Genomic DNA, 53641 nt, shown 5'->3' with positions numbered 1-53641 from the left:
TGTTTCCCAGCAGCGCTGCGTTTTCAGCAGCAGAGAAGCGAGATTATGAACCGTGTTTCGCAGCTCGTCAACAACTTTCTGAACGACTTCGTTTTAAAGAGCATGTCTGCGAGAAACTCCGCGTTTCCCAGCAGCGCTGCGTTTTCAGCAGCAGAGAAGCGAGATTATGAACCGTGTTTCGCAGCTCGTCAACAACTTTCTGAACGACTTCGTTGCGACTGCGGGGCCCATCTTCCTGCGCCGCCGCGGCTCGTTACCACCGAACCCCAACAGCACCGCTTCCCTTCCTCCCGCGCCGCGTTTCCGTTAGCGCGAAAGAGGCGTGATTCTAAGCAGCTCGCGGCATTCGCGCAAGGGGCTTGCAGCAACTTTTTTACGCAATTCGGCCGTCCGGCCATGCGTCGGCACCAGACCGCTTATGGTGCAAAGAACGGACTAGAATGTGAGGTTCTTCGCCTCTTTCTATATACGTCTTTAATATGCGCCAGCGAATCGCCAAACGCCTTCCCCCCGATGCCGACAAACTGGTCGGTCTGTCACTTGCGCTCTTCGCGTCGGGCAGCCGCATCGAGGATCGCTTCTGGGAAGCGAAGCTCGATGCGCTGCTCGCCAAGATTGTCCGCAACGGCAATCAGACGACGCTCGATGCCGCGCTCGACCATCTTCAACAGAATCATCCCGACGCCTACGGCGCGCTCGCCGACATGGCCGAGACGCACAGCGAGTCGATGGTGATCGAACACGACGGCCAACCGTACGATGCGCTGCTGGTCGCCGTCCCGGTTCTCGCCTGGACGCGCTACATGATTCCGTCCGGTCCGCTCAAGGGCGACGTTGCCGACGCGTTGCGAACGCACCTGCAGGCGCACGTGCTGGCGAACGGCACGCTCGTCGGGCTCGCCCCATTCCTCTACAGCATCGACCAGTTGCCGCGACACCATGTGGAAACCTACCGGCTCGCCCAGCAGCTCGCACATGCGGCGATCGGCCAGCACACCCCGAAGCTGAGCTTCGGCGACCTGCCGGAAACTTCGCCGATCCTGGCCGATCCGCGCTTCCTGCTGGCGGTCGTCGCCGCGCCTGCCGGCTCGCCGCTGTTCCGCTGGCAGGAAGAAGAAAACGGCAGCCGTATCGAGCGTGGTCAGTGCCTCGAACAATGGGCCGCACAGGGCGGCCCGAACCTGGCGATCGCGCTGCCTGGCTGCGAATTCGAATGCCTGCTTCCGGACGCGTACTACTCGGCCTGCCGCGATGCGGACGAACGCGTGCGTCCGCACACCGTCCGAACGGCCATTCGTTATCTATTCGACACACTTGGTGCAGCGCCGCAAGAGCTGCGCGCGGTGGTCGCCGGCTTCGGCGAACGTCGCATCGACGAGTATCGCGTCGGCTTCACGCGGCGTGCCAGCAACGACGTGATCTATGGTGTCGTGTGGCCGCTCTACGGCCGTGAAAACGGCGACGTATCGATCGATAGCGCGACGCTCGAGGGCGAAGCGCCGATCGAAGGACCGCTCGAGGAAATCGTGAGCCTGCTGAAAGAATGCGGCGTAACCGACGTCCGGCGGCACGCGGGCCGTTTCGAACCCGAATACTGCGACGACTGCGGCGTACCGCTTTACGCCGATCCGCTCGGTGAAATCGTCCATGCGGAAATGCCGGAAGACGCGTCGCCCGCCCAACCGCACTTTCACTGATCCACCCCGCAGGCCCCGACAGCCTGCCCCGCCCAAAGCCGCTTCCGGTGACCACCGGAGCGGCTTTTTTCTTGTCCGCTGCCCCGCCGCCCAAAATTTCGAACTTTTCCTAAGCCTTTCAGCCAAGCAGACATCGTGTAAGGTCTTTGTCATTATCGGGGCCAGCTTATACCCAACGGCAATCAATGACCCACCTTATGGAGGTTGAATATGCGGTTCTTGGTACTTAACTCAGACGCCGAACGGCGTGACGGACTGAAGACCCTGTTGCGGCAGATCGACCGGCACGCCAGCATCAACGACGCGCCTGACGGTTTCCAGGCACGCCGGCTGCTGCGCACCCAGCGTTTCGACCTCGTCGCGATCGACTGGCTGGACGTGGGCCGGCTCAGCGAGCTTCAGGCGCTCGGCAACGCATGCTCGCCGACACCGGTCGCCGTTCTGGTCGACGACATCTCGCCCGAAGCCATCCAGCGCTTCTTCAATTACGGCGTCGCGGGCGTCATCCCGCATTCCACGCGGCCGCACCTGATCGTGCGTGCGCTCGAGATCGTACTGCTGGGCGGACACTACATTCCGCCGATCGCCCTCAGCCTGCTGCCGTCAACGGCAATGGCGCGCCACGACGCCCATTTCCAGACGCTCGCCGGCTCGCTTCCACGGCGCCCGCCGAGCGGACTCCTGTCGCCGCGCCAAGCCCAGATCATGCGGTTCGTCCACATGGGCAGCACGAACAAGATGATTGCCCGTACGCTCGGCATCAGCGAAGGCACCGTGAAGATCCACCTCGCGAGCATCTTCCAGCAGCTCGGCGCCGCAAACCGCGCCGCCGCGGTCGCGATCTACAACGGCTGGCTGTCGCCCCATCTCGAGGTACTGCTGGCGAACCGCAATCGCGCCCGCAAGCTGGCCATCGGCGAACACGGCCCCGCTCCGCTGCGAACACAACGGCATGACCGTCCGTACCCGTTGCCTATCGCCAACGCCGGCACACAGGACCTGCCGCTCGCCGCCGAGCCGCCGGCACGGTTCCGGCGCGGACGCTAGGCCAACAGTCTCGATATTGCGACGGTCGGGCATGTGCAGGCTCCCACCTTTGATGCTCAACGAGTAATATGGACGCATGGGTTTTCTTTTCACACCGCTTCCGCTCTGGGTTGGCATCGGTGGCTGGATCGCCGCCGTGGCCCTGCTCGCGCTCGCGATGTGGAATCGCCCGTTCGTACGCCTGCAGGACGCCACGCTTCAGCACGTGTGGCTCGCGCTCGTCACTGCGATCACGGTCCTGTGGGCCTCGAACGCATGGCTCGAAGATGGCATCGTCATGCATCTGCTTGGCGCAACGCTGCTCGTCACGCTGTTCGACTGGACACTCGCACTGGTCGCGATGGGCGCCGTCACGGCGATGGCCGCAGTGATATTCGACGCGCCGTGGCAAGGCGTCGGCCTGACCTATCTGGTCTACGGTGCGCTGCCTGTCGGCGTGTCGGCATTGCTGCAACGCGCCGCGCTCGCCTGGCTGCCGCACAACCTCGCGTCATTCATCACCGGACAGGGCTTCCTGTCGCCCGCCATCGCGATCGTCGCGGTCGCCGCCGCGGCGGCCGGTGTTCAGCTCGCGCTCGCGGACGGCGTGCCCGTCGTGATTCCGGCCGGCTATTTGCTGAACACCGCGCTGCTCGCGCTCGGCGAAGCATGGTTCACCGGCATGGCAACGGCACTCATCGCCGTCTATCGCCCCGCGTGGGTCACGACCTTCGACGTCCGCCGCTACCGCCTCGGCGGCCCGCGCGCCTGAATTTCCTCCGGATCGGCTCCACGCATCTGCGTGCCGGGGCACTTTCCGCGGCGCGCGCCGAGTACGTCGCCTACTGCCGCACAACTTTTTTACGCTAAGATTGAACTCCTGTTCTTCATCGGGCCTCTATACGTGCCCGATGTCTCCTTCGCTCCTCACCAATAACCAGATGGACAGCTCACCTGCCTCGCTCCGGATTTTCCGGGCGCTCGGCAAGCTGGCAGCCTGTATCGCGGGCCTGTCGCTTGCGCTTCCCGCGCCGGTATTTGCCGACCTGCTCGACCAGCGCTCCGAACTGATCAACAAATTCGTCAACGAGATGCATGCCGATCCGCTCGCCGCGGATTGTGCGGCGCACGGCAGCTTCATCGCCAGCACATCGACGGCGTTCGACCGCGTGGACTTCGCGCCGAACGCATTCGACAGCGGCAACGCGACGATCACGCCGTGGAACGACTCGTTCGACCAGGGCAAGCAGCGCGTGAAAGTCGACAACATCGTCACCGTCGACGGGCTCGGCATCCACAGCAACGGCAGCGATCCGACGCCGCTGAAGTTTCGCTGCGGCTATGTCGGCCAGCAAATGCTTGCGTTCAGTTGGAACGACCCGGTTCCGCCGCTGAAGCCGCGCGTCGAGCGCTCGTCGTCCTCGACGAAGAAGTTCAAGGGCAAGTCGCACCGCGGCAAAGCCAAGGCGAAGGCATCGGGCCGCACCGGCAGCAAGAAGGCCGTCTCGACGAAGAAATCAGGCGGCCAAAAGAAAGCCGTGAAGAAGAAAACCGCGAAGAAATCCTGATACGACGGAGCGGCAACGACAGCAGCAAAAAGCCGGCGCATCTCGCGATGCACCGGCTTTTTTCATGCGACGACGGCAGCGCCTACGCGAACGTGTCGACGTGCACCAGGATCGCGGCGAGCATCGCCGCGCCGAGCGCCGCGCTGCGCTCGCCGTTCCAGCCGACGCGCTCGTCGGGGAGGTTCGCGTTGTCCTTGAACGGCATTTCGAGCGTCAACGACAGGCAGCCGAACTGGTGGCCGATGTACTTCGACGCGAGCTTCAGCGCATCTTCCTTGTACTTGCTCGCCGCGTAGCCATGCTCGGTCTGGAAGTCCGGGCTCGCGACCTTGAACGCTTCGATGAACGCGGCCTGCTCCTTGCCCTGCTGCTCGGTAAAGCTCGGCAGCATCTCCGAGCCGGCGACGAACACGTACGGCAGATCCTCGTCGCCGTGAATGTCGAAGAACATGTCGCAGCCGATCGCGTGGATCGCGTCGCGCACGGCCAGCACTTCGGGGCTGCGCTCGGCATCGGGCGCCATCCACTCGCGGTTCAGGTTCGCGCCGGCCGCATTGGTGCGCAGGTTACCGTGCACGCTGCCGTCCGGATTCATGTTCGGCACGATGTAGAACGTCACGCGATCGTAGACCTTGCGCGCAACCGGATCGCCGGCCCAGTCGCCCCATCCGGCCAGCCGTTTGACCAGCCCTTCGACGAACCACTCGGCCATCGACTCGCCCGGATGCTGGCGCGCGATGATCCACACCTTCTTCTTCGGCGCGCCGTCGAGTTCCGGCGTGCCGAGCGTCAGCAGCGACATCGGACGGCCTTCGACCGTGCGGCCGAGTTCGACGACGCTCGCCCGAGGCAACTGCTGGACCGCGCCGAGAAACGCGGCGTGACGCTCTTCCGAGTACGGTTCGAAATACGCGTAGTAGATGCTGTCGAACTCCGGCGTATGGTCGATGGTCATCGTCTTGCCGTCGAACGTCGTCGGCACGCGGAACCAGTCGACGCGGTCATAGCTCGCCACCGCGTGGTAGTTGCGCCAGCCCGACGGATACGCGCATTCGGCTGCGTTCTCGAACGTCATCACGCATCGCTCGCCGCGTGCACCCGTCAAGCGGTAGTAAAACCATTGCGCGAATTCCGAACGATTGTCGCCGCGCACGCGCAGCCGGATTGCGTCGGGGCTGTCGCACGACACGACGTCGATTGCGCCTGCGTCGAAATTACTGGTGATCGAAAGGGCCATCTGTCCATCTCCTTTGTCGACCGGCGCTGGCGCTTCAGCGCTTACGCCGGTCCCATGCAAAGCGGTCGACCGAAGCAGGCGGTATGTCGCCGGTCCGGCCTCACGCATGCGCCGACCGTCTCGCGAACGGCCGGCAGGTCACTCGCCGACGCGCCGGCGATATACGTAAGTCGAATCGTTCGACGCAGCCGCATCGAACGCATAGCCTTCGGTGGCGAATTCCTTCAGCGCCTTCGGGTCGGCGATACGGTTCTCGACGACAAAACGCGCCATCAGGCCGCGCGCGCGTTTCGCATGAAAACTGATGATCTTGTAGCGGCCGCCCTTCCAGTCCTCGAATACCGGCGTGATGACCGGTGCGGCCAGCAGCTTCGGCTTGACCGACTTGAAGTATTCGGTCGACGCGCAGTTGACGAGCACGCGCGCCGCGCCGCTGCGCGTCTCGAGTTGCTCGTTCAGCGCCCGCGTGATGCGATCGCCCCAGAACGCATACAGATCCTTGCCGCGCGCGTTCGCGAACCGCGTGCCCATCTCGAGCCGGTACGGCTGCAGCAGGTCGAGCGGACGCAGCAGCCCGTACAGGCCCGACAGCACGCGCACGTGATGCTGTGCATAGTCGAGATCGGCGGACGACAGCGATTTCGCGTCGAAACCCTCGTAGACGTCGCCGTTGAACGCCAGCACAGCCTGCTTCGCGTTGGCCGGCGTGAAGGTCGGCGACCAGTCGGCGTAGCGCTGGAAATTCAGGCGCGCGAGCGGATCGGAGATATCCATCAGCGTCGCGATGTCCTGCGGCGACAGCTTGCGCAGGCCGTCGATCAACTCCGACGCATCGTCGACGAATGCAGGCTTCGTGTAAGACTGGACGTGCGCGGGCGTGTCGTAGTCGAGGGATTTGGCGGGAGAGAGAACGATTATCATAGAGGCTCGCTGGCACGCCGTGCCTTGCGGTCAGACGAAAACCACCGATTGTAACGAATGACCCGCTCTCTCGCCCCGCATGCCGCACACCGCGTCGTGCTCGACTCGAACGTCTGGATCGACATTCTCGTATTCGACGACCCCGCCACGCGCCCGATCCGCGCCGCGCTGGAGCACGGCACGCTGGCCGCCGTGATCGACGGCCGCTGCCTGACGGAACTCGAATACGTGCTCGACTATCCGCAGTTCCAGTCGCGCGCGATCGACAAGGCGGCCGCGCTCGCGACCGTCGCCCGGCTCGCGAGCCTCGTCGAACCGCCGCCCGTCGACGCCGGCGCGCCGCCGCTGCCGAAGTGCAAGGACCGCGACGACCAGAAGTTTCTCGAACTCGCGCGCGCCGCGCACGCCGATTGGCTCGTGTCGAAAGACCGCGCGCTGCTGAAGCTCGCGAAGCGCACCGCCCGCGACTTCGGTTTCCGGATCGCGCAACCCGCGCCATTTGCGCAAGCCTGCGCACTCGACGCCGCGCCGCCCGTCACGGCGACGCCGGCCTGACGCACCTCACCCGATTCCGACCGTATCGATGAACGCTCCTTCAGATATGCCAACGACACCCGTTTTCCCCTCGCGCCTGCCGAACGTCGGCACGACGATCTTCACGGTGATGAGCGCGCTTGCCGCCGAAAAAGGGGCGGTGAACCTCGGCCAGGGTTTCCCGGATTTCGATTGCGATCCGCGCATCGTCGATGCGGTGGCCGCCGCGATGCGCAACGGGCACAACCAGTACCCGCCGATGGCCGGCGTCGCGCCGCTGCGCGACGCGATCGCCGACAAGATCGCGCAGGTGTACGGCCGGCGCTACGATCCGGCCGCCGAAATCACCGTGACGGCCGGCGCGACGCAGGCGCTGCTGACGGCAATCCTGTGCGCGGTGCATCCGGGCGACGAAGTGATCGTCGTCGAGCCGACCTACGACAGCTACCTGCCGTCGATCGAGCTCGCCGGTGGCAAGCCCGTGTTCGTCACGCTGGAGGCGCCTGACTACGCGATCCCGTTCGACCGTCTCGCGGCCGCGATCACGCCGAAAACGCGGATGATCCTGATCAACACGCCGCACAACCCGACGGGCACCGTGTGGCGCGAGGCGGACATGCGCAAGCTCGAGGACATCGTGCGCGGCACCAACGTGCTGATCCTGTCCGACGAGGTCTACGAACACATGGTCTACGACGGCGCGCGCCACGAGAGCGTCGCGCGCTATCCGGAACTCGCCGCACGCAGCTTCATCGTGTCGAGCTTCGGCAAGACCTATCACGTGACCGGCTGGAAGGTCGGTTACGTCGCGGCGCCTGCCGCGCTGACCGCTGAATTCCGCAAGGTCCACCAGTTCAACGTATTCACGGTGAACACGCCGATGCAGATCGGGCTCGCCGACTACCTGCGCGACCCGACGCCGTACCTGTCGCTCGCCGGCTTCTATCAGCAAAAGCGTGACTTCTTCCGGGCCGGCCTCGAGCGCACGCGCTTCAAGCTGCTGCCGTGCACGGGCACGTACTTCCAGTGCGTCGATTACTCGGCGATCAGCGACCTGCCCGAAGCGGAATTCTCGACGTGGCTCACGTCGGAGATCGGCGTGGCCGCCATTCCGGTGTCGGCGTTCTATCACGAGCCGCACGAATCGGGCGTCGTGCGCTTCTGCTTCGCGAAGCGGGAAAGCACGCTCGCATCCGCGCTCGAGCGGCTCGCCCGCCTGTAAGCCCGCACGGGGGCGGCCGCACGCCGCCCTTCGGGAAACGCGGTTACGAACGCGCGACGTTCGCCGCTTCGACATACGCCTTGCGCTCGGCTGCCACGCGCTGCGCGGCAGGGCGTTCACTCACCGTCTTGGCGTGCGCCTTCCAGTCGATGCCTGCATCGAGCAGGAAGTCGCGGCCGAATATGGCCTTCGTCGCCATCCCGATCACCGGCAGATGAACCCATGCGGCAATGTCCGCGAGGCCGAACGACTCGCCGAGCACATACGGCGAAAACCGCGTCATCTGCTTGAACGCATCGATCGCGCGCGGCAGGCGCTTCTCGACGTGCGCCTTCATCCCGTCGCTGACCTTGCCGCCGAAAAACGCTTCCGTGTACACCTCGCGCGCCACCCATTCGAGATACAGCTCGAGCGTCTCGACCAGTTCGCGCACCTTCGCCGCCGCGAACGGGCTCGCGGGCAAAATGCCTTTCTCGGGATAGCGCGCCGCCAGGTATTCGATGATCACCTGGGACTCGAACAGCGCACCCTCTTCGGTCTTCAGGAACGGAATCTTGCCGAGCGGCGAATCGGCGAGCTGCACCGGATCGCTGACCGGCAAAGCGCACACCGACTCCTCGAACGGTATATCGTGCTCGAGCAGGACGAACTTCACCTTGTTGTAGTAGTTGGACAACGGAATACCGCACAGCTGTAGCATCGGAGTCTCCTTCGTTGCTGGAGCACGGCCGCATCGACGCCGGCCGCCTCGAGATTCATCGCGCCGAAAAGCACGTTCGTGCTAGTCTAAAGCAAGTTTTTCGTCCGTCACGACAACATTACATCCGCTGCGGCGACGGACCTCGCTGTTCACGCGACACACTCGGCGTCGCCGCGCCACCCGATGGAGACACACTCGCATGAGTGCTGAACTGCTGGCCTCGCGGCCACCCGAGAGCGATTCGACGCTCGTCCTCACGCTGTCCAATCCCGGTGCGCGCAACGCACTGCATCCCGACATGTATGCGGCCGGCATCGAAGCCCTCGCCACCGCCGAGCGCGATCCGGCGATTCGCGCCGTCGTGCTGACGGGTGCCGATCGCTTCTTCTGCGCAGGCGGCAACCTGAACCGGTTGCTCGAGAATCGCTCGAAGGATCCGTCCTTCCAGGCCGACAGCATCGATCAGCTCGCGGCATGGGTCACGGCGATCCGCGCGTCGACGAAGCCGGTGATCGCGGCCGTCGAGGGCGCCGCGGCCGGCGCCGGCTTCTCGCTCGCGCTCGCGTGCGACCTGATCGTTGCCGCACACGACGCGAAATTCGTGATGTCGTATGCACGCGTCGGCCTGACACCCGACGGCGGCGGCTCGTGGTTTCTCGCCCGCGCGTTGCCGCGTGCGACCGCCGCCGAGATCCTGTTCGAAGGCAAACCCGTTGCCGCGGAACGCCTGCACGCGCTGGGCGTCGTCAATCGGCTCGCCGCGCCTGGCACGGCGCTGAGCGACGCACTGGCGTGGGCCGACACGCTCGCCGGCATCTCGCCGAACGCGCTCACGCGCATCAAGTCGCTGCTCGACGACGCCACCGCCCAACCGCTGGACGCGCACCTCGGCACCGAGCGCGATCATTTCGTCGCGTCGCTGCATCATGCGGACGGGCTCGAAGGCATCAGCGCATTTCTCGAGAAGCGCCAACCGCGCTACAAGCGCTGATCCACCGCGTCCCGACGCCACGCCACCGCGTCCATCCGGTGCGGCACGTCGACGCCGCGAGCACCGCCGGCGACGCTCGCCGGCCCGGCTGCGCATGCCCGCCGGCACGGGCGTTTCCGCCACCGGCAGCCCGCGCCGATCCATGCTCTAATGACCGCCTGTCGCGGCGCCGCCGGCGCCGTTTTCGCGCATGCCACACAGGAGTTGACGATGATCGACGTCTATAGCTGGGCGACCCCGAACGGCCACAAGGTGCACATCATGCTCGAGGAAACGGGCCTCGCGTATCGCGCCCATCCGGTCGATATCGGTGCAGGCGACCAGTTCGAGCCCGCGTTCCTGAAGATCAGCCCGAACAACAAGATCCCCGCGATCGTCGATCCGGATGGCCCCGGCGGCCAACCGATCTCGCTGTTCGAATCGGGCGCGATCCTGATCTACCTCGCGGAGAAGACCGGCAAGTTCCTGCCGACCGATCCGGCCGCGCGCTATGCGACGCTCGAGTGGCTGATGTTCCAGATGGGCGGTGTCGGCCCGATGCTCGGGCAGGCGCACCACTTCCGGCTGTATGCGCCGGAGAAGATCGAGTACGCGGTCAACCGCTACACGAACGAAGCGAAGCGCCTGTACAACGTGATGGAAAAGCGGCTCGGCGAATCCGAGTATCTCGCGGGCGACACGTATACGATCGCGGACATTGCGACGTTCCCGTGGACGCGTTCGTGGCGGAACCAGGGCATCGAGCTCGACGCGTTGCCGAACGTGAAGCGCTGGCACGAGGCGATCGCCGCGCGACCGGCCGTGCAGCGTGGCGTCGAGGTACTCGCGTCGATGCGCAAGGCGCTGCAGGACGACAAGGCACGCGAGGTGCTGTTCGGCGCAACGCAATACGCGAAGCACTGACACGCAGGGTGGACGCAGCGGCATCCGCGCATGCCGCTGCGTGCTTCAGAAGTAATGCAGCGTGATGAATTCCGCCGCGCATACCGGCAGCGGCGCGTCGGGACGCTCGATCTGCATCGATACCGACCACGTCACCTGAATACCGCCGCGCGCGGCGTCGGCGATTTCCTTCACCGCGAACAGCGCGCGCACGCGCGCCCCGACCGGCACCGGCTTCAAGAACCGTACGCGGTTGAGCCCGTAGTTCACGCCCATCTTCTGCTCGAAGCGCATTGCGTCGGTCATCAATGCAGGAATCAGCGACAGCGTCAGGAACCCGTGCGCGATGGGCCCACCGAACGGCGACTCGCGCCGCGCGCGTTCGGGGTCGACGTGAATCCATTGGTGATCGCCGGTCGCGTCGGCGAAACCGTCGACGCGCGGCTGGTCGATCTCGATCCAGCCGCTCGCGAGCGGCTCCGCGCCAACCCGCGCCTGCAGCGCCTGCGCGGACGCGATCAGCGGCAAGGTCACGTCGGTCATGCGTTCGCGCCTGCCGGATGGCGCAGCCCGAAAATCACCTTGGTGTGCACGCTGATCACCGTCTCGCCGGCTTCGTTCACGCCGACCCATTCCGTCGACACGATGCCGCGATCGGGCTTGCTCTCCGACACGCGCTTGTCGTGCACCTTCTGGTACATCGTGATCGTGTCGCCGGCGCGCACCGGCTTCAGCCAGCGGATCGAATCGATGCCCGGCGAGCCCATGCTGGTCGAGTCCGGCCCCAGCTTCTGGACCAGCAGGCTCATGAACACCGAACACGTATGCCAGCCGCTCGCGACGAGCCCGCCGAAGTGCGATGCCTTCCCTGCTTCCTCGTCGACATGGAACGGCTGCGGATCGTAGCGCTGCGCGAACGTCTTGATGTCGTCGGGCTCGAACGTGTAGCGGCCCACTTCGGTGGTACTGCCCACCACCAGATCTTCGTAACTGATGCCCACTGATAAGTCTCCTTGTCTGGCGCGCTCGCGCGTCGCCGTCATGCTACGTCGGTCTGCGCGAAATCGGGCAGCGCCGCGAGGCGGGCGAGGTGATGATCGGTATCGCCGAGCGTCGTCTCGATGATCGACAGCCGCTTGAACAGGTGCGCGGCGGCCACCTCGTTGGTCACGCCCATGCCGCCGTGCAACTGGATCGCCTGCTGGCCGACGAAGCGCGCGGCCGATCCGACCCGCGCCTTCGCGGCCGACACGGCCTTGCGCCGCGCATCGGCATCGCCGTTCGCATAGCGCACCGCCGCGAGATAGGTCAGCGAACGCGCCTGCTCGGCATGAATCAGCATGTCGACCATCCGGTGCTGTAGCGCCTGAAAGCGCGCGATCGGCACACCGAACTGCTCACGCGTCTTCGTGTATTCGACCGTCGCGCGATTCAGCTCGTCGAGCGCGCCAACCGCTTCCGCGCATAGCAGAAAGGTCGCGTAATCGGCAATCTGCTCGAGCGCCGCCGCGTCTCGCGCCCCACCCGTCAGGAGTCGGGCCGGCGTGTCGTCGAACGTGAGCGTCGCGGCACGCTGGCCGTCGATGGTCCGGTAGTCGACCACCTTCGCGTTGGCCGCATCGCGTTCGACGACGAAGAGGCCGATACCGCCGCCGTCGACACGCGCGGGCACGATCCAGACGTGCGCCTGGGCGCCGTGCTGAACGACCGACTTGATCCCGGTCAGCCGGTACGTGCCGTCCTGCTCGCGCGCGCGCGTGTCGAGTTCGTACAGGTCGTAGCGCGCCTGCGGCTCATGGAACGCGACCGCCACGCGCTTTTGTCCTTGTGCAATCGCCTCCAGCAGCGCGGCGTCGTCGCCCGCGCCGGAGCCGGCGATCCGCAACGCCTCGACGCCGACCGCCGTGGCCCAGTACGGCTCGATCACGAGCGCGCGGCCGAGTTCCTGCATCACGACCAGCATGTCGACCGGCCCGCCGCCGAAGCCGCCCTGGGCGTCCGGCACCGGCAACGCGGTCAATCCGAGTTCGGTGAATGCGCTCCACTGCGCGTCGGACACACCGGTATCGCTGCGCACGATCGCCTGACGCGCCTCGAAGCCGTATTGCTCGCCGAGATACCGGCGCAGCGCATCGGCGAACTGCTGCTGCTCATCGGTAAAGCTGAAATCCATGGTTGTCTCCGTTCCCTGATCACAGCCCCAGAATCATCTGCGCGATGATGTTCTTCTGGATCTCGTTCGACCCGCCGTAGATCGACGTCTTCCGGTAATTGAAGTAGTACGCGGCGAGCGGCGCCGCATCGTCGTCGCCGGCGATGCTGTGCTCGCGCTCGCCGGCGAGGAACGGCACGTCGAACGGTGCGGCCAGCGGGCCGATCGCTTCGACCATCAGCTCGGTGAGCGCCTGTTGCACCTCGGTGCCCTTGATCTTCAGCATCGACGCTTCGGGGCCCGGCCCCTTGCCGCTCGTCTCGCGGCTGACGACGCGCAGCACCGTCACTTCCAGCGCCATCAGCTCGACCTCGAGCGCCGCGACCTTCGCGGCGAACACGGGATCGGCGAGCAACGGCTTGCCGTTCTTGCGCTGGTTCGACGCGATGCGCTTCAGGAACGCGAGCTCCCGCTTCGACGCGCCGACGCGCGCGATGCCGGTGCGCTCGTGGCCGAGCAGGTATTTCGCGTAGGTCCATCCGCGGTTCTCGTCGCCGACGAGGTTCTCGACCGGCACCTTCACGTCCTCGAAGAACACCTCGTTGACCTCGTGGTCCTCGTCGAGCATCACGATCGGGCGCACCGTGATGCCGGGCGTTTTCATGTCGATCAGCAGGAACGAGATGCCTTCCTGCTTCTTCGCGGCCGGATCGGTGCGCACGAGGCAGAACATCATGTCGGCGTACTGGCCGAGCGTGGTCCAGGTCTTCTGGCCGTTGACGACGTAATGATCGCCGTGGCGCTCGGCGCGCGTGCGCAGCGATGCGAGATCGGACCCGGAACCCGGCTCCGAATAACCCTGGCACCACCAGTCCGAGCCGTCGAGAATGCGCGGCAGATAGCGGCGCTTCTGCGCTTCGCTGCCGTATTTCATCAGGACCGGCGCGACCATCGACACCCCGAAAGGCAGCACGGTCGGCGCACCGATGCGCGCGCACTCCTCGTCCCAGATGTGCCGCTGCGTCGCGTTCCAGCCCGGGCCGCCATATTCGACTGGCCAGGCGGGCGCGGACCAGCCGCGCTGGCCGAGAATCCGGTGCCAGCTCGCGAAATCCTCGCGGTCGAGTCGTTTGTGATCGAGTACCTTGGCGCGCAGTGCGTGAGGCAGGTTGGCCTCGAGCCAGGCGCGGACGTCGGCGCGGAACGCGTCGTCGGCGGGGGAATAATCCAGATCCATGCGCAGTGTCTCCTGTCGACCCGAGTTAACGCTTTAGCGCCTGCTCTGATCTCATGCAAAGCTGTCCGCGGCCGTCCCCGGCCAAGGACACACTGCGTACGTCATTGCAGCGGTTCTTTCAGCGCGGCAGGAATCGGCAGCGGCATCACGTCGATGCCTTCTTCGAGCAAGGACTGCGCATCCTCCGGCGTCGTGACGCCACGAATGCTGCGTGCCGGCGCCTCGTTGTAATGAATGCGCCGCGCTTCCTCGGCGAAGCGCTCGCCCACGTTCTCGGTCTTCTCCAGCACCTCGCGCAGCGCGCGCATCACCTGCGCCTGCAGCGCACGCGGATCGGCCGGCTGCGGCTGCGTCGCGCCCGACAGGTTCAGGCGCGGCGCCGACGGCATCCGGTTGATCTCCGTCGTTCCGCACACCGGACATTCGACCAGCTTGCGGGACAACTGCGCTTCGAATTCATCGGCGGAAGCGAACCAGCCTTCGAACCGATGACCGTGCGGACACTGTAAATCGAGGACCTTCATGCTGAATCAGGGCGTGTGACGAGTGTAGCGCAAAAAGCGGTTTTGTGAACGATCGTGCTAAATCCGGATTGCGCAGCGCGAACGCACTGCGTCGCCAGATTGTAACGCGGCGCCCCGGCCGCCGCCGACGCCGCGCTCAGGGCGTGACGACCGGGCCGAGCGGCCACGTGCCGGACAGCACCTTGTCGAGCCACATGGTGCCGATGATCGTCTTCACGTCGGAGATCTGGCCCGTGCGCACCCACTCCTGCAGGTCGTCCAGCGTCGCGGTGAAGGTTTCGAGGAATTCGCCTTCGTCGAGCTTGCGCTCGCCGGCCGTCAGCCCGCGCGCGAGGTACAGGTCGATGAATTCGGTCGAATAGGAAATGATCGGATGAATGCGGGCCAGGAACACGTACTCGCGCGCCGTGTAGCCGGTTTCCTCGCGCAGCTCGCGCGCCGCGCACGCGAGCGCGCCTTCGTTCGGATCGAGCTTGCCGGCCGGGAATTCGGCCATCACCTTGCCGATCGGATAGCGGAACTGGCTCTCCATCAGCACGCGGCCGTCGTCGAACAGCGGGATCACCATCACCGCGCCCGGATGCTGCACGTATTCGCGCGTGGCTTTCTTGCCGTCCGGCAGACGGACGGTATCGCGCTTGAGCTTGAGGAACGCGCCTTCGAAGATCGCCTCGCTCTCGAGGCAGGTTTCGGTCAGTGCGGCGTCGTGATTGGGTAGTTCGGCCATCGGCGGCTCCTGGATGAGCACGACGGACGGCCGAAGCCGTCAGCGTCGTTTGACGAGATATTGGAACGTGAAGCCGGGAAACGCGAACACGACGAAGAGACTGAACGTGATCGCGTAAAACTGCCAGCCCTGTTCGAAGCGGTTGCCGGCGCGCGACTCGAGCCAGAAGCCGAGCGCGCCGACGATGAAGTACAGCACGATCAGCTCGCCGATCCGCACCCACGCACTCTTCTTCGTCGCGCCGAACGGCACGACGGCGAAGAGGCGTTGGTTCAGGAACGGCAGGTTGGCGCATACGAGCGCCAACAGCACGATGAACCAGCCGGCTGCCGACATTACAGCGGCAGCGTGTGGCGGATTGCCTGCAGGCAGGCGGTCAGCAGCGGGCTCGGGATCAGGCCGAGCACGACGACGGCCAGGCCGTTCAGCACGAGGATCGTGCGCTTGCAGAAATCGCCCGAGATCGGCGTCGAATCCTGCGGCGCATCGAAGTACATCAGCTTCACGATGCGCAGGTAGTAGAACGCGCCGAACAGCGACGTGATCACGGCCAGCACGGCCAGCCACGTGAGGCCTGCGTTGACGGTCGCCTCGAGCACCGCGAGCTTCGCGTAGAAGCCGACGGTCGGCGGAATGCCGGCCAGCGAGAACATCATGACCATCATCACGAACGCGAACACCGGGCTGCGCTTGTTGAGGCCCTTGAAGTCGTCGATCGTTTCGGCTTCGAAATCGCGGCGCGCGAGCAGCATCACCACGCCGAACGAGCCGAGCGTCGTGATCAGATAGACGATCGCGTAGAACATCGCCGAGCTGTAGGCGTTCGCCGGCGCAGCCGCGTCGCCCTTCACGATGCCGGCGAGCAGGCCGAGCAGCACGAAGCCCATGTTCGAGATCGCCGAGTACGCGAGCATCCGCTTGATGTTGCGCTGGACGATACCGGTGATGTTGCCGACGATCAGCGACAGCGCGGCGAGGATCACGAGCGCGGTCTGCCAGTTCTGGGCGAGCGGCAGCAGGCCCATCACCAGGAAGCGCAGGCCCCACGCGAACGCGGCAACCTTCGGACCGCCGCCGACGAACAGCGTCATCGCGGTCGGCGCGCCCTGGTAGACGTCCGGCACCCACATGTGGAACGGCACGGCCCCGAGCTTGAACGCGATACCGGCGACGATGAAGATCACGCCGAACATCAGCACGGCCGCGTCGGTGTTGCCGCCGACCGCCTTGTACACTTCGCCGAGCTCGAGCGAGCCGGTCGCGCCGTAGAGCATCGAGATGCCGTACAGCACGAAGCCCGATGCGAGCGCGCCCAGCACGTAGTACTTCATCGCGGCTTCGCTCGACTGCGCGGCGTCGCGGCGCAGCGCGATGACCGCGTACAGCGACAGCGACATCAGTTCGAGACCGAGGTACAGCGTCAGGAAGTTGTTGCCCGACACCATGACCAGCTGGCCGAGCAGCGAGAACATGCCGAGCAGGAACACGTCGCCGCGGAACATGTCGCGGTCTTCGAGGTACTTGCGCGAATAGACGAGCGAGACCGCGAAACCGAACGACACGACGGCCTTCATCATGCTCGCGAACGAGTCGACGACGACCATCTTCGAGAAGAAGTAGTACTGCTGCGGGTCGAGCGCCTGGACCGCGAACCACACGCCGGCGACGACCGACGAGACGACCGCGATCAGATAGGTCAGGCGGCGGCCGGACGCACCGGTAAAGGTGTCGTTCAGCCATGCGACGACGATGGCGGCCAGCACCAGCGCGTCAGGCAACAGAACATTCATAGGGGCGTTTTGCATGATCTTGAGTTCCTCCGCTCGCGATTACTGGGCCAGCGGCAGCTTCGACTGCGCGACGTGGGAGAGGAGGTTTTCCACGGAAACGTGCATCACGTCGGTGAAAGGCTTCGGATACAGGCCCATCAGCAGCGTGAACGCGGCGAGCACGGCCAGCATCAGGAATTCACGACGGCCGATGTCCGTCAGCTTGGCGACGTGATCGTTCGCGACCGCGCCGAAATACACGCGCTTGTACATCCACAGCGTGTAGGCCGCGCCGAGAATCAGCGTGAACGCCGCGCCGAATGCGATCCAGAAGTTGTACTGGACGGCCGCGAGAATCACCATGAACTCGCCGACGAAACCGGACGTACCCGGCAGGCCGCAGTTGGCCATCGAGAACAGCATCGCGAACGCCGCGAACTTCGGCATCACGTTGACGACGCCGCCGTAGTCGGCGATCTGGCGCGAGTGCACGCGGTCGTACAGCACGCCGATGCAGAGGAACATCGCGCCCGACACGAAGCCGTGCGAGATCATCTGGACGATCGCGCCTTCGACGCCGAGCTGGTTGAAGATGAAGAAGCCGAGCGTGACGAAACCCATGTGCGCGATCGACGAATACGCGACCAGCTTCTTCATGTCGGCCTGCACCATCGCGACGAGACCGATGTAGATCACCGCGATCAGCGACAGCGTGATCACGACGGGCGCCAGGAAGTGGCTCGCGTCAGGCGTGATCGGCAGCGAGAAGCGCAGGAAACCGTATGCGCCGAGCTTGAGCATGATCGCCGCCAGCACGACCGAGCCGCCCGTCGGCGCTTCCACGTGCGCGTCCGGCAGCCACGTGTGCACCGGCCACATCGGCACCTTCACCGCGAACGCGAGGAAGAACGCAATGAACAGCAGGATCTGCGGCGTCATCGCGATCTTCGCGTTCTGCCACGTCGCGAGGTCGAACGAGTGCGTTTCCGTGTACAGGTAGATCAGCGCGACCAGCATCAGCAGCGAGCCGGCCAGCGTGTACAGGAAGAACTTGAACGCCGCATATACGCGGTTCGGGCCGCCCCACACGCCGATGATGATGTACATCGGGATCAGGGTCGCCTCGAAGAACACGTAGAACAGCAGGCCGTCGGCCGCCGAGAACACGCCGATCATGATCCCGGACAGGATCAGGAACGCCGCGAGGTACTGCGCGACGTTCTCGGTGATCACTTCCCAGGCGGCGATCACGACGATCACCGTGATCAGCGCGGTCAGCACGACGAACCACATCGAGATGCCGTCGACGCCGAGGTGATACGCGATGTCGAAGCGCTGGATCCACGTCGACTTCTCGACGAACTGCAGCGCAGCGGTGCTGGAGTCGAAGCCCGTGATCAGCGGGATCGTGACCGCGAGACCGAGCAGCGCGCCGATCAGCGCGACCCAGCGAGCCGTCCCCGGATTTTTGTCGTTACCCACCGCCAGCACGAGGAGGCCGAAAACGATCGGCAGCCAGATCGCGGTACTGAGAATCGGAAAAGCGTGCATTAGTGTTGTCTCCCCGCCTTATTTGCCGCCGAGCGTTACAAACAGGGTCAGGAGCCCCAGCATGCCGATGATCATGGCGAACGCGTAGTGATAGATGTAACCGGATTGGAGGAAGCGGATCACGCCGGCGAACCAGCCGATGAACCGGGCGCTGCCGTTCACGAGGCCGTCGATCACCACGACGTCGCCCTCCTTCCACAGGCCGCGGCCGATCGCCACCGAACCGCGGGCGAACACCACTTCGTTGATCTTGTCCATGTAGTACTTGTTGTCCAGCAGCGTGTAGATCGGGCCGAACGCGCGGCGGATCGACGCCGGCAGCTCCGGACGCTTCAGGTACAGGAACCACGCGACGACGACACCGGCAAGCGCGAGCCACACCGGCAGGCCCGACACCGAGTGCAGGCCCATGCCCACCCAGCCGTGGAACTCCTCGGCCATCTCGGCCAGCGCCGGATGGTTTTCGCCGATGAAGATCACCTTGTCGAATGCGACGCCGTGCTGGAAGAAATCGCCGAACAGCATCGGGCTGATCGCGATCGCGCCGATGATCACCGACGGGATCGCCAGCAGGACCAGCGGCACCCACACGACCCACGGGGTCTCGTGCGGCTCGTGCGCGTGGTCGTCATGACCGTGGCCATGGCCGTGATCGTCGTGGCCGTGCGCGGCTGCCATGCCCATCGGCGACTCCGGATGCTTCGGCTTGCGGAAGCGCTCTTCGCCGTGGAACACCAGGAAGTACATGCGGAACGAGTACAGCGCGGTGACGAACACGCTCGCCACGACCGCGAAGTAGGCGAAGCCCGAGCCCGGCAGGTGCGACAGCTTCACCGCGTCGATGATCGAGTCCTTCGAGTAGAAGCCCGAGAAGAACGGCGTGCCGATCAGCGCGAGCGAGCCGACGAGCGACGTGATCCACGTGATCGGCATGTACTTGCGCAGGCCGCCCATGTTGCGCATGTCCTGGTCGTGGTGCATGCCCATGATGACCGAGCCGGCGCCGAGGAACAGCAGCGCCTTGAAGAACGCGTGCGTCATCAGGTGGAACACGGCGACCGGGTAAGCGGACACGCCGAGCGCGACGGTCATGTAGCCGAGCTGCGACAGCGTCGAGTACGCGACCACGCGCTTGATGTCGTTCTGGACGATGCCGAGGAAGCCCATGAAGAGCGCCGTGATCGCGCCGATCACCGTGATGAACGACAGCGCGGTATCCGACAGCTCGAACAGCGGCGACATGCGCGACACCATGAAGATGCCGGCCGTCACCATCGTCGCCGCGTGAATCAGCGCCGAGATCGGGGTCGGGCCTTCCATCGAATCGGGCAGCCACACATGCAGCGGGAACTGGGCCGATTTACCCATCGCGCCGATGAACAGGCAGATACAGGCAACGGTCAGCAGGCCCCAGTCGGTGCCCGGGAAGTGCAGGCTCGCGAGCTCCGCGCGCTTCGCGAACACTTCGCCGTAGTTCATCGAGCCGGCGAACGCGAGCAGCAGGCCGATGCCGAGCAGGAAGCCGAAGTCGCCCACGCGGTTCACGAGGAACGCCTTCATGTTCGCGTAGATCGCGCTTTCGCGCGTGAAGTAGAAGCCGATCAGCAGGTACGACACCAGACCCACCGCTTCCCAGCCGAAGAACAGCTGCAGGAAGTTGTTGCTCATCACGAGCATCAGCATCGAGAACGTGAACAGCGAGATGTACGAGAAGAAGCGCTGGTAGCCGTCCTCTTCCGCCATGTAGCCGATCGTGTATACGTGCACCATCAGCGAGACGAAGGTCACGACGACCATCATCATCGCGGTCAGCGAATCGACGAGGAAGCCGACCTCGAGCTTCAGCGAGCCGACGTTCATCCATTCGTAGACGGTCGCGTTGAAACTCGCGCCGCCCATCACGTCGAGGAAGACTTTCGCCGACAGGAGGAACGCGATCAATACGCCGAGGATCGTGATCCGGTGTGCGCCCTTGCGCCCGACTGCGTTCCCGAACAGCCCCGCAATCAGCGAGCCGGCCAGCGGAGCGAGCGGAATCGCCAGCAGCAGGTTTTCATTGAGTGTCGTTGACATAACAGCGTTGCCTGAAATTAACCTTTGAGCTGATCGAGATCCTCGACATTGATCGTGTCGAGCTTACGGAACAGGGTCACCAGAATCGCGAGACCGATCGCGGCTTCCGCTGCGGCGACGGTCAGCACGAAGAACACGAAGATCTGGCCGTGTACGTCGCCGAGGTAATGCGAGAACGCGACGAAGTTGGTGTTCACCGCCAGCAGCATCAGTTCGATCGACATCAGGATGATGATGACATTGCGGCGGTTCAGGAAGATCCCGACGATCGCGATCGCAAAGAGGATCGCGCCGAGCACAAGGTAGTGAGCAAGAGTCAGCATGGTTTTCTTTTCCTCCGCTTAGCCGTTGGTGCCCGAGCCGGCTTCGCTCTGCGCCGTTTCCGGCTGCGGCTTGTCCGCTTCCATCTTCACGAGGCGCACGCGGTCGTTGCGGCGCACCTTGACCTGATCCGACACGCGCTGGCGCTTGCTGTCCTTGCCCTTGCGCTCGGTCAGCCCGATCGCGGCAATGATCGCGACCAGCAGCACGAGGCCGGCGATTTCGAACGCGAAGATGTAGTCGGTGTAGATCACCTTGCCGATCAGGCGCGTATTCGACCAGTTGGCCATCTCGCCCGTCGCCATCGCATGCACGGTGTGCGTGTCGCCGTAGCCGCGCCACAGGATCAGCGCGGTTTCGATCACGATGATCGCGCCGACCACGGTTGCCATCGGGACGAAGCGCTTGAAGTCGCGGCGCAGGTAGTCGATGTTGATGTCCAGCATCATCACGACGAACAGGAACAGCACCATCACCGCGCCCACGTAGACCAGAACCAGCAGGATCGCGAGGAATTCGGCCTCCAGCAGCATCCAGATCGCGGCGGCGTTGAAGAACGCCAGCACAAGGAAAAGCGCAGACGCCACCGGGTTGCGCGAAGTGATCACCTTCAGCCCTGATACCACCAGGAGCAGCGCGAAGATGTAGAACAGTACGGTCGTGAATTCCATGATTACCGGTTCATCGTTAGGCCATAGTCAGGCGCGGCTTGCGGGACGCCCGCACCCGTCGCGGCGGCTCGGCCCGTTCATCGTTCATGCCGGGCCGGCACTGCAAACACAATCAACGATACGGCGCGTCGGCAGCCTTCGCCGCGGCGATGTCCTTCTCGTAGCGGTCGCCCACCGCGAGCAGCATTTCCTTCGTGAAATACAGGTCGCCGCGCTTTTCGCCGTGGTACTCGAGAATCTGCGTCTCGACGATCGAATCGACCGGGCAGCTCTCTTCGCAGAAACCGCAGAAGATGCACTTCGTCAGGTCGATGTCGTAGCGCGTCGTGCGGCGCGTGTTGTCCGCGCGCGTTTCCGACTCGATCGTGATCGCCAGCGCGGGGCACACGGCCTCGCACAGCTTGCACGCGATGCAGCGCTCTTCACCGTTTTCATAGCGGCGCAGTGCGTGCAGCCCGCGGAAACGCGGCGAAATCGGGGTCTTCTCTTCCGGGAACTGCACGGTGAACTTGCGCTTGAACGTGTAACGACCGGTCAGCGCGAGCCCCTTCAGCAGCTCGGTCAGGAAGAAAGTCTTAAAGAAGTGTTGGATTGCCGTCATGATTTCGTCCGATCTTTACTTCACCCAGATGTTCAGCGGCGACATCATCCAGAAGCCGACCACGACCACCCAGATCACCGTGACGGGCAGGAACACCTTCCAGCCCAGACGCATGATCTGGTCGTAACGGAAGCGCGGGAACGTCGCGCGGACCCAGATGAACACCGACAGCAGCGCGAAGACCTTCAGCACCAGCCAGAAGATGCCCGGGATGAACGACAGGAATTCGAACGGGGCGTCCCAGCCGCCGAGGAACAGCGTCGCGGCCAGTGCCGAGATCACGATCATGTTGATGTACTCGGCGAGGAAGAACAGCGCGAACGCCATGCCCGAGTAATCGATCATGTGACCCGCGACGATCTCCGACTCCCCTTCCACCACGTCGAACGGGTGACGGTTCGTTTCGGCGATGCCCGAGATGAAGTAGACGACGAACGCCGGCAGCAGCGGCAGCCAGTTCCACGACAGGAAGTTCACGCCGTGGCCGGCGAAAAAGCCGTGCTGCTGCGAACCGACGATTTCCGACAGGTTCAGGCTGCCGGCCGTCATCAGCACGAGCACCAGCGCGAAGCCCATCGAGATTTCGTACGACACCATCTGTGCCGCGGCGCGCATCGCGCCGAGGAACGCGTACTTCGAGTTCGACGCCCAGCCGGCCAGAATCACCGCGTACACGCCGATCGACGAGATCGCCATCGCGTACAGCAGGCCCGCGTTCACGTTCGCGAGCACGGCTTCCGCCTGGAACGGGATCACCGCCCACACGGCGAACGCCGGCACGACGGTCATCACCGGCGCGATCAGGTACAGCCAGCGGCTGGCGGCGCTCGGCTGAATGACTTCCTTCAGCAGCAGCTTCAGCACGTCGGCGATCGGCTGCAGCAGGCCGCCGGGGCCGACGCGGTTCGGGCCGAGACGCACGTGCATCCAGCCGATCAGCTTGCGCTCCCAGAGAATCAGGTACGCGACGCACAGCAGGATGACGACGGAGACGACGAGGATGCGCACGACTGCCCACACCGTCGGCCACGCGAAGCCGAGAAGCTCGGCCCCGCCCGCGTTGATCGTATCGAACAAGCTCATTTACGCCTTCTCCACCACCAGTTCACCGGACAGGCTGCCGAGCGCTGCGCCGGCAGGCGTCGCCGCCGACACGCGAACGACCGTCTCCGCAAGATTCGCGTCGCGCACAGCCGGCAACTGCACCGCACGCTCGCCCTGGCGCACGCGCACGGCGTCGCCTTCCTTCAAGCCCAGCTTGTCGAACAGCGCGGCCGGCAGGGCTGCGGCATGCGCCGCCTTCGCGGCGGCCGTCAGATGCAGCGCACCTGCGCGGCGCACGAGCGCGTCAGCATGATAGATCGGCACGTCGGCCAGGCGCTCGAAACCGCCGCTCGCGGCATTCGCCGCGGCGCGGGCCGGCGCGACCGACGTCTGGTTCGACAGGCGGCCCGCGACGCCGGCGTCGCCGAGCGCGGCGACACGCACTTCTTCCGCGGTCTCGTATTCGAAGTTCGGCAGGCCGAGCAGGCTGCCGAGCACGCGCAGCACCTTCCAGGCGGGGCGTGTGTCGCCGAGCGGGCGCACGACGCCGTTGAAGCTCTGCACGGTGCCTTCCGCGTTGACGAACGTACCGGCCGTTTCCGTGAACGGTGCGACGGGCAGCAGCACGTCGGCGTAGTCGAGGCCGTGCTTGAACGGCGACATCACGACGACCATCTCCGCCTGGTTCAGCGCGGCCAATGCCTGTGCCGGATCGGCGGTGTCGAATTCCGGTTCGACGTTCAGCAGCACGTAGCCCTTGCGCGGCTGCGCGAATGCTTCGCGTGCATTCAGGCCGCCTTCGCCCGGCAGCGCGCCGACGACGTGCGCACCGACCGTGTTCGCCGCTTCCGTCAGGAAACCGAACGTGGCGCCGGTGTTGTCGGCGATCCACTGCGCGACGGCGTGCAGCTTCGCGAATTGCGGATGACGGACCGCGACGTTGCCGAGCAGCACCGCGCGGCGTTCGCCGTTCGCGAGCGACTGCGCGACAGCCTGGGCCGCCGGCGACGCCGTCACGCCTGCGAGCGCGTCGGGCAGCGCGACGCCGCGCAGCTGCGCGACGGCCGCGGCGATGCCGGCCAGCTCGTCGAGCCACGCGGACGGCGCGGCGACGATGCGTTGCGCGGTCGGGATCAGCGAATCGTCGGCGGTCGCGTGCAGGAAGTGCAGCTTCGCGCCGTTCTTCGCCGCCTGACGCAGGCGCGATGCGAACAGCGGGTGGTCGCGGCGCAGGAACGAACCGACGACGAACGCGGCGTCCACGTTCGACAGATCGGCGATCGGCATGCCGAGCCACGGCGCGCCCTGGACCGGCGCCGAGAAATCCTGCTGACGCAGACGGAAGTCGACGTTCGGCGTGTTCAGTTCGTTGGCGAGCTGCTTCACGAGGAACAGCTCTTCCGCGGTGCTGTGCGCGCTCGCGAGCATCGCCAGCGCGTTCGCGCCGTGATCCGCGGCGATGCCCTTCAGGCCCTTCGCGACGTATTCGAGCGCGGTCTGCCAGTCGGTTTCGATCCACTGGCCGCCCTGCTTCAGCATCGGCTTCGTCAGGCGCTCTTCGCTGTTGAGGGCTTCATACGAGAAGCGGTCCTTGTCCGAGATCCAGCATTCGTTGATCGCTTCGTTCTCGAACGGCAGCACGCGCATCACGCGGTTGTTCTTCACCTGCACGACGAGGTTCGCGCCGACGGAATCGTGCGGGCTCACCGACTTGCGGCGCGACAGTTCCCACGTACGGGCGCTGTAGCGGAACGGCTTGCTGGTCAGCGCGCCGACCGGGCACAGGTCGATCATGTTGCCCGACATTTCGGAGTCGACCGTCTTGCCGACGAACGTCGTGATTTCCGAGTGCTCGCCGCGGCCCAGCATGCCGAACTCCATCACGCCGGCGATTTCCTGGCCGAAGCGGACGCAGCGCGTGCAGTGGATGCAGCGCGACATCTCTTCCATCGAGATCAGCGGGCCCACGTTCTTGTGGAACACCACGCGCTTTTCTTCCGAGTAGCGCGACGACGACTTGCCGTAGCCGACAGCCAGATCCTGCAGCTGACATTCGCCGCCCTGATCGCAGATCGGGCAATCGAGCGGGTGATTGATGAGGAGGAATTCCATCACCGACTGCTGCGCCTTCACGGCCTTGTCGGATTGCGTGCGCACGATCATGCCGGCCGACACGGGGGTCGCGCAGGCAGGCACGGCCTTCGGCATCTTCTCGACTTCGACGAGACACATCCGGCAATTGGCCGCGACCGACAGTTTCTTGTGATAGCAGAAGTGAGGAATGTACGTATCCGCCTTGTGCGCAGCCTGGATCACCATGCTGCCTTCGGGCACCTCGACCTTCTTGCCGTCTATTTCAAGTTCAACCATGATGGTGAATGGTCCTTAACCTATTTCCGCCCGTTCGCGCGTTCGCCCGACCGTGCGCTCAAATTCCGCAACCGGGTTCGCTCAGGCTGCCGCCGCGTGCGCGTGGCCGCCGACCATGCAGTGCTTGTGCTCGACGTGGTACGCGAATTCGTCCCAGTAGTGCTTGAGCATCCCGCGTACCGGCATCGCCGCCGCATCGCCGAGTGCACAGATCGTGCGACCCATGATGTTCTCGGCCACCGAGTTCAGCAGGTCCAGATCTTCCTGGCGGCCTTCGCCGTGCTCGATACGGTTCACGACGCGATACAGCCAGCCGGTGCCTTCGCGGCACGGCGTGCACTGGCCGCACGATTCCTCGTAGTAGAAGTACGACAGGCGCAGCAGCGAGCGCACCATGCAGCGCGTCTCATCCATCACGATCACCGCGCCGGAACCGAGCATCGAGCCCGCCTTCGCGATCGAGTCGTAGTCGAGATCGGTCTGCATCATGATGTCGCCCGGGATCACCGGCGCCGACGAACCGCCCGGAATCACGGCCTTGATCTTCTTGCCGCCGCGCATCCCGCCGGCGAGCTCCATCAGCGTCGCGAACGGCGTGCCGAGCGGCACTTCGTAGTTGCCCGGGCGCTCGACGTCGCCCGACACCGAGAAAATCTTCGTGCCGCCGTTGTTCGGCTTGCCGATCTCGAGATAATTCTGCGGCCCGATGGACAGCAGGAACGGCACCGCGGCGAACGTCTCGGTGTTGTTGATCGTGGTCGGCTTGCCGTACACGCCGAAGCTCGCCGGGAACGGCGGCTTGAAGCGCGGCTGGCCCTTCTTGCCTTCGAGCGACTCGAGCAGCGCCGTTTCCTCGCCGCAGATGTACGCGCCGTAGCCGTGGTGCGCGTGCAGCTGGAACGAGAATTCCGAGCCCATGATGTTGTCGCCGAGGAACCCGGCCGCGCGCGCTTCATCGAGCGCGGCTTCGAAGCGTCGATACACTTCGAAGATTTCGCCGTGGATGTAGTTGTAGCCGACGGTGATGCCCATCGCGTACGCGCCGATGGCCATGCCTTCGATCAGCGCGTGCGGGTTCCAGCGCAGGATGTCGCGATCCTTGAACGTGCCCGGCTCGCCTTCGTCCGAGTTGCAGACGAGGTACTTCTGCCCCGGGAACTGGCGCGGCATGAAGCTCCACTTCAGGCCGGTCGGGAAGCCCGCACCGCCGCGGCCGCGCAGGCCCGACGCCTTCACGTCGGCGATCACCTGCTCGGGCGGAATCTTTTCTTCGAGAATGCGGCGCAGCTGCTTGTAGCCGCCGCGCGCAACGTAATCTTCGAGGTGCCAGTTCTCGCCGTTCAGACCAGCGAGGATCAGCGGTTTGATGTGACGGTCGTGGAGGGACGTCATTTCGAGAGCTCCTCAAGCAGCTGGTCGATCTTCTCGCGGCTCATGAAGCTGCACATTCTGTGATTGTTCACCAGCAGCACCGGCGCATCGCCGCACGAGCCCATGCATTCGCCTTCCTTCAGCGTGAACTTGCCGTCGGGCGTGGTCTCGCCGAAGCCGATGCCCAGCTTCTGTTTCAGGTAGTCGGCAGTCGCTTCCGCGCCGCCGTGCGGGCCGAGCTGGCACGGCAGGTTCGTGCAGAGCGTGATCTTGTGCTTGCCGACCGGTTTGAGCTCGTACATCGTGTAGAACGTCGCGACTTCCTGCACGGCGACGGCCGGCATGCCGAGATAGTCCGCGACGAACTGCATCAGTTCGGGCGACAGCCAGCCATGCTCTTCCTGAGCCACGGCCAACGCCGACATCACGGCGGACTGTTTCTGATCGGCGGGATACTTCGTCAACGCTCGATCGATTTCCTTCAGGCCTTCAGCTGAGATCATTTTCAGACACGACTCTTTCAATTCCTACCGAACGAACAACCTGCCGCACACTGGGGTGCATGGACGGCAGACCTGGCGCTCACTCTGTTGACAGCTTGCGAAGCCGCGCCAGTTCGGCGCATACCGCATGGTGCTTCGCGTGTGACTGACTGCTCGCCGCCCGCGCTCGCGGGCGGCGCAACCATTAGCGATCGATTTCGCCGAACACGATGTCCTGCGTACCGATGATCGTGACGGCGTCGGCGATCATGTGACCGCGCGCCATTTCGTCGAGCGACGCCAGGTGCGCGAAACCCGGCGCGCGAATCTTGAGGCGATACGGCTTGTTGGCGCCGTCCGACACGAGGTAGATGCCGAATTCACCCTTCGGATGCTCGACCGCCGCGTACGCTTCGCCTTCCGGCACATGGAAACCTTCGGTGAAGAGCTTGAAGTGGTGAATCAAGTCTTCCATGTTGGTCTTCATGCCGACGCGCGACGGCGGGGCAACCTTGTGATTGTCCGTCATCACCGGCCCCGGATTCTTGCGGAGCCACTCAATACACTGTTTCGCGATGCGGACCGACTGGCGCATTTCTTCGACGCGCACCAGATAGCGGTCGTAGCAATCGCCGTTCACGCCGACCGGCACGTCGAAATCCATCCGATCGTACACTTCGTAGGGCTGCTTCTTGCGCAGGTCCCACGCGATGCCCGAGCCGCGCAGCATCGGGCCCGTCAGGCCCATCTGCAGCGCACGTTCCGGGCTCACCACGCCGATCCCGACCAGACGCTGTTTCCAGATCCGGTTGTCGGTCAGCAGCGTTTCGTATTCGTCGACGCACTTCGGGAAGCGCGTGAAGAAATCGTCGATGAAGTCGAGCACCGAGCCGCTGCGCGCCTCGTTCATCTTCGCGAGCGCCTTCTCGTTGCGAATCTTCGACGCCTTGTATTGCGGCATTGCGTCAGGCAGATCGCGGTAGACGCCGCCCGGACGATAGTAGGCCGCGTGCATCCGGGCGCCGGACACCGCTTCGTACACGTCCATCAGGTCTTCGCGTTCACGGAATGCGTACAGGAACACGGCCATCGCGCCGACGTCGAGCGCGTGCGCGCCGATCCACATCAGGTGGTTCAGCACGCGTGTAATTTCGTCGAACAGCACGCGGATGTACTGCGCGCGCTCCGGCACGTCGATGCCGAGCAGCTTTTCGATCGCGAGCACGTAGCCGTGCTCGTTGACCATCATCGACACGTAGTCGAGACGGTCCATGTACGGCACGGACTGGATGAAGGTTTTGGATTCGGCGAGCTTTTCCGTCGCGCGATGCAGCAGGCCGATGTGCGGATCGGCACGCTGGATGACTTCGCCGTCGAGCTCGAGCACGAGGCGCAGCACGCCGTGCGCTGCCGGGTGCTGCGGGCCGAAGTTGAGCGTGTAGTTCTTGATTTCTGCCATGACGCCCCCTTAATGTTTCAGACCGCCATAGCGATCCTCGCGGATCACGCGCGGCGTGATTTCGCGCGGCTCGATCGTCACCGGCTGGTACACGACCCGCTTCTCTTCCGGGTCGTAACGCATTTCGACGTAGCCCGACACCGGGAAGTCCTTGCGGAACGGGTGACCGATGAAGCCGTAGTCGGTGAGGATGCGGCGCAGGTCGGGGTGGCCTTCGAACACGATGCCGTACAGGTCGAACGCTTCGCGCTCGTACCAGTTCGCGGAAGCCCAGATGTCGACCAGCGACGCCACGATCGGCAGATCGTCGTCCGGCGCGAACACGCGCAGGCGCAGGCGCCAGTTGTTCGTGACCGACAGCAGGTGCGACACGGCCGCGAAGCGCGGGCCGTCGTAGGCGCCGTCGCCGAAGGTCTGGTAGTCGACGCCGCAGAGGTCGATCAGTTGCTCGAAACGGAGCTTCGGATCGTCGCGCAGCGTCTTTGCGACTTCGAGGTAATCGCTCGCCTTCACGACGAGCGTCAATTCACCGATCGCTTCGGTGAGGCTCACCACGCGCGCGCCGAGCGCGGCTTCGAGGTTCGCCTTCAGGGTCTCGATTTTGCTTGCCATATTGAGGGGACGCTCGGGGCTTTATTGACGGGCGATGGTATTGGTGCGGCGGATCTTCGCCTGCAACTGGATCACGCCGTAGACCAGCGCCTCGGCCGTGGGCGGGCAGCCCGGCACGTAGACGTCGACCGGCACGATCCGGTCGCAGCCGCGGACCACCGAGTACGAGTAGTGGTAGTAACCACCGCCGTTCGCGCACGACCCCATCGAGATCACCCAGCGCGGCTCGGCCATCTGGTCGTACACGCGGCGCAGCGCGGGCGCCATCTTGTTGCACAGCGTGCCGGCGACGATCATCACGTCCGACTGACGCGGGCTCGGGCGGAACACGACGCCGAACCGGTCCAGATCGTAACGGGCCGCGCCCGCATGCATCATCTCGACGGCGCAACACGCGAGCCCGAACGTCATCGGCCACAGCGAGCCGGTACGCGTCCAGTTGATCAGCTTGTCAGCCGTCGTGGTGACAAACCCTTCCTTCAAGACCCCTTCGATACTCATTTGCTTTCCACTCCAGACGAGCGACCGAGCGCGGCCGCCCATGCAAACCGGCGATTAACCCATCACTCCCAGTCGAGCCCGCCTTTCTTCCAGATATAGGCAAAGCCCAGCAGGAATTCGAGCAGAAAAATCATCATTGCGATGAAACCCGGCCAGCCGATGTCCCGGAGCGCGACGCCCCACGGGAACAGGAATGCGGTTTCGAGATCGAAGATGATGAACAGGATGGCGACGAGGTAGTACCGGACGTCGAATTTCATCCGGGCGTCTTCAAAGGCTTCGAAGCCGCACTCGTACGGTGCGTTCTTCTCGACGTCCGGCTTGTTGGGACCAAGGAGCTTGCCGATGCTGACCAGCGCTATACCTAAACCAGTGCCCACGAGGAGGAACAACAAGACGGGGTAATAGGCTGCGAGGTTCAAGGCAATCCTCTATCGGTTGGTTCTGAGCGTCCGGAGAATACCACTTCCGGCGGAAGGAATCATTTCGGAGTACAGGCGATCGCAAGACAACCGCAAGCACACCCCAGAAATGAAAAATGCCAGCCACTAGAAGCGGCTGGCATTGAGTAACTTTGGTGCCGACGGCGAGACTCGAACTCGCACAGCTTTCGCCACTACCCCCTCAAGATAGCGTGTCTACCAATTTCACCACGTCGGCACTGCATGCAACTCGGGTTGTGCTGCTGGTTCCCGCGAATCGCTTCAAGAATTAAATTCTAACCCGAGTCCTGGATTTGTTCAACGCACAACCGCAAAAAAATTAACTTTTTATTTCGGGACATCCTGGCCCGGCGCGCTCGCGGCCGAACCGGCGGCGGCGGACGCCGCGACAGCCGGCGCCGATGCCGCAGGGGCCGATGCCGGCGCCGTCGCGGCCGTGCCGAGCACGCCCGCCGACGGCGTCGACTTGTACGAACCGAGGTAAGTCAGCGCGAGCGTCGCGACGAAGAAGATCGTCGCGAGAATGCCCGTCGTGCGCGACAGGAAGTTCGCCGAGCCCGTCGCGCCGAACAGGCTGCCCGACGCGCCGCTGCCGAAGGCGGCGCCCATGTCGGCACCCTTGCCGTGCTGCAGCAGCACGAGCCCAATCACACCGAGTGCCGACAGCACCTGCACCACAATAATCAGCGTCTTGAATAACAGCATCACACCCACCCGATTGGATCGGGCGACCGGACCGACCGGCCGCCGTCATGGTTCAATTCGATCCCGGACCGCTCAACGCGCGGCCCGGCAGATCGCCAGGAAATCTTCCGCCTTCAGCGACGCGCCGCCGATCAGGCCGCCGTCGATGTCCGGCTGCGCGAACAACTCTTCCGCGTTGTCCGGCTTCACGCTGCCGCCGTACAGCACGGACACGTCCGCCGCACCCTTTGCCGCCAGGCGCGCACGGAGGAACGCGTGTACGTCCTGCGCCTGCGCCGACGTCGCGCTCTTGCCGGTGCCGATCGCCCAGACCGGCTCGTACGCGACGACGATGTGCGCGGCCTCGTCAGCCGTCAGCACGGCCAGCACCGCGTCGAGCTGCGCACCGACGACCTGCTCGGTCGCACCCGACTCGCGCTCGTCGAGCGTCTCGCCGACGCACACGACCGGCGTGAGGCCGGCCGCGAGTGCGCGCTGCGTCTTCGCCGCGACCGTCTCGTTGCTTTCGCCGTGATACGCGCGACGCTCCGAATGACCGACGATCGCATACTGCGCGCCGAACTCCGCCACCATCGCGGCCGCCACCTCACCGGTGAACGCGCCTTGCTCGTGCGCGGACACGTCCTGCGCACCGAACGCGACACGGCCACCGCCGAGCTGGGCCTGAACCTGCGCGAGATACGGGAACGGCACGCACACGCCGATCGACGTTTCAGCCGCCACCAAGCCCGCACCCTGCACCACTTCGTTCAGCAGCGCCTGGTTGCCGGCCAGCCGGCCGTGCATCTTCCAGTTGCCGATCACTCGCTTTGTTCGTTGTTTCGACATCGTGTCTGTCTCGTCACTATCTTGTCATTAACGTGCCGGAACCCGGCCGTCAGGTTGGATCTGGCGAAGCAAACCCGCGATTTTACTGCGCGCGGCTTGAACCGGTCAAACCGCGCATGTCAAGCCCGCCGCACGGGCCGTCACGCGTTCGCGCCCCAATCAAGCACGATCTTGCCGATGTGCTCGCCGCCCTCCATCAGCGCATGCGCCTGCGCGGCCTCGCCGGCCGGCAGCACACGATAGATCACGGGCTTGATGCGACCGTCGGCCAGCAGCGGCCACACGCGCGCCTTCAACTGCGCGGCGATGCGCGCCTTGAACTCGACCGGACGCGGGCGCAGCGTCGAGCCCGTCACCGTCAGCCGGCGGCGCAGGATCTCGTTGAGGTTGACCTCGGCCTTCGCACCGCCGAGCAGCGCGATCAGCACGAGGCGGCCGCCGTCCGCGAGCGCGGACAACTCGCGCGGCACGTACGCGCCCGCCACCATGTCGAGGATCACGTCGACGCCGCGATCGTGCGTCAGCGACTTCACGACTTCGACGAAGTCTTCGGTCTTGTAGTCGATCGCGCGCTCGGCGCCGAGCGCCTCGCACGCACGGCACTTGTCGGCGGTGCCGGCCGTCGCGAACACGCGAAAGCCGAGCGCATGCGCGATCTGGATCGCCGTCACGCCGATGCCGCTCGAGCCGCCCTGCACGAGCAGCGTCTCCTGTTCGCCGCCCTCGCCCGCGCCGAGCCGCGCGCGGTCGAACACGTTGCTCCACACGGTGAAGAACGTCTCGGGCAGCGACGCGGCTTCGATATCGGTGAGACCGTCCGGCACCGGCAGACACTGCGGCAGCGGCGCGACCGCATATTCGGCATAGCCGCCGCCCGCGAGCAACGCGCACACGCGATCGCCGAGCTTCAGGCCGAACGGGTTCAGTGCCGCATCGGACACATCGCCGCCGACGATCTCGCCCGCGACCTCGAGGCCCGGCAGATCCGACGCACCCGGCGGCGGCGCATAGGCGCCCTTGCGCTGGAACACGTCGGGCCGGTTCACGCCGGAAGCCGCCACCTTGATCAGCACCTCGCCGCGCTTCGGTTCGGGGCGCGGACGCTCCGCGAGCTTCAGCACGTCGGGCGCGCCGAATTCGGTGATTTCGATGGCTTTCATGGTGAGAATCGCTCCAGGATCGGAATCGGATGGCACGCGCGCGCACGGCGCGAGCGCCTCGCCGGCGCTGCTGCGCCGCGCAACGATGCTACAGAAAAAACGGCCGGCACGCTTTCGCACTGCCGGCCGTTGATCCGCCTGTCCGCTTACTGCTGCGGCGGCGTATCCGACTGCGCTGCCGCCGCTGCTTCATTCAGCAGCGCCTTGGCCGACAGACGCACGCGACCCTTCTCGTCCGTCTGGATCACCTTGACCTTCACCTGCTGACCTTCCTTCAGGTAGTCGTTGATGTCCTTCACGCGCTCGTTGACGATTTCCGAGATGTGCAGCAGGCCGTCCTTGCCGGGCAGCAGGTTCACGATCGCACCGAAATCGAGCAGCTTGAGCACCGTGCCTTCGTACACCTGGCCGACTTCGATCTCGGCCGTGATTTGCTCGATGCGCTTCTTCGCTTCGGCCATGCCTTCGCTGCTCGTGCTCGCGATCGTCACGACGCCGTCGTCCGAGATGTCGATGGTCGTGCCCGTTTCTTCCGTCAGCGCGCGGATCACCGAACCGCCCTTGCCGATCACGTCGCGGATCTTTTCCGGGTTGATCTTGATCGTGATCATGCGCGGCGCGAATTCCGACAGTTGCGTGTTCGCACCCGACACCGCCGACGTCATCTTGCCGAGGATGTGCAGGCGGCCTTCCTTCGCCTGCGCGAGCGCGACCTGCATGATTTCCTTCGTGATGCCCTGGATCTTGATGTCCATCTGCAGCGCCGTCACGCCTTGCTCCGTGCCGGCCACCTTGAAGTCCATGTCGCCGAGGTGATCTTCGTCGCCGAGGATGTCGGTCAGCACCGCGAACTTGTTGCCTTCGAGGATCAGGCCCATCGCGATACCGGCGACGTGCGCCTTCATCGGCACGCCGGCGTCCATCAGCGCGAGGCAGCCGCCGCACACCGACGCCATCGACGACGAACCGTTCGACTCGGTGATTTCCGACACGACGCGGATCGAGTAGCCGAATTCGTCGGCGCTCGGCAGGCACTTGACCAGCGCGCGTTTCGCGAGGCGGCCGTGGCCGATTTCGCGGCGCTTCGGCGAGCCGACGCGGCCCGTTTCGCCGGTCGCGAACGGGGGCATGTTGTAGTGGAGCATGAAGCGCTCGCGGTATTCGCCTTCGAGCGCGTCGATGATCTGCTCGTCACCCTTCGTGCCGAGCGTCGCGACGACCAGCGCCTGCGTTTCGCCGCGCGTGAACAGCGCCGAGCCGTGGGTGCGCGGCAGCACGCCGGTGCGGATCTCGATCGGGCGCACGGTGCGCGTGTCGCGACCGTCGATGCGCGGCTCGCCGTTCAGGATCTGCGAACGGACGATCTTCGCTTCGATGTCGAACAGGATATTGCCGACCGTGGCCTTGTCGGCCGCGACCGTGCCGGCCGCCAGCGCGTCTTCCTCGAGCTTCGCCGAGGTCGCCGCGTAGACTTCCTTCAGCTTCGCCGAGCGCGCCTGCTTGTCGCGGAGCTGGTAAGCGGCGAGCAGATCGTTCTGCGCGAGCTCGGTCACGCGTGCGATCAGCGCCTCGTTCTTCGGCGCCGGCTGCCAGTCCCACTCGGGCTTGCCGCCATCGCGCACCAGTTCGTGGATCGCGTCGATCGCGACCTGCATCTGCTCGTGGCCGAACACCACGGCGCCCAGCATCACTTCTTCCGACAGCTGATCGGCTTCCGACTCGACCATCAGCACGGCGCGCTCCGTACCCGCGACGACGAGGTCGAGGCTCGATGCCTTGAGCTGGTCACGCGTCGGGTTCAACACGTACGCGTTGTCGATGTACGCCACGCGCGCGGCACCGACCGGGCCGTTGAACGGCAGGCCCGACACGGCGAGCGCGGCCGATGCGCCGATCAGCGCGGGGATGTCCGCCGGGATTTCCGGGTTCACGGACAGCACGTGGATCACGACCTGGACTTCGTTGTAGAAGCCTTCCGGGAACAGCGGGCGCAGCGGGCGGTCGATCAGGCGCGACGTCAGCGTCTCGTGCTCCGACGGACGGCCTTCGCGACGGAAGAAGCCGCCCGGGATCTTGCCGGCCGAGTAGGTCTTCTCGAGGTAGTCGACGGTCAGCGGGAAGAAATCCTGGCCCGGCTTCGCCGACTTCGCGCCGACGACGGTTGCCAGCACGACGGTATCCTCGACGTCGACGATCACGGCGCCGCTTGCCTGGCGAGCGACTTCACCGGTTTCGAGGCGCACCTTGTGCTGGCCCCACTGGAATTCCTTCACGACCTTGTTGAACATGGACATGGTTGCTCCTTTGTATTCATGCATTTCATTCGCCGCGCCGGCGACCCCCGCGCGGCGGCGTCCCGACCGAATCACCCGGAGCAAGGTGTGTTTTTTATGCCATTCCAGCGCGGCGCTCACGCAGCGACGCGCTGGAATGACACAAATCCTGCCCCGGTATCGGTCGTGGCGGCGGCCCCGCACGAACGTGCCGGACAGCCTGCGATGCGTGTGACGCTACGCACCGCGCAAAAACAAAATGCCTGTATCAGCGGACTGACACAGGCATCTTGCTGGCGGCAATCGCCTCGATTACTTACGCAGACCCAGCTTCTCGATCAGTGCGCGGTAACGATCGGCATCCTTGCCCTTGAGGTAGTCGAGCAGCTTGCGGCGGCGGCTCACCATGCGCAGCAGGCCGCGGCGGCTGTGGTGATCCTTCGCGTGGGTCTTGAAGTGACCCGTCAGTTCGACGATACGTGCGGTCAGCAGTGCGACCTGGACTTCGGGCGACCCCGTGTCGTTGGTACCGCGGGCGAACTGAGCAACGACTTCCGACTTCTTGATATCTGCAACAGACATGTGATTTCCTTTCTAACTGAACAGGCGGACACGGAAGAATGGCCGTGCCGTGACTTACAACCGGCGCGCATTGTAGCACAACTCGGTGCCGTTCTTGCCGCCTCCCGTCACGGGCGCGTCATCGAGCACGTCGACGGCATCTCCGTGCGCTGCGCCGGCACCGCCAGGACCGTCCGGAAGCCGTAGCCCGATCCCTCGTTGTCGAAGCGCACGCCCGGCGTGCCGACCTTGTCCATTTCCATCACGTAAAGGGGCTGGATCAGTTGGTGATCCTGCGCGCGCATCCGCGACGCGTGGAAGCCGTCGTCGAACGGCAGGCCCTCGAGCGCACGCGCGACCGCGACGGGGTCGGCCGAACCCGCGCGGGTCATCGCGGCGGCCAGCATCTCGATCATCTGGCTCATCCGCCGCACCGGATAGTCGTCCTGCGCGGCCGGGAAACGGGTGCGGAACGCGCGGTAGAACGCGTCGGATCTGGCGCCGCCGGCGTTCGGATGCCAGTCGGCCACCGCCACGACGCGGCCGACGCCCGCGTCGCCCAGGGCCGCCGGCGCGCCGAGGCTGTTGCCGTAGAACGTATAGAACTTCGCGTTCAGCCCCTGTTCGCGCGCCGCCTTCACGAGCAGCGTGAGGTCGTTGCCCCAGTTGCCGGTCACGACGGCGTCCGCGCCGCTCGCCCGGATCTTCGCGATATACGGCGAGAAATCCTTGATCCGGCCGATCGGGTGGAATTCGTCGCCGGCGATCGTCACGTCCGGGCGCCGCGCGGCCAGCGCCTGCCGCGCGAGGGTGCTGACGTCATGGCCGAAGCTGTAGTCCTGATTCAGCAGATAGACCTTGCGCAGCGCGCGATCGCGCGCCATCACGTCCGCGAGGGCGGCCATTCGCATGCCGGCGTGCGCATCGAAGCGGAAATGCCAGAAACTGCAGCGCGCGCCGGTCAGCGCCGGATCGTCCGCCGAGTAGTTCAGGAACAGCATCCGGTTGTCCGGATCGCGCGCGTTCAGCTTGTCGAGCGCCGCGACGAGCGCGGCGGCGACGGCCGAGCTGTTGCCCTGCGCGACGAAGCCGATATGCCGATCGGCCGCCGCGCGCAACTGCACGAGCGCCTCTTCCGGGCTGCCCTTGCTGTCGAGCACGACGAGTTCGAGCGGGTGCGCGCCGTCGCGCAGTTTCACGCCGCCCGCCGCATTGACCTGCTCGACGCCGAAGCGCAGGTTGCGCTCGACCGCCGCGCCCGCGTTCGCGAACGGGCCCGACATCCCTTCGATCAGCGCGATCCGCACCGGCTCGCCGCCGGCACACGCGGACGACACCAGCATCCACCCCGCGCTCCACGCGAGCGCCCACCGCTTCCATCCCTGCATCGGCCACCTGCCCTTCAATCTGCCCGAGAAGCGCGGATCATAGGCCGGTGCGCCGGCCGCCCGCAAGCGCGCGGGCCCGATCCGCATCGATTTTTTCCTGCCGATGCGCGATCGCGCGCCGTCCGTGATAAAACGGGACCTGTTTCCGTGTTCTGGAGAATCCGATGCGCATTCGCATTCCCGCGCGCCTGCCGGTGCTCGCCGCCTGCGCCGCCGCGCTGCTGGCCGGTTGCGCGCAACCGTGGCAGCAATACCAGGCCGGCCAGGACGAGTCGGCGATCGTCGCGCGCATGGGCCCGCCGCGTGAGATCTACGACCTGCCCGGCGGCGGCAAGCGCCTGATGTGGCCGACCCAGCCGATGGGCGAGATCACGATCGCGGCCGACGTCGATGCCGCCCACCGGATCGTCAACGTGCGCCAGGTGCTGCAGCCGAGCGAGTTCTATCGCGCGGAGATCGGCAAGTGGACGAAAACCGACGTCCTCGTCAATTTCGGGCGCCCGGTCGAGACCTCCTACTTCCCGCTGATGAAGCGCGAGGTATGGACGTACCGGTATCTCGAGGACAACGTCTGGTACATGATGTACAGCTTCTACTTCGATCCGCAGGGCATCCTGCGCACCACGCAGAAAACGCCGGACCCGCTGCACGATCCCGATCGCCGCACCCTGTTCTGACCGATTGCGCATCGACACGCAATTGTCGCAATGGCCATTCACGAATGATTGCCGAATGGCCATTTCATTTTTTCCGCTGCCTTATTTAATTTCAGGAATAAGACGGAAAACTTTTCCGATCGTTAATATTCCGATGGCAATACGCTGAACGCCCCGTCATGCGGGCGCTTGAGCCTAAATAGGCATAGCCAGTGCATGTCATGCGTCGCACTGGTGCAGGCAATGCACTACGCCCAATCAATTTGAAACAATTTGTTTCAACCCACCCCGAGTGCTAGGGCATACCCCTAATATCAGTCGAAATCGAACCTTTCAATTTAGAAAGAATGCGACTGCGCCATTTCGCTCGATATTTATTTGTCTTGATCAAAAAGGAGTCCTCATGAACCGCCCCAAGAGCATGCTGGTTGCCAACATTGCCTGGGCCCGCGAGACGCGCGAACACACGCCCGGCTTCTTCGACGCGCTCGCACGCGGCCAGAATCCGCGCGTACTGTGGATCGGCTGCGCCGACAGCCGCGTGCCGGCCGAGACCATCACGCACTGCGCGCCCGGCGAGCTGTTCGTCCATCGCAACATCGCGAACCTGTTCCACCCGGACGACGACAATTCCGCCAGCGTGCTCGAGTACGCGGTGCGGGTGTTGAAGGTCGACCACGTGATCGTGTGCGGGCACTACGGGTGCGGCGGCGTGCGCGCATCGCTGCTGCCGCCGCCTGCCGACCTGCCGCACGTCGCGCGCCGCATCGCGCCGCTCTGCGCGCTCGCGCGGCGCCATCGCGATACGCTCGACGGGCTCGACGACATGGCTGCCGCCGATCGCCTCGCCGAGCTGAACGTGCTCGAACAGGTGCGGCTGCTGCGTGCGTCGCCGATCGTGCGCGGGCGCGAACGGCCGCCGCTCGTGCACGGCTGGATCTTCTCGCTCGCCGACGGCCACCTGAAGGAACTCGATTCCGGCTATGCGCCATCGCCGGCCGAAGCCGAAGCCGAGCCCGAGCCTGCCGCGACCGCCGTCGCGCTCGGTTGACCCGCGCCCCGCCCTCCATGTCAACGAAATCACCCCAATCATGAAACTGAACGAGCGCCTGTCCACCTTGCCGCGCGACATCGTCGCCGGCATCGTCGTTTTTCTCGTCGCGCTGCCGCTCTGCCTCGGCATCGCCAACGCCTCCGGCGTCGAACCGTTCGCCGGGCTCGTATCGGGCATCGTCGGCGGCATCGTCGTCGCGCTGCTGAGCGGCTCGTCCCTGTCCGTCAGCGGGCCGGCCGCCGGCCTCGTCGTGATCGTCGTCGAAGGGATCGCGCAACTGGGCAGCTTCTCCGCGTTCCTGCTCGCGGTGCTGCTGTCCGGCGTGCTGCAGTTCGGGTTCGGCATGCTGCGCGCCGGCCGCTTCGCCGCCTACGTGCCGTCGCCCGTCATCAAGGGCATGCTCGCCGCGATCGGCCTGCTGCTGATCGTGAAGCAGCTTCCGTTCGCATTTGGCATCGGCGGCCCGGCCGCGCAATCGTTTGCGAATTGGCTGCATTTGCCGACCGCATGGGCCGCCACGGCGATCGCACTCGTGTCGCTGGCGCTGCTGATCGCGTGGGACACGCCGGCGCTCAAGCGCTTCGCGTGGGTACGCTCGGTACCCGCCCCGCTCGCGGTCGTCGTGCTCGGCATCGGCGCGACGCTCGTGCTCGGCATGGTCGCTCCGGCAGCCGCACCGGGCGCCGCCCATCGCGTCACGCTGCCCGAGTTCGACTCGTTTGCGGCGCTCGCGGCATCGCTCAAGCATGCGGAACTCGGCCCGAACTTCGCGCAACTGCTGAATCCGGACGTATGGCGCGTGGCGATCACGCTTGCGGTCGTCGCGAGCCTCGAGACGCTGCTGTGCCTCGAGGCGGTCGAACAGATCGATCCGAAGCGACGTCCGACGCAGCCCGATCGCGAGCTGAAGGCACAGGGCGTCGGCAACCTTGTCGCGGGCGCCGTCGGCGGCCTGCCGATCACGTCGGTGATCGTGCGTAGTTCGGCCAACGTCAACGCCGGCGCGCAAAGCCGGATGTCCGCGATCGTGCACGGGATCCTGCTGCTCGCGAGCGTGTTTGCGCTCACCGGCCTGATCAACCTGATCCCGCTCGCGAGCCTGGCCGCGATCCTGATCCACACCGGCATGAAGCTCGCGAAACCGGCGCTGTTCCGCTCGGTCATGAAGCAAGGCCCGGCCGCGTTCGCGCCGTTCGCGGCGACGATCGTCGGCGTGCTGGCGGTCGACCTGCTGTTCGGCATCGCGCTCGGCCTCGCGTGCAGCGTGCTGGCCGTCGCCGTCGCGAACCTGAAGAGCCCCGTCACGCTCGCGCAGCACGACGACCACTTCCTGCTGTCGTTCCGCAAGGACGTGTCGTTTCTGGGCAAGGTGCAGGTCAAGCACCACCTGCGACACATTCCGGACCGGGCGGCCGTGATCATCGACGCAACCCGCGCAGACTACATCGACCACGACGTGCTCGAGCTGCTCGACGCGTTCGTCGCCGATGCGCCGCGGCGCGGGATCGCGGTCGAGTTCCGCCGGCGCAACCCCGCGCCGCGCGCGGCCGCCCGCCGCTGGCTGTTCCGCGCGCCGGCCGCCGAATGAGCGGCCAATGAAAACAAACGCCCCGGCGGCGCAGGGCCGCACGGGGCGTTTCGAGGCTGCGTCCTGCGCGGCGCTTACGAGCGCTGCGGATTGACCTTGTCGTCCTTCGAGTGCAGCTTGTTCAGCGCGGAAATGTACGCCTTCGCGGACGCGGCGACGATATCCGGATCGGTGCCGACGCCGTTGACGATCCGCCCGCTCTTCGACAGCCGAACCGTCACTTCGCCCTGCGCCTGCGTGCCGGTCGTGATCGCGTTCACCGAGTACAGCAGCAGCTCGGAGCCGCTGCCGACTTCACCTTCGATCGCATTGAACGTCGCATCGACCGGGCCGTTGCCGCGCGCCTCGCCGGTCACTTCCTTGCCCTCGACCGCGAACACGACCTTCGCCTGCGGCTGCTCGCCCGTTTCCGAACGCTGCGACAGCGACACGAACTTGAAGTGCTCCTGCTCCTGCGCGAGCGCCGATTCCTCGGACACGATCGCGATGATGTCCTCATCGAAGATCTCCGCCTTGCGGTCGGCCAGATCCTTGAAGCGCATGAACGCGGCATTCAGTTCGGCTTCGCTGTCGAGCGATACGCCGAGCTCCTGCAGCCGCTGCTTGAACGCGTTGCGGCCCGACAGCTTGCCGAGCACGATCTTGTTCGCGGTCCAGCCCACGTCTTCCGCGCGCATGATCTCGTAGGTGTCGCGCGCCTTCAGCACGCCGTCCTGGTGAATGCCCGACGCGTGCGCGAACGCGTTCGCGCCGACCACCGCCTTGTTCGGCTGCACGACGAAGCCGGTGATCTGCGACACGAGCTTCGACGTCGGCACGATCTGCGTCGTGTCGATGCCGACGTCGAGACCGAAGTAGTCCTTGCGGGTCTTCACGGCCATCACGATTTCTTCGAGCGACGTGTTGCCCGCGCGCTCGCCCAGACCGTTGATCGTGCATTCGACCTGACGCGCGCCGCCGATCTTCACGCCGGCGAGCGAGTTCGCGACCGCCATCCCGAGGTCGTTATGGCAGTGCACCGAGAAGATCGCCTTGTCCGAGTTCGGAATGCGTTCGCGCAGCGTCTTCACGAGGTTGCCGTAGAGCTCCGGCACGCCGTAGCCGACCGTGTCGGCGATATTGATCGTCGTCGCGCCTTCGGCGATCACGGCTTCCAGCACGCGGCACAGGAAATCCATGTCCGAGCGGCTGCCGTCTTCCGGCGAGAACTCGACGTTGTCGGTGAACTTGCGCGCGAAACGCACGGCGAGGCGCGCCTGCTCGAACACTTGATCCGGCGTCATCCGCAGCTTCTTCTCCATGTGCAGCGGCGACGTCGCGATGAACGTGTGGATCCGGAAGCTGTTGGCGGGCTTCAGCGCGTCGGCCGCGCGCTGGATGTCCTTGTCGTTGGCGCGCGCCAGCGAGCAGATCGTGCTGTCCTTCACGAGCCCGGCGATCGTGTGGATCGCGTCGAAATCGCCGTTCGAGCTCGCGGCGAAGCCGGCCTCGATCACGTCGACCTTCATCCGCTCGAGGTGCTTCGCGATGCGGATTTTCTCTTCTTTCGTCATCGACGCGCCGGGCGATTGCTCGCCGTCACGCAACGTCGTATCGAAAATGATCAGCTTGTCTGTCATGGGGGGCTCCAGGGCTCTTTTATACGGAAGTCAAACGTAACGAGATCGCGCCACCGCTGGCGACGCTCAACAACAGACGAGGCTTGACGGGGGGCGAGAACGGTCAGCGCGGCAGGCGCGCCAAAGCTAGCGCGCGTAGCGGCGCACCGGCTAGAAGGAGGGAGAGGCGGGGAAATACAGTCATGCCAAAGACTATAGCGACATTCCGTTGACCGCGCAATCGGACGGCACCCGGGAATCGACACGGCCGGCCCGAAAAAAGGGGCAAATGAAAACGGCGGCCCCGAGGCCGCCGTTTCCGGGCAAATCGCGTGTCGGCGTCAGTGCTCGCGCTGCGACGAGCGCGCCGGGTTCGCCCGCCCGCGCACGGCCATGTAGGCCCAGAACACGTAGCCGGACAGCCCGTACAGCACGAACAGGCAGAACAGCATCAGCGGCGGATCGGACGACACCAGCACGAACGCGACGACGACCAGCAGGATCGCCGCGAACGGCACGCGGTGGCGCACGTCGAGCGCCTTGCCGCTGTAGAACGGCGCGTTCGACACCATCGTCACACCCGCGTAGATCGTCAGCACGAACGCGACCCACGGCAGCCAGCCGAGCTTCATCGGCACGCGGTTGTCTGTCGCGAGCCACACGAAGCCCGCGATCAGCGCGGCCGCGGCCGGGCTCGGCAGCCCCTGGAAGAAGCGCTTGTCGACCACGCCGATGTTCGTGTTGAAGCGCGCAAGGCGCAGCGCGGCGCCCGAGCAATAGACGAACGCGGCGAGCCAGCCCCAGCGGCCGAGATCCTTCAGCACCCACTCGTACATCACGAGCGCGGGCGCGACGCCGAACGACACCATGTCCGACAGGCTGTCGAATTGCTCGCCGAACGCACTCTGCGTATGCGTCATGCGCGCGACGCGCCCGTCCATCCCGTCGAGCACCATCGCGACGAAAATCGCGATCGCGGCGATCTCGAAGCGCACGTTCATTGCCTGCACGACCGCGAAGAAGCCGCAGAACAGCGCGGCGGTCGTGAATGCATTCGGCAGCAGGTAGATGCCGCGCGTCTTCAGGAACCGCTGGCGCGCGGCGCGGCGGCTCTCGATGGGCGCCGAATCCGGCGCCATCACCTTGTTGCGGCGGAACGGGCGTGGCGTCTGGCCGGCGCCGTTGCGCGGCCGACGCGGTTTGAATGCGGCCATCGTGCGCCCCGCCGCTTACTGTTCGAGCTCGGCGAGGATCGTCGACGACGCGTAGACCTTCTCGCCGATCGACACCTTCGCGCGGCTGCCGAGCGGCAGGTACACGTCGACGCGCGAACCGAAGCGGATGAACCCGTAGCGCTGGCCGCGCGACAGCGGCTCGCCGGCACGGACGTAGCAGAGAATCCGGCGGGCGATCAGGCCGGCGATCTGCACCGAGGTGACCGTCTTGCCGCTCGCCGTCTGGATCACGACCGCATTGCGCTCGTTCTCGGTCGACGCCTTGTCGATCGCCGCGTTCAGGAACGCGCCGGGGAAGTATTCGACCTTGCTGATCGCGCCATCGACCGGCGAACGCTGCGAATGAACATTGAAGACATTCATGAACACGCTGATCTTCAGCGCTTCGCGGTTCGCGTACGGATCCTGCGCGGTCTCGACCGCGACGATGCGGCCGTCCGCCGGACACAGCACCGCGTTCGGCTGCGCCGGGATCGGGCGCTGCGGATCGCGGAAGAACTGGACGACGAAGACGAGCAGCAGCCAGAACGGCCACGCGAAGCCGAAGCCCCCGACGGCATGGATCAACAGCGCGATGACGGCTGCAATCGCGATGAACGGCCAGCCTTCGCGCGCGATGATCGGATGAGGATAGTTCATGGATTCGTTCTGTGTTCGGTGAATTGCAAAGCATGTAGCATAGCAAAAGCCGCCCGGGGCACTGCTGCCTTCGGACGGCTTTTTGATGCCGACCCTCCATTCGAAGGGCCGGAACGGCACGGCGCGCTTAGTTCTTCGTCTGGTCGACGAGCTTGTTCTTCGCGATCCACGGCATCATCGCGCGCAGCTTCGCACCGACCTGCTCGATCTGGTGCTCGGCCGTCAGGCGGCGGCGCGACTGCAGCGTCGGGGCGCCCGCCTTGTTCTCGAGAATGAAGCTCTTCGCGTACTCGCCCGTCTGGATGTCGGTCAGGCACTGCTTCATCGCCTTCTTCGTCTCTTCCGTGACGACGCGCGGGCCCGTCACGTACTCGCCGTATTCGGCGTTGTTCGAGATCGAGTAGTTCATGTTCGCGATGCCGCCTTCGTAGATCAGGTCGACGATCAGCTTCAGTTCGTGCAGGCACTCGAAGTACGCCATTTCCGGCGCGTAGCCGGCTTCGACCAGCGTCTCGAAACCGGCCTTGATCAGCTCGACGGTACCGCCGCACAGCACGGCCTGCTCGCCGAACAGGTCGGTTTCGGTTTCTTCACGGAAGTTCGTCTCGATGATGCCGGCACGGCCGCCGCCGTTCGCCGCCGCATACGACAGCGCGATGTCGCGCGCCGCGCCCGACTTGTTCTGCGCCACCGCGATCAGGTGCGGCACGCCGCCACCTTGCGAGTACGTGCCGCGCACGGTGTGGCCCGGCGCCTTCGGCGCGATCATGATCACGTCGAGGTCGGCGCGCGGGATCACCTGGCCGTAGTGGACGTTGAAGCCGTGCGCGAACGCGAGCGCCGCGCCCTGCTTGATGTTCGCGTGCACTTCCTTCGCGTACACGTCGGCGATCTGCTCGTCCGGCAGCAGCATCATGACGACGTCCGCGCCCTTCACCGCTTCGGCGACTTCCTTGACCGACAGGCCGGCGTTCTCGGCCTTGCTCCACGACGCGCCGCCCTTGCGCAGGCCGACCGTCACGTTCACGCCGCTGTCCTTCAGGTTCAGCGCGTGTGCATGGCCTTGCGAGCCGTAGCCGATGATCGTGACTTGCTTGCCCTTGATGAGGGAGAGGTCGGCGTCTTTGTCGTAGAAAACGTTCATGATGGTTCCTTCGCTAATTCAAAAATTCAACAATTCGTTCGGATGGAGTACTGCGGGCCGGGACATGACGGCGCACCCGGCGTCGGCATCACACCTTGAGGATGCGCTCGCCGCGCCCGATGCCTGAGCTGCCGGTGCGCACGGTCTCGAGGATCGCGCCCGCGTCCAGCCCCTGGATGAATGCGTCGAGCTTGTCGCTCGCGCCCGTCAATTCGATCGTGTAGGTCTTCTCGGTCACGTCGATGATGCGGCCGCGGAAAATATCCGACATCCGCTTCATTTCTTCGCGCTCCTTGCCCACTGCACGTACCTTGATCAGCATCAGCTCGCGTTCGATGTGTGCACCGTCGGTCAGGTCCACCACTTTCACCACCTCGATCAGGCGGTTCAGATGCTTCGTGATCTGTTCGATCACGTCGTCGGAGCCGATGGAAACGATGGTGAGCCGCGACAGCGATTGGTCTTCGGTCGGCGCCACCGTCAAGGTTTCAATGTTGTAGCCGCGTGCGGAAAACAGGCCGACCACGCGCGACAGCGCGCCCGGTTCGTTCTCCAGCAGGACGGAAATGATGTGTCTCATGTTCGCTTCTTCCAGAATGTGCCGTGTCGATTCACTCGCGCCGCGCGCCGCCGCGTGCCGCACCGCCCTTCGTGAAGGCGGCCGCATCGGGCCCGAGCGCGCGTCGCGCCGTTACAGATCTTCCGATCCGAGCAGCATCTCGGTGATGCCCTTGCCGGCCTGTACCATCGGCCAGACGTTTTCGGTCGGATCGGTCTGGAAGTCGAGAAACACGGTGCGGTCCTTCAGGCGCAGCGCTTCCTTCAGCGCCGGCTCCACATCCGAAGTCTTTTCGATCCGCATGCCGACGTGGCCGTACGCTTCGGCGAGCTTCACGAAGTCAGGCAGCGCATCCATGTACGAATGCGAATAGCGCTTGCTGTATTCGATCTGCTGCCACTGGCGGACCATGCCGAGATAGCGGTTGTTCAGCGAAATGATCTTCACGGGCGTGTCGTACTGCAGGCAGGTCGACAGTTCCTGGATGCACATCTGGATCGAGCCTTCGCCCGTGATGCACAGCACGTCGTCGTCCGGATGGGCCATCTTCACGCCCATCGCCGCCGGCAGGCCGAAGCCCATCGTGCCGAGGCCGCCGGAGTTGATCCAGCGACGCGGCTTGTTGAAACGGTAGAACTGCGCGGCCCACATCTGGTGCTGGCCGACGTCCGAGCACACGAACGCATTGCCGTCCGTCAGCTCCCACGCCTTCTCGACCACGTACTGCGGCTTGATGATCTCGCTTTCGCGGTCGTACTTCAGGCAGTCCTTCGCGCGCCAGCCCTCGATGTCCTTCCACCATTGCGCGAGCGCCTCGGTGTCGGGGCCGTGCTCGGCCGTCTGCAGTTGCTCGATCAGTTCCTTCAGCACTTCCTTCACGTCGCCGACGATCGGGATGTCGACCTTCACGCGCTTCGAGATCGACGACGGGTCGATGTCGATGTGAATGATCTTGCGCGGGCGCGACGCGAAGTGCGCCGGGTCGCCGATCACGCGGTCGTCGAAGCGGGCGCCGATCGCGATCAGCACGTCGCAATGCTGCATCGCCATGTTCGCTTCGTAGGTGCCGTGCATGCCGAGCATGCCGAGGAATTTCCTGTCCGACGCGCGATAGCCGCCGAGGCCCATCAGCGTGTTCGTGACCGGGTAGCCGAGCAGGTCCGCGAACTGGTTCAGCTCACGCGACGCGTCGGCGAGGATGATGCCGCCACCCGTGTAGATGTACGGACGCTTGGCCGACAGCAGCAGCGACACGGCCTTGCGGATCTGGCCCGAATGGCCCTTCGTGACGGGGTTGTACGAACGCAGCGACACGCTCTTGATCGGCTCGTACTGGCACGGCGTCTTCGAGATGTCCTTCGGGATGTCGATCAGCACGGGGCCTGGACGGCCGGTGCGGGCGATATAGAACGCCTTCTTGACGGTTTCCGCGAGGTCGCGCACGTCCTTCACGAGGAAGTTGTGCTTCACGCACGGACGCGTGATGCCGACGGTGTCGCATTCCTGGAAGGCATCCTGGCCGATCGCGGCCGTCGGCACCTGGCCGCTGATCACGACCATCGGGATCGAATCCATGTAGGCCGTCGCGATGCCGGTCACCGCGTTGGTGACACCGGGGCCCGACGTCACGAGACAGACGCCGACATTGCCGGTGGAGCGCGCATACGCATCGGCTGCGTGCACGGCCGCCTGTTCATGGCGCACCAGCACGTGCTGAATCTTGTCCTGCTTGTACAGCTCGTCGTAGATATAGAGAACCGAGCCGCCGGGGTAGCCCCAGATGAATTCGACGTTTTCGTCGGCCAGTGCCTTCATGAGCACGGTGCCGCCGATGGAGTCGCTATCGGGAGGGGAAAGGGGTTCCGACGTGGAGAATTCCGCGCTGGGCATGTTCATTTCGACCTTTCGAATTTTCGGCAAAAAATTGATCGGGTGCTCTCTGCCGGGCTTGTGGCTCGGGTTCAAGCGGCGCGTCCAGTTTGAAGGGCGGGCTTCTTGGGCCAGCCTCAAATGAGACCATCACTTCATGTTGCGAATCGCTGACGATAGCGGGTCGTGATTGGCTCGTCAAGAAAAATATCCCGCAGCGCATCATGCGCGCCGCCCGGCGCCCGACCGGCGCGGTTGGCGCGCAACGTGCGGCGCCCGATCCGGTGCCAAGTCGCATGAAAATTTGATAGCATCCGCGGGTTTTACGAAATTTTTCGACCTTTTTCACCACGCAGCGGGCCGCAGCGCATACCTTCACGGAATGGCATCAGACAAGGAACTCGCCGACTTTCTGGCGGGCGTCGAAAGGCGCGCGTTCAAGCAGGCTGCGTACGCCGTGCGTGACGACGATGCATCGCTCGACATCGTGCAGGACGCGATGATCAAGCTCGCGGAAAAGTACGGCGACCGGCCGGCGGCCGAGCTGCCGCTGCTCTTTCAGCGGATCCTGCAGAACGCGATCCACGACTGGTTCCGGCGGCAGAAGGTCCGCAACACGTGGGTCACGCTGTTCTCGTCGCTGAACAGCACCGACGACGAAGACTTCGACCCGCTCGAAACGCTCGAATCCGCGGACGACAACGCGGGCGTCGAGAGCAGCGAGCACCGCCTCGAACGAGAGCAGGTTCTGGCCCTGATCGACGAAGAAATCCAGAAGCTTCCGGCGCGTCAACGGGAAGCGTTCCTGATGCGTTATTGGGAAGATATGGATGTCGCCGAGACTGCCGCCGCAATGGGGTGCTCCGAGGGCAGCGTCAAGACGCACTGCTCGCGGGCCACTCACACGCTGGCGCAAGCGCTCAAGGCCAAAGGAATCACGCTATGAGCTCCGCAAACCGAGAACACGAATTCGCGCTGAAGGTGCGCCGCGCGCTGGACGAGCGCGCGGCCGCGCTGCCTGCCGCGACCACCGATCGGCTGGCCGTCGCCCGTCGGGCGGCGCTCGCGCGCAAGAAGCCCGAAGCCGCGAGCGCGCCGGTGTTCGTGCCGGCCTTCGCCGGCGCGGCCGGCGCCTACGGCTCGACGCCCGCGAACCGCCCGCCGGCCGGCCGCCCGTCCGCGTCGTTCGCCCGTCGCCTGCTGCGCGCATGGCCGCTCGCGCTGCTGCTGGCGGGGCTCGTCGGCATCGCGTACTGGGAAGACATGCAGCGCACCGCCGAGCTCGCCGACATCGACGCGGCGATGCTCAGCGACGACCTGCCGCTCAACGCGTATCTCGACCACGGATTCAACGCGTATCTGTCGCGCGCTCACTGACAGACAATAACGAGGGGATCGCACGGGTGAGTCAGAAGCGCGGCCTGGCCGTATTTTTCGGATGCGTGATCGCGATCGCCGTTTCCTACGTCGCCACGTATTCCCGATTCCACCCGGCCCCGGCGACGGCGCCCGTCGCGACCACCAGCCCCGCCGCGCCGGCGTCGGCCGCGACCGGGCTGACCACCGACCTCCCCCCGCTGCCCCTGCCGCTGCCGGCCGCCACCGGCCCGCTGTCGTGGGCGCGCCTCACGCCGGCCCAGCACGCGGCCCTCGCCCCGTTCGCCGACCAGTGGGACGGCTTCAGCGACGCCCGCAAACGAAAATGGCTGAAGATCGCATCACGTTTCGCGAAGTTGTCGCCGGATGACCAGAAGCGCCTGCAGGAACGGATGACCGAATGGGCGAAGATGACGCCCGAGCAACGCCGCGTCGCGCGCGAGAACTACCAGAGCGCGAAGGAGTTGTCGGCGCAGGCGCGCGAGCGCGCATGGAAGGCCTACCAGCAGCTCCCCGAGGAGCAGAAGGAACGGCTGGCCGCCGCCGAGCGCCGCCGCAGGCCGAGTGTCGTCAGCGCGCCGCCGACCGTCGCCGACCGCGACGTCCGCCGCCTCGTCAATGCGCACGAACATCCGGCCAGCGGCGCGGCCGCCGCCCCGGCGCCCGCCTCGGCCAGCGCAGCCGCGCTGCCGGCGCCTGCATCGTCGACGGCCGGCGCCGCATCCGCACCGCCTGCCGTGGCGCCGGTGTCGCCGGCCGACGCGCCGTCGCTGTTCAAGGGCTCCTGAGCGGCCGTGGCGAAGGTCCGCGCGCCCGAGCCCCCGGCCGCCGCGCCGTCCGTACGGCGGCGCCTCGCCGCGCTGCTCTACGAAGGCGTGCTGCTGTTCGGCGTCGTATTCTTCGCCGGGCTCGCGTTCAGCCTCGCGACGCAGCAACGCAACGGCCTCGTCCATCACAACCTGCTTGCCGCGTGGATCGCGCTCGTCGTCGGCGCGTATTTCGTGTGGTTCTGGACGCACGGCGGCCAGACGCTGCCGATGAAAACCTGGCGGCTGCGGCTCGAATCGTCGAGCGGCCGGCCGCTGAGCGCCGGCCACGCGCTCGTCCGCTACGTGCTCGGCTGGCTGTGGTTCCTGCCGCCGCTCGCGCTGCACCCGCTCCTCGGCCTGTCGGTACCCGTCACGCTCGCGCTCACCGCCGCGTGGATCGTCGTGTGGGCCGGCGCCGCGCGGCTGCACGCTGGCCGCCAGTTCCCGCACGACCGCATCGCCCGCACGCGCGTCGTCGCCCTGCCGCGCTGACGCGCCGCATTCGGCAGACGAAAGCCGTTCGTCCGGCGCCGCTTCATCCAGCCGGGTTGGCCTGACCGGACAAGTCTCAGCCGTTCAGTGCGGCAGATTACGCAACGTCCGTTCATTCACGGCTAAACACCCTTCGACGGTCGTAATAAGAACGTCTCGTGACTGTCACGGCACAGTCACGCCCGCATGGCGGAATGCCGGTAATGTCAACCGGCGCGAGTCATGCATGGGCCAGAAAACGTCCGCGACCTCACTGTTTCGCCACCCCATCGGCGCCCGCGCCGCCACTGCGTTCCTGTCCGGCACGGGGGCAACCGACGGCGTGGCGTCCCAACAGCCGCCCGTCGCGCACACAACGCAACACGAGGATCCCGAGCCGTCCGCCCACCGCTACCGCACCATCTGGCTGTCCGACATCCACCTCGGCTCGAGCGGCTGCCAGGCGCCCTACCTGCTGGATTTCCTGCGTCACAACGACTCGGAATACCTGTACCTCGTCGGCGACATCATCGACGGCTGGCAGTTGAAGAAAGGCTGGTACTGGCCGCAGGCGCACAACGACGTCGTGCAGAAGATCCTGCGCAAGGCGCGCAAGGGCACGCAGGTCGTCTACATCCCCGGCAACCACGACGAAGGCGCGCGGCAGTTCTGCGATCTCGCGTTCGGCGACATCCAGGTGCGCGGCGAGGCGTTCCACACGACGCTCGCGGGCAAACGTTTGTGGATCGTGCACGGCGACCTGTTCGACGGCGTGATCCAGCACGCGAAATGGCTCGCCTACCTCGGCGACACGCTCTACACGCTGATCCTCGTGCTGAACCGCTGGTTCAACCGGATCCGCAGCCGGCTCGGCTTCCAGTACTGGTCGCTGTCGCAGTACCTGAAGCATCAGGTCAAGAACGCGGTCAACTTCATCTCGCAGTTCGAGACCGTGATGACCGACGAGGCGCGCCGCCGCGGCTGCGACGGCGTCGTGTGCGGCCATATCCACAAGGCGGAGATCCGCGACATCGACGGCGTGCTGTACTGCAACGACGGCGACTGGGTCGAAAGCCTGTCCGCGCTCGTCGAAACGATGGAAGGCGAACTGAAGATCGTCTACTGGACGGTGATGCGCACCGCGCCGTCGGAAGCCACGTCGCGCAAGGCCAAGGCCGCTGCCTGACACAACCCAACTTACAGGACATGCCGCGATGAAGATCATGATCGTCACCGACGCGTGGGAACCGCAGGTCAACGGCGTCGTGCGCACGCTGAAGAGCACGTCGCGCGAACTCACGGCGCTCGGCCACCGCGTCGAACTGCTCACGCCGCTGGAATTCCGCACGGTGCCCTGCCCGACCTACCCCGAGATCCGCCTGTCGATCCTGCCGTACCGCAAGCTGCGCGCACGGATCGATGCGTTCGCACCCGACGCGCTGCACATCGCGACCGAAGGCCCGCTCGGCCTCGCCGCACGGCGCTATGCGCGCGCCCGCAAGCTGCCGTATACGACCGCGTACCACACGCGCTTTCCGGAATACGTGCAGGCGCGCTTCGGCATTCCGCTCGCCGCGACCTACCGCTTCCTGCACTGGTTCCACGGCCCGTCGCTCGCGGTGATGGCGCCGACGCCGGTCGTCAAGCAGGACCTCGAGAAATTCGGCTTCACGAACGTGGTGCTGTGGACCCGCGGCGTCGATCTCGACATCTTCCGGCCGATGGAGTCGAAGGTGCTCAATACCGCGCGACCGATCTTCCTGTACGTGGGCCGCGTCGCGATCGAGAAGAACGTCGAGGCGTTCCTGCGCCTCGACCTGCCCGGCTCGAAGTGGGTCGCGGGCGAAGGCCCCGCGCTCGCGGAGCTCAAGTCGCGCTACCCGGAAGCGAACTATCTCGGCGTGCTGTCACAGACGGAGCTCGCGAAGGTGTATGCTGCGGCCGACGTGTTCGTGTTTCCGAGTCGCACCGACACGTTCGGCCTCGTGCTGCTCGAAGCCCTCGCCTGCGGCACGCCGGTGGCCGCGTATCCCGTCACGGGCCCGATCGACGTGCTCGGCGAAGGCCATGCCGGCGCGATGCACGAGGACCTGCAGGAAGCCTGCCTCGAGGCGCTGAAGATCGAACGCACGACTGCGCGCGCGTGGGCAGAACGCTTCTCGTGGCGCGCGGCATCCGAGCAGTTCGCGTCGCATCTGAAGCCGCTGCCGAAGACCGCGTACTCGCCAGCCGAAGGTGCCGCCGTTTGAAACGAGACCTGAACGACAAGATTCCGCCCCCCGCTGCGACGCCGCCACGGCACCGCCCGTTCGACGAGGAAGAGCCGCACGCCGACGCCGACGCGCACACGCACGAGCCGCTCGGCCCCGACGATCGGCTCGCGCCGCTGCCGCCGAACCCGTACAAGCGCCACCGCGGCATCACGCGCGCGTGGTTCGCGCTCAAGCATTCGCTGAACGGCTTTCGCGTCGCGATCCGCGAGGAGAGCGCGTTTCGCCAGGAGCTCACGCTCGCCGCGCTGATGCTGCCGATCGGCGCGTTCGCGCCGGTGCCGGCCGCGTCGCGCGCGCTGCTGATCGGCTCGGTGCTGCTGGTGCTGATCGTCGAGCTGCTGAACTCGAGCGTCGAAGCCGCGATCGACCGCATCTCGCTCGAGCGTCACGAACTCTCGAAGCGCGCGAAGGACCTCGGCAGCGCGGCCGTAACGGTCGCGCTGTTCGCATGCGTGACGACCTGGGGCTTCGTGCTCGGCCCGGTCGTCGCACGCTGGCTCGGCTTCTAGGGTCTGTTTACATACGGAACGCACATGCGAATGCGCGAAATCGCTCGCAGGGCAAGGAGGAAGGAGCGCCGTTTGGCCGAGCCAAACAAGTGACGCGCGACGCCGCCATGCGGGCGATTTCGCGCATTCCCCTGGAATGATTTTTTAATTTGGGGTTGCCACGAGAACGGCCGCTCGCCGCGTTGTGCTCCTTGCGAATACGTCCAGTATTCGCGGCGTCGCACGCCTCGCGAGCGGCCGTTCTCGTGGCAACGCATGT

At 65.3% G+C, this 53641-nt stretch carries 55 protein-coding genes and 1 tRNA gene; 18 read left to right on the top strand and 38 right to left on the bottom strand.

Translation table 11 applies throughout. The annotated features are described in order from the left end of the window. Nucleotides 1-479: 479 nt before the first annotated feature. The 4 genes from KPB06_RS12980 to KPB06_RS12965 all read left to right on the top strand — a co-directional run bounded on the left by KPB06_RS12980 (nt 480) and on the right by KPB06_RS12965 (nt 4291). The gene (locus KPB06_RS12980) at nt 480-1697 is read left to right on the top strand and encodes a DUF2863 family protein (RefSeq protein ID WP_060010291.1); all 1218 of its coding nucleotides are present in this window, start codon (nt 480-482) and stop codon (nt 1695-1697) included. A gap of 210 nt (nt 1698-1907) precedes the next feature. Beyond that, nucleotides 1908-2744 carry a response regulator transcription factor gene (locus KPB06_RS12975; protein WP_059583567.1) on the top strand — a complete coding sequence of 279 codons (837 nt, stop codon included), beginning with the start codon at nt 1908-1910 and terminating at the stop codon, nt 2742-2744. Between the two features lie 76 nt (nt 2745-2820). After that, nucleotides 2821-3495, top strand: coding sequence for an energy-coupling factor ABC transporter permease (locus KPB06_RS12970; RefSeq protein WP_059583569.1), 675 nt, complete (start codon nt 2821-2823; stop codon nt 3493-3495). Between the two features lie 139 nt (nt 3496-3634). Next, nucleotides 3635-4291 (top strand): BspC domain-containing protein, encoded by a 657-nt coding sequence (locus KPB06_RS12965; protein ID WP_059583571.1) that lies wholly within the window; start codon nt 3635-3637, stop codon nt 4289-4291. 82 nt (nt 4292-4373) lie between these two features. Here the strand turns inward: KPB06_RS12965 and KPB06_RS12960 are convergent, their stop codons facing one another. Both KPB06_RS12960 and yaaA read right to left on the bottom strand, forming a co-directional pair. Next, nucleotides 4374-5528: a M14 family metallopeptidase gene (locus KPB06_RS12960; protein ID WP_275905616.1), complete on the bottom strand. Its 1155-nt coding sequence runs from the start codon at nt 5526-5528 to the stop codon at nt 4374-4376. A gap of 138 nt (nt 5529-5666) precedes the next feature. Next, nucleotides 5667-6449, bottom strand: coding sequence for a peroxide stress protein YaaA (gene yaaA / locus KPB06_RS12955; RefSeq protein ID WP_059583575.1), 783 nt, complete (start codon nt 6447-6449; stop codon nt 5667-5669). A 57-nt stretch (nt 6450-6506) separates the two neighbouring features. Between yaaA and KPB06_RS12950 the strand changes: the two genes are divergently transcribed. Next, nucleotides 6507-7004 carry a putative toxin-antitoxin system toxin component, PIN family gene (locus KPB06_RS12950; protein ID WP_059583577.1) on the top strand — a complete coding sequence of 166 codons (498 nt, stop codon included), beginning with the start codon at nt 6507-6509 and terminating at the stop codon, nt 7002-7004. Nucleotides 7005-7032: 28 nt separating this feature from the next. Further along, entirely contained in the window at nt 7033-8205 is a 1173-nt protein-coding gene (locus KPB06_RS12945; protein WP_059583579.1) for a pyridoxal phosphate-dependent aminotransferase, read from the top strand. Between the two features lie 43 nt (nt 8206-8248). On the opposite strand, the gene KPB06_RS12940 is transcribed toward KPB06_RS12945, so the two are convergent. Continuing rightward, nucleotides 8249-8905 (bottom strand): glutathione S-transferase family protein, encoded by a 657-nt coding sequence (locus KPB06_RS12940; RefSeq protein ID WP_059583581.1) that lies wholly within the window; start codon nt 8903-8905, stop codon nt 8249-8251. Between the two features lie 199 nt (nt 8906-9104). On the opposite strand from KPB06_RS12940, the gene KPB06_RS12935 reads away from it, so the two are divergent. Together KPB06_RS12935 and KPB06_RS12930 are read left to right on the top strand one after the other, a co-directional pair. Continuing rightward, entirely contained in the window at nt 9105-9896 is a 792-nt protein-coding gene (locus KPB06_RS12935; RefSeq protein WP_059583584.1) for an oxepin-CoA hydrolase, alternative type, read from the top strand. A gap of 210 nt (nt 9897-10106) precedes the next feature. Continuing rightward, on the top strand, nt 10107-10799 hold the full coding sequence (locus tag KPB06_RS12930; RefSeq protein WP_059583763.1) for a glutathione binding-like protein: 693 nt from the start codon (nt 10107-10109) through the stop codon (nt 10797-10799). A 45-nt stretch (nt 10800-10844) separates the two neighbouring features. On the opposite strand, the gene KPB06_RS12925 is transcribed toward KPB06_RS12930, so the two are convergent. From KPB06_RS12925 to KPB06_RS12790, 28 genes are all read right to left on the bottom strand, one after another. Beyond that, complete coding sequence (locus KPB06_RS12925) at nt 10845-11321, bottom strand: MaoC family dehydratase (protein ID WP_059583586.1); 477 nt, start codon at nt 11319-11321, stop codon at nt 10845-10847. Beyond that, nucleotides 11318-11779: a MaoC family dehydratase gene (locus KPB06_RS12920; protein WP_059583588.1), complete on the bottom strand. Its 462-nt coding sequence runs from the start codon at nt 11777-11779 to the stop codon at nt 11318-11320. The genes KPB06_RS12925 and KPB06_RS12920 overlap by 4 nt, the downstream gene beginning before the upstream one ends. Before the next feature lie 38 nt (nt 11780-11817). Further along, a complete protein-coding gene (locus KPB06_RS12915) occupies nt 11818-12951 on the bottom strand; it encodes an acyl-CoA dehydrogenase family protein (RefSeq protein ID WP_059583590.1) in 1134 nt (377 codons plus the stop codon). 19 nt (nt 12952-12970) lie between these two features. Further along, complete coding sequence (locus tag KPB06_RS12910) at nt 12971-14167, bottom strand: acyl-CoA dehydrogenase family protein (RefSeq protein WP_059583591.1); 1197 nt, start codon at nt 14165-14167, stop codon at nt 12971-12973. Nucleotides 14168-14268: 101 nt separating this feature from the next. Then, a complete protein-coding gene (locus KPB06_RS12905) occupies nt 14269-14691 on the bottom strand; it encodes a DUF1178 family protein (RefSeq protein ID WP_059583593.1) in 423 nt (140 codons plus the stop codon). A 136-nt stretch (nt 14692-14827) separates the two neighbouring features. Next, a complete protein-coding gene (locus tag KPB06_RS12900; protein ID WP_059583595.1) occupies nt 14828-15418 on the bottom strand; it encodes an NUDIX domain-containing protein in 591 nt (196 codons plus the stop codon). Between the two features lie 39 nt (nt 15419-15457). Beyond that, entirely contained in the window at nt 15458-15754 is a 297-nt protein-coding gene (locus KPB06_RS12895; protein WP_059583597.1) for a DUF2818 family protein, read from the bottom strand. Next, complete coding sequence (gene nuoN, locus KPB06_RS12890) at nt 15754-17208, bottom strand: NADH-quinone oxidoreductase subunit NuoN (RefSeq protein ID WP_059583598.1); 1455 nt, start codon at nt 17206-17208, stop codon at nt 15754-15756. The genes KPB06_RS12895 and nuoN overlap by 1 nt, the downstream gene beginning before the upstream one ends. 39 nt (nt 17209-17247) lie before the next feature. Continuing rightward, a complete protein-coding gene (locus tag KPB06_RS12885) occupies nt 17248-18738 on the bottom strand; it encodes an NADH-quinone oxidoreductase subunit M (protein ID WP_059583600.1) in 1491 nt (496 codons plus the stop codon). Between the two features lie 18 nt (nt 18739-18756). Beyond that, entirely contained in the window at nt 18757-20811 is a 2055-nt protein-coding gene (gene nuoL, locus KPB06_RS12880; RefSeq protein ID WP_059583601.1) for an NADH-quinone oxidoreductase subunit L, read from the bottom strand. A 17-nt stretch (nt 20812-20828) separates the two neighbouring features. After that, nucleotides 20829-21134 carry an NADH-quinone oxidoreductase subunit NuoK gene (gene nuoK, locus KPB06_RS12875; RefSeq protein WP_006478272.1) on the bottom strand — a complete coding sequence of 102 codons (306 nt, stop codon included), beginning with the start codon at nt 21132-21134 and terminating at the stop codon, nt 20829-20831. An 18-nt stretch (nt 21135-21152) separates the two neighbouring features. Beyond that, nucleotides 21153-21803 (bottom strand): NADH-quinone oxidoreductase subunit J, encoded by a 651-nt coding sequence (locus KPB06_RS12870; RefSeq protein WP_011545812.1) that lies wholly within the window; start codon nt 21801-21803, stop codon nt 21153-21155. Between the two features lie 112 nt (nt 21804-21915). After that, a complete protein-coding gene (gene nuoI / locus KPB06_RS12865) occupies nt 21916-22404 on the bottom strand; it encodes an NADH-quinone oxidoreductase subunit NuoI (protein ID WP_006478270.1) in 489 nt (162 codons plus the stop codon). Between the two features lie 15 nt (nt 22405-22419). After that, nucleotides 22420-23487, bottom strand: a complete 1068-nt coding sequence (nuoH, locus tag KPB06_RS12860) for an NADH-quinone oxidoreductase subunit NuoH (protein ID WP_034207963.1) — start codon at nt 23485-23487, stop codon at nt 22420-22422. Continuing rightward, nucleotides 23488-25818 (bottom strand): NADH-quinone oxidoreductase subunit NuoG, encoded by a 2331-nt coding sequence (gene nuoG / locus KPB06_RS12855; protein ID WP_059583603.1) that lies wholly within the window; start codon nt 25816-25818, stop codon nt 23488-23490. It lies immediately after the preceding gene. Nucleotides 25819-25899: 81 nt separating this feature from the next. Beyond that, nucleotides 25900-27210, bottom strand: a complete 1311-nt coding sequence (nuoF, locus tag KPB06_RS12850) for an NADH-quinone oxidoreductase subunit NuoF (protein ID WP_006478267.1) — start codon at nt 27208-27210, stop codon at nt 25900-25902. Next, nucleotides 27207-27692 (bottom strand): NADH-quinone oxidoreductase subunit NuoE, encoded by a 486-nt coding sequence (gene nuoE, locus KPB06_RS12845; RefSeq protein WP_006478266.1) that lies wholly within the window; start codon nt 27690-27692, stop codon nt 27207-27209. The genes nuoF and nuoE overlap by 4 nt, the downstream gene beginning before the upstream one ends. 184 nt (nt 27693-27876) lie before the next feature. Then, on the bottom strand, nt 27877-29130 hold the full coding sequence (locus KPB06_RS12840; RefSeq protein WP_059583605.1) for an NADH-quinone oxidoreductase subunit D: 1254 nt from the start codon (nt 29128-29130) through the stop codon (nt 27877-27879). Nucleotides 29131-29139: 9 nt separating this feature from the next. Further along, nucleotides 29140-29742 (bottom strand): NADH-quinone oxidoreductase subunit C, encoded by a 603-nt coding sequence (locus KPB06_RS12835; RefSeq protein ID WP_059583606.1) that lies wholly within the window; start codon nt 29740-29742, stop codon nt 29140-29142. 21 nt (nt 29743-29763) lie between these two features. Then, on the bottom strand, nt 29764-30243 hold the full coding sequence (locus tag KPB06_RS12830) for a NuoB/complex I 20 kDa subunit family protein (protein ID WP_006398799.1): 480 nt from the start codon (nt 30241-30243) through the stop codon (nt 29764-29766). A gap of 62 nt (nt 30244-30305) precedes the next feature. Then, a complete protein-coding gene (locus tag KPB06_RS12825) occupies nt 30306-30665 on the bottom strand; it encodes an NADH-quinone oxidoreductase subunit A (RefSeq protein ID WP_006398798.1) in 360 nt (119 codons plus the stop codon). A 153-nt stretch (nt 30666-30818) separates the two neighbouring features. After that, nucleotides 30819-30903, bottom strand: a tRNA-Leu gene (locus KPB06_RS12820). Between the two features lie 110 nt (nt 30904-31013). After that, on the bottom strand, nt 31014-31391 hold the full coding sequence (gene secG / locus KPB06_RS12815) for a preprotein translocase subunit SecG (RefSeq protein ID WP_059533209.1): 378 nt from the start codon (nt 31389-31391) through the stop codon (nt 31014-31016). Between the two features lie 72 nt (nt 31392-31463). Further along, nucleotides 31464-32219, bottom strand: a complete 756-nt coding sequence (tpiA, locus tag KPB06_RS12810) for a triose-phosphate isomerase (protein ID WP_059583608.1) — start codon at nt 32217-32219, stop codon at nt 31464-31466. A 140-nt stretch (nt 32220-32359) separates the two neighbouring features. Further along, nucleotides 32360-33379, bottom strand: a complete 1020-nt coding sequence (locus KPB06_RS12805; RefSeq protein ID WP_059583610.1) for an NAD(P)H-quinone oxidoreductase — start codon at nt 33377-33379, stop codon at nt 32360-32362. A gap of 146 nt (nt 33380-33525) precedes the next feature. Beyond that, nucleotides 33526-35673: a polyribonucleotide nucleotidyltransferase gene (gene pnp / locus KPB06_RS12800; protein WP_059583611.1), complete on the bottom strand. Its 2148-nt coding sequence runs from the start codon at nt 35671-35673 to the stop codon at nt 33526-33528. Between the two features lie 291 nt (nt 35674-35964). Then, nucleotides 35965-36234, bottom strand: coding sequence for a 30S ribosomal protein S15 (rpsO, locus tag KPB06_RS12795; protein WP_006398792.1), 270 nt, complete (start codon nt 36232-36234; stop codon nt 35965-35967). A 107-nt stretch (nt 36235-36341) separates the two neighbouring features. Then, a complete protein-coding gene (locus KPB06_RS12790; protein ID WP_059583613.1) occupies nt 36342-37601 on the bottom strand; it encodes a branched-chain amino acid ABC transporter substrate-binding protein in 1260 nt (419 codons plus the stop codon). A gap of 164 nt (nt 37602-37765) precedes the next feature. Between KPB06_RS12790 and KPB06_RS12785 the strand changes: the two genes are divergently transcribed. The 3 genes from KPB06_RS12785 to KPB06_RS12775 all read left to right on the top strand — a co-directional run bounded on the left by KPB06_RS12785 (nt 37766) and on the right by KPB06_RS12775 (nt 40899). Then, nucleotides 37766-38278, top strand: coding sequence for a hypothetical protein (locus tag KPB06_RS12785; protein WP_059583614.1), 513 nt, complete (start codon nt 37766-37768; stop codon nt 38276-38278). A gap of 382 nt (nt 38279-38660) precedes the next feature. Further along, nucleotides 38661-39308 (top strand): carbonic anhydrase, encoded by a 648-nt coding sequence (locus KPB06_RS12780; protein ID WP_059583616.1) that lies wholly within the window; start codon nt 38661-38663, stop codon nt 39306-39308. 40 nt (nt 39309-39348) lie between these two features. Further along, a complete protein-coding gene (locus tag KPB06_RS12775) occupies nt 39349-40899 on the top strand; it encodes a SulP family inorganic anion transporter (protein WP_059583618.1) in 1551 nt (516 codons plus the stop codon). A gap of 74 nt (nt 40900-40973) precedes the next feature. Here KPB06_RS12775 and KPB06_RS12770 read toward each other — a convergent pair whose 3' ends face one another. From KPB06_RS12770 to KPB06_RS12745, 6 genes are all read right to left on the bottom strand, one after another. Continuing rightward, a complete protein-coding gene (locus KPB06_RS12770; RefSeq protein ID WP_059583619.1) occupies nt 40974-42518 on the bottom strand; it encodes a 2-isopropylmalate synthase in 1545 nt (514 codons plus the stop codon). Between the two features lie 320 nt (nt 42519-42838). Continuing rightward, nucleotides 42839-43711, bottom strand: a complete 873-nt coding sequence (gene pssA / locus KPB06_RS12765; protein ID WP_059583621.1) for a CDP-diacylglycerol--serine O-phosphatidyltransferase — start codon at nt 43709-43711, stop codon at nt 42839-42841. Between the two features lie 15 nt (nt 43712-43726). Further along, the gene (locus KPB06_RS12760) at nt 43727-44371 is read right to left on the bottom strand and encodes a phosphatidylserine decarboxylase (RefSeq protein WP_006491035.1); all 645 of its coding nucleotides are present in this window, start codon (nt 44369-44371) and stop codon (nt 43727-43729) included. 127 nt (nt 44372-44498) lie between these two features. Then, the gene (ilvC, locus tag KPB06_RS12755) at nt 44499-45515 is read right to left on the bottom strand and encodes a ketol-acid reductoisomerase (RefSeq protein WP_006478252.1); all 1017 of its coding nucleotides are present in this window, start codon (nt 45513-45515) and stop codon (nt 44499-44501) included. Nucleotides 45516-45603: 88 nt separating this feature from the next. Next, nucleotides 45604-46095, bottom strand: a complete 492-nt coding sequence (ilvN, locus tag KPB06_RS12750) for an acetolactate synthase small subunit (protein WP_006398781.1) — start codon at nt 46093-46095, stop codon at nt 45604-45606. Nucleotides 46096-46206: 111 nt separating this feature from the next. Next, entirely contained in the window at nt 46207-47970 is a 1764-nt protein-coding gene (locus KPB06_RS12745) for an acetolactate synthase 3 catalytic subunit (protein WP_059583623.1), read from the bottom strand. Between the two features lie 355 nt (nt 47971-48325). On the opposite strand from KPB06_RS12745, the gene KPB06_RS12740 reads away from it, so the two are divergent. The 7 genes from KPB06_RS12740 (at nt 48326) to KPB06_RS12710 (ending at nt 53382) form a co-directional block, all read left to right on the top strand. Further along, nucleotides 48326-48889, top strand: a complete 564-nt coding sequence (locus KPB06_RS12740; RefSeq protein WP_059583625.1) for an RNA polymerase sigma factor — start codon at nt 48326-48328, stop codon at nt 48887-48889. Next, entirely contained in the window at nt 48886-49320 is a 435-nt protein-coding gene (locus KPB06_RS12735; protein ID WP_059583627.1) for a DUF3619 family protein, read from the top strand. The genes KPB06_RS12740 and KPB06_RS12735 overlap by 4 nt, the downstream gene beginning before the upstream one ends. A 26-nt stretch (nt 49321-49346) precedes the next feature. Beyond that, a complete protein-coding gene (locus tag KPB06_RS12730; protein ID WP_059583629.1) occupies nt 49347-50108 on the top strand; it encodes a DUF3106 domain-containing protein in 762 nt (253 codons plus the stop codon). A gap of 6 nt (nt 50109-50114) precedes the next feature. Next, the gene (locus KPB06_RS12725; protein WP_059583631.1) at nt 50115-50621 is read left to right on the top strand and encodes an RDD family protein; all 507 of its coding nucleotides are present in this window, start codon (nt 50115-50117) and stop codon (nt 50619-50621) included. 226 nt (nt 50622-50847) lie between these two features. After that, nucleotides 50848-51786, top strand: a complete 939-nt coding sequence (locus KPB06_RS12720) for a UDP-2,3-diacylglucosamine diphosphatase (protein WP_059583633.1) — start codon at nt 50848-50850, stop codon at nt 51784-51786. 28 nt (nt 51787-51814) lie between these two features. Beyond that, nucleotides 51815-52849 carry a glycosyltransferase family 4 protein gene (locus KPB06_RS12715; RefSeq protein WP_059583634.1) on the top strand — a complete coding sequence of 345 codons (1035 nt, stop codon included), beginning with the start codon at nt 51815-51817 and terminating at the stop codon, nt 52847-52849. Beyond that, the gene (locus tag KPB06_RS12710; protein ID WP_059583636.1) at nt 52846-53382 is read left to right on the top strand and encodes a diacylglycerol kinase; all 537 of its coding nucleotides are present in this window, start codon (nt 52846-52848) and stop codon (nt 53380-53382) included. The genes KPB06_RS12715 and KPB06_RS12710 overlap by 4 nt, the downstream gene beginning before the upstream one ends. Here the strand turns inward: KPB06_RS12710 and KPB06_RS12705 are convergent. Further along, nucleotides 53379-53641: hypothetical protein (locus KPB06_RS12705; RefSeq protein WP_275920445.1), on the bottom strand; the 263-nt coding region annotated here is incomplete at its 5' end. The two genes, KPB06_RS12710 and KPB06_RS12705, sit on opposite strands and share 4 nt — an antisense overlap.

The sequence above is a fragment of the Burkholderia semiarida genome, assembly GCF_029268935.1.
GTDB lineage: Bacteria > Pseudomonadota > Gammaproteobacteria > Burkholderiales > Burkholderiaceae > Burkholderia > Burkholderia semiarida.
This window is presented reverse-complemented; position numbering and strand designations above follow the sequence as displayed.

What these genes read in the sequence shown, in the direction of transcription:
- KPB06_RS12960 (WP_275905616.1), bottom strand. Translation starts at nt 5,528, where the DNA reads ATGGCCCTTTCGATCACCAGTAATTTCGACGCAGGCGCAATCGACGTC.
- KPB06_RS12870 (WP_011545812.1), bottom strand. Translation starts at nt 21,803, where the DNA reads ATGGAATTCACGACCGTACTGTTCTACATCTTCGCGCTGCTCCTGGTG.
- KPB06_RS12965 (WP_059583571.1), top strand. Translation starts at nt 3,635, where the DNA reads ATGTCTCCTTCGCTCCTCACCAATAACCAGATGGACAGCTCACCTGCC.
- nuoI (WP_006478270.1), bottom strand. Translation starts at nt 22,404, where the DNA reads ATGACGGCAATCCAACACTTCTTTAAGACTTTCTTCCTGACCGAGCTG.
- KPB06_RS12790 (WP_059583613.1), bottom strand. Translation starts at nt 37,601, where the DNA reads ATGCAGGGATGGAAGCGGTGGGCGCTCGCGTGGAGCGCGGGGTGGATG.
- KPB06_RS12785 (WP_059583614.1), top strand. Translation starts at nt 37,766, where the DNA reads ATGCGCATTCGCATTCCCGCGCGCCTGCCGGTGCTCGCCGCCTGCGCC.
- KPB06_RS12935 (WP_059583584.1), top strand. Translation starts at nt 9,105, where the DNA reads ATGAGTGCTGAACTGCTGGCCTCGCGGCCACCCGAGAGCGATTCGACG.
- KPB06_RS12775 (WP_059583618.1), top strand. Translation starts at nt 39,349, where the DNA reads ATGAAACTGAACGAGCGCCTGTCCACCTTGCCGCGCGACATCGTCGCC.
- KPB06_RS12930 (WP_059583763.1), top strand. Translation starts at nt 10,107, where the DNA reads ATGATCGACGTCTATAGCTGGGCGACCCCGAACGGCCACAAGGTGCAC.
- KPB06_RS12715 (WP_059583634.1), top strand. Translation starts at nt 51,815, where the DNA reads ATGAAGATCATGATCGTCACCGACGCGTGGGAACCGCAGGTCAACGGC.
- secG (WP_059533209.1), bottom strand. Translation starts at nt 31,391, where the DNA reads ATGCTGTTATTCAAGACGCTGATTATTGTGGTGCAGGTGCTGTCGGCA.
- nuoK (WP_006478272.1), bottom strand. Translation starts at nt 21,134, where the DNA reads ATGCTGACTCTTGCTCACTACCTTGTGCTCGGCGCGATCCTCTTTGCG.
- pnp (WP_059583611.1), bottom strand. Translation starts at nt 35,673, where the DNA reads ATGTCCATGTTCAACAAGGTCGTGAAGGAATTCCAGTGGGGCCAGCAC.
- KPB06_RS12895 (WP_059583597.1), bottom strand. Translation starts at nt 15,754, where the DNA reads ATGTCGGCAGCCGGCTGGTTCATCGTGCTGTTGGCGCTCGTATGCGCC.
- KPB06_RS12885 (WP_059583600.1), bottom strand. Translation starts at nt 18,738, where the DNA reads ATGCACGCTTTTCCGATTCTCAGTACCGCGATCTGGCTGCCGATCGTT.
- KPB06_RS12760 (WP_006491035.1), bottom strand. Translation starts at nt 44,371, where the DNA reads ATGAACTATCCTCATCCGATCATCGCGCGCGAAGGCTGGCCGTTCATC.
- KPB06_RS12740 (WP_059583625.1), top strand. Translation starts at nt 48,326, where the DNA reads ATGGCATCAGACAAGGAACTCGCCGACTTTCTGGCGGGCGTCGAAAGG.
- nuoH (WP_034207963.1), bottom strand. Translation starts at nt 23,487, where the DNA reads ATGAGCTTGTTCGATACGATCAACGCGGGCGGGGCCGAGCTTCTCGGC.
- KPB06_RS12830 (WP_006398799.1), bottom strand. Translation starts at nt 30,243, where the DNA reads ATGAGTATCGAAGGGGTCTTGAAGGAAGGGTTTGTCACCACGACGGCT.
- KPB06_RS12900 (WP_059583595.1), bottom strand. Translation starts at nt 15,418, where the DNA reads ATGGCCGAACTACCCAATCACGACGCCGCACTGACCGAAACCTGCCTC.
- KPB06_RS12835 (WP_059583606.1), bottom strand. Translation starts at nt 29,742, where the DNA reads ATGGCAAGCAAAATCGAGACCCTGAAGGCGAACCTCGAAGCCGCGCTC.
- KPB06_RS12805 (WP_059583610.1), bottom strand. Translation starts at nt 33,379, where the DNA reads ATGAAAGCCATCGAAATCACCGAATTCGGCGCGCCCGACGTGCTGAAG.
- nuoE (WP_006478266.1), bottom strand. Translation starts at nt 27,692, where the DNA reads ATGATCTCAGCTGAAGGCCTGAAGGAAATCGATCGAGCGTTGACGAAG.
- tpiA (WP_059583608.1), bottom strand. Translation starts at nt 32,219, where the DNA reads ATGTCGAAACAACGAACAAAGCGAGTGATCGGCAACTGGAAGATGCAC.
- KPB06_RS12745 (WP_059583623.1), bottom strand. Translation starts at nt 47,970, where the DNA reads ATGAACATGCCCAGCGCGGAATTCTCCACGTCGGAACCCCTTTCCCCT.
- nuoF (WP_006478267.1), bottom strand. Translation starts at nt 27,210, where the DNA reads ATGACGTCCCTCCACGACCGTCACATCAAACCGCTGATCCTCGCTGGT.
- KPB06_RS12980 (WP_060010291.1), top strand. Translation starts at nt 480, where the DNA reads ATGCGCCAGCGAATCGCCAAACGCCTTCCCCCCGATGCCGACAAACTG.
- KPB06_RS12950 (WP_059583577.1), top strand. Translation starts at nt 6,507, where the DNA reads ATGACCCGCTCTCTCGCCCCGCATGCCGCACACCGCGTCGTGCTCGAC.
- KPB06_RS12840 (WP_059583605.1), bottom strand. Translation starts at nt 29,130, where the DNA reads ATGGCAGAAATCAAGAACTACACGCTCAACTTCGGCCCGCAGCACCCG.
- pssA (WP_059583621.1), bottom strand. Translation starts at nt 43,711, where the DNA reads ATGGCCGCATTCAAACCGCGTCGGCCGCGCAACGGCGCCGGCCAGACG.
- rpsO (WP_006398792.1), bottom strand. Translation starts at nt 36,234, where the DNA reads ATGTCTGTTGCAGATATCAAGAAGTCGGAAGTCGTTGCTCAGTTCGCC.
- KPB06_RS12735 (WP_059583627.1), top strand. Translation starts at nt 48,886, where the DNA reads ATGAGCTCCGCAAACCGAGAACACGAATTCGCGCTGAAGGTGCGCCGC.
- KPB06_RS12940 (WP_059583581.1), bottom strand. Translation starts at nt 8,905, where the DNA reads ATGCTACAGCTGTGCGGTATTCCGTTGTCCAACTACTACAACAAGGTG.
- KPB06_RS12780 (WP_059583616.1), top strand. Translation starts at nt 38,661, where the DNA reads ATGAACCGCCCCAAGAGCATGCTGGTTGCCAACATTGCCTGGGCCCGC.
- ilvC (WP_006478252.1), bottom strand. Translation starts at nt 45,515, where the DNA reads ATGAACGTTTTCTACGACAAAGACGCCGACCTCTCCCTCATCAAGGGC.
- KPB06_RS12720 (WP_059583633.1), top strand. Translation starts at nt 50,848, where the DNA reads ATGGGCCAGAAAACGTCCGCGACCTCACTGTTTCGCCACCCCATCGGC.
- KPB06_RS12975 (WP_059583567.1), top strand. Translation starts at nt 1,908, where the DNA reads ATGCGGTTCTTGGTACTTAACTCAGACGCCGAACGGCGTGACGGACTG.
- KPB06_RS12970 (WP_059583569.1), top strand. Translation starts at nt 2,821, where the DNA reads ATGGGTTTTCTTTTCACACCGCTTCCGCTCTGGGTTGGCATCGGTGGC.
- nuoG (WP_059583603.1), bottom strand. Translation starts at nt 25,818, where the DNA reads ATGGTTGAACTTGAAATAGACGGCAAGAAGGTCGAGGTGCCCGAAGGC.
- KPB06_RS12770 (WP_059583619.1), bottom strand. Translation starts at nt 42,518, where the DNA reads ATGACAGACAAGCTGATCATTTTCGATACGACGTTGCGTGACGGCGAG.
- yaaA (WP_059583575.1), bottom strand. Translation starts at nt 6,449, where the DNA reads ATGATAATCGTTCTCTCTCCCGCCAAATCCCTCGACTACGACACGCCC.
- nuoN (WP_059583598.1), bottom strand. Translation starts at nt 17,208, where the DNA reads ATGAATGTTCTGTTGCCTGACGCGCTGGTGCTGGCCGCCATCGTCGTC.
- nuoL (WP_059583601.1), bottom strand. Translation starts at nt 20,811, where the DNA reads ATGTCAACGACACTCAATGAAAACCTGCTGCTGGCGATTCCGCTCGCT.
- KPB06_RS12910 (WP_059583591.1), bottom strand. Translation starts at nt 14,167, where the DNA reads ATGGATCTGGATTATTCCCCCGCCGACGACGCGTTCCGCGCCGACGTC.
- KPB06_RS12945 (WP_059583579.1), top strand. Translation starts at nt 7,033, where the DNA reads ATGAACGCTCCTTCAGATATGCCAACGACACCCGTTTTCCCCTCGCGC.
- KPB06_RS12905 (WP_059583593.1), bottom strand. Translation starts at nt 14,691, where the DNA reads ATGAAGGTCCTCGATTTACAGTGTCCGCACGGTCATCGGTTCGAAGGC.
- KPB06_RS12915 (WP_059583590.1), bottom strand. Translation starts at nt 12,951, where the DNA reads ATGGATTTCAGCTTTACCGATGAGCAGCAGCAGTTCGCCGATGCGCTG.
- KPB06_RS12925 (WP_059583586.1), bottom strand. Translation starts at nt 11,321, where the DNA reads ATGACCGACGTGACCTTGCCGCTGATCGCGTCCGCGCAGGCGCTGCAG.
- ilvN (WP_006398781.1), bottom strand. Translation starts at nt 46,095, where the DNA reads ATGAGACACATCATTTCCGTCCTGCTGGAGAACGAACCGGGCGCGCTG.